The sequence below is a fragment of the Pseudoalteromonas sp. C8 genome (assembly GCF_011378685.1).
Classification (GTDB): domain Bacteria; phylum Pseudomonadota; class Gammaproteobacteria; order Enterobacterales; family Alteromonadaceae; genus Pseudoalteromonas; species Pseudoalteromonas arctica.
This window is the reverse complement of sequence record NZ_WTKT01000001.1, coordinates 173,014-230,684: the sequence shown is the minus strand read 5'-3', so window position 1 is coordinate 230,684 and position 57,671 is coordinate 173,014. Positions and strand designations below refer to the sequence as shown.

The 57,671-nt window shown below is 38.9% G+C and carries 51 protein-coding genes and 1 tRNA gene (1 of these 52 running past the window's edge); 29 read left to right on the top strand and 23 right to left on the bottom strand.

Translation table 11 applies throughout. From position 1 onward, the window contains the following. Positions 1-177: 177 nt before the first annotated feature. From sodC to GQR39_RS01000, 5 genes are all read left to right on the top strand, one after another. A complete protein-coding gene (gene sodC, locus GQR39_RS01020) occupies positions 178-747 on the top strand; it encodes a superoxide dismutase family protein (protein WP_206007717.1) in 570 nt (189 codons plus the stop codon). 16 nt (positions 748-763) lie between these two features. Beyond that, the gene (locus GQR39_RS01015; protein ID WP_039485228.1) at positions 764-997 is read left to right on the top strand and encodes a ChaB family protein; all 234 of its coding nucleotides are present in this window, start codon (positions 764-766) and stop codon (positions 995-997) included. A 233-nt stretch (positions 998-1,230) separates the two neighbouring features. Further along, positions 1,231-1,830, top strand: coding sequence for an acyl carrier protein phosphodiesterase (locus tag GQR39_RS01010; RefSeq protein ID WP_165721257.1), 600 nt, complete (start codon positions 1,231-1,233; stop codon positions 1,828-1,830). A 99-nt stretch (positions 1,831-1,929) separates the two neighbouring features. Beyond that, positions 1,930-2,865 carry a hypothetical protein gene (locus GQR39_RS01005; RefSeq protein ID WP_165721113.1) on the top strand — a complete coding sequence of 312 codons (936 nt, stop codon included), beginning with the start codon at positions 1,930-1,932 and terminating at the stop codon, positions 2,863-2,865. A 37-nt stretch (positions 2,866-2,902) separates the two neighbouring features. After that, positions 2,903-3,244, top strand: coding sequence for a YajD family HNH nuclease (locus GQR39_RS01000; protein ID WP_165734605.1), 342 nt, complete (start codon positions 2,903-2,905; stop codon positions 3,242-3,244). Between the two features lie 68 nt (positions 3,245-3,312). On the opposite strand, the gene GQR39_RS00995 is transcribed toward GQR39_RS01000, so the two are convergent. Beyond that, a complete protein-coding gene (locus GQR39_RS00995; protein ID WP_165734604.1) occupies positions 3,313-3,747 on the bottom strand; it encodes a nuclear transport factor 2 family protein in 435 nt (144 codons plus the stop codon). Between the two features lie 101 nt (positions 3,748-3,848). Next, positions 3,849-4,319: a YHS domain-containing (seleno)protein gene (locus tag GQR39_RS00990; protein ID WP_165734603.1), complete on the bottom strand. Its 471-nt coding sequence runs from the start codon at positions 4,317-4,319 to the stop codon at positions 3,849-3,851. A 126-nt stretch (positions 4,320-4,445) separates the two neighbouring features. Between GQR39_RS00990 and GQR39_RS00985 the strand changes: the two genes are divergently transcribed. Next, positions 4,446-5,267 carry an AraC family transcriptional regulator gene (locus tag GQR39_RS00985; protein WP_165734602.1) on the top strand — a complete coding sequence of 274 codons (822 nt, stop codon included), beginning with the start codon at positions 4,446-4,448 and terminating at the stop codon, positions 5,265-5,267. 23 nt (positions 5,268-5,290) lie between these two features. On the opposite strand, the gene GQR39_RS00980 is transcribed toward GQR39_RS00985, so the two are convergent. The 3 genes from GQR39_RS00980 to GQR39_RS00970 form a co-directional block, all read right to left on the bottom strand. Then, complete coding sequence (locus GQR39_RS00980) at positions 5,291-6,565, bottom strand: alpha/beta hydrolase (protein WP_165734601.1); 1,275 nt, start codon at positions 6,563-6,565, stop codon at positions 5,291-5,293. Positions 6,566-6,770: 205 nt separating this feature from the next. Next, the gene (locus GQR39_RS00975) at positions 6,771-8,129 is read right to left on the bottom strand and encodes a serine hydrolase domain-containing protein (RefSeq protein ID WP_024590246.1); all 1,359 of its coding nucleotides are present in this window, start codon (positions 8,127-8,129) and stop codon (positions 6,771-6,773) included. 281 nt (positions 8,130-8,410) lie between these two features. Next, positions 8,411-10,591: a response regulator gene (locus tag GQR39_RS00970; protein WP_165734600.1), complete on the bottom strand. Its 2,181-nt coding sequence runs from the start codon at positions 10,589-10,591 to the stop codon at positions 8,411-8,413. A 488-nt stretch (positions 10,592-11,079) separates the two neighbouring features. Here GQR39_RS00970 and GQR39_RS00965 point away from each other — a divergent pair, with 488 nt between their 5' ends. Further along, entirely contained in the window at positions 11,080-11,757 is a 678-nt protein-coding gene (locus GQR39_RS00965) for a glutathione S-transferase family protein (protein WP_007581448.1), read from the top strand. A gap of 53 nt (positions 11,758-11,810) precedes the next feature. Here GQR39_RS00965 and GQR39_RS00960 read toward each other — a convergent pair whose 3' ends face one another. The 6 genes from GQR39_RS00960 to GQR39_RS00935 form a co-directional block, all read right to left on the bottom strand. Beyond that, on the bottom strand, positions 11,811-13,550 hold the full coding sequence (locus GQR39_RS00960; RefSeq protein ID WP_165734680.1) for a SulP family inorganic anion transporter: 1,740 nt from the start codon (positions 13,548-13,550) through the stop codon (positions 11,811-11,813). A 156-nt stretch (positions 13,551-13,706) separates the two neighbouring features. Next, entirely contained in the window at positions 13,707-16,646 is a 2,940-nt protein-coding gene (locus GQR39_RS00955; RefSeq protein ID WP_165734599.1) for a TonB-dependent receptor, read from the bottom strand. Between the two features lie 624 nt (positions 16,647-17,270). Next, on the bottom strand, positions 17,271-17,795 hold the full coding sequence (dps, locus tag GQR39_RS00950; RefSeq protein WP_010553097.1) for a DNA starvation/stationary phase protection protein Dps: 525 nt from the start codon (positions 17,793-17,795) through the stop codon (positions 17,271-17,273). A 236-nt stretch (positions 17,796-18,031) separates the two neighbouring features. Beyond that, a complete protein-coding gene (locus GQR39_RS00945; protein WP_007581464.1) occupies positions 18,032-18,400 on the bottom strand; it encodes a DUF2237 domain-containing protein in 369 nt (122 codons plus the stop codon). 141 nt (positions 18,401-18,541) lie between these two features. After that, a complete protein-coding gene (gene gss, locus GQR39_RS00940; RefSeq protein WP_165734598.1) occupies positions 18,542-20,410 on the bottom strand; it encodes a bifunctional glutathionylspermidine amidase/synthase in 1,869 nt (622 codons plus the stop codon). 331 nt (positions 20,411-20,741) lie between these two features. Then, positions 20,742-21,128 carry a hypothetical protein gene (locus tag GQR39_RS00935; protein ID WP_165734597.1) on the bottom strand — a complete coding sequence of 129 codons (387 nt, stop codon included), beginning with the start codon at positions 21,126-21,128 and terminating at the stop codon, positions 20,742-20,744. A 370-nt stretch (positions 21,129-21,498) separates the two neighbouring features. On the opposite strand from GQR39_RS00935, the gene GQR39_RS00930 reads away from it, so the two are divergent. From GQR39_RS00930 to GQR39_RS00920, 3 genes are all read left to right on the top strand, one after another. Beyond that, on the top strand, positions 21,499-22,332 hold the full coding sequence (locus GQR39_RS00930; RefSeq protein WP_165721105.1) for a mechanosensitive ion channel domain-containing protein: 834 nt from the start codon (positions 21,499-21,501) through the stop codon (positions 22,330-22,332). A gap of 242 nt (positions 22,333-22,574) precedes the next feature. Then, positions 22,575-24,647, top strand: a complete 2,073-nt coding sequence (locus tag GQR39_RS00925; RefSeq protein ID WP_165734596.1) for a catalase — start codon at positions 22,575-22,577, stop codon at positions 24,645-24,647. Between the two features lie 140 nt (positions 24,648-24,787). Next, positions 24,788-25,261, top strand: a complete 474-nt coding sequence (locus tag GQR39_RS00920) for a VOC family protein (protein ID WP_121953951.1) — start codon at positions 24,788-24,790, stop codon at positions 25,259-25,261. A 218-nt stretch (positions 25,262-25,479) separates the two neighbouring features. Here GQR39_RS00920 and GQR39_RS00915 read toward each other — a convergent pair. After that, positions 25,480-25,564, bottom strand: a tRNA-Leu gene (locus tag GQR39_RS00915). A 392-nt stretch (positions 25,565-25,956) separates the two neighbouring features. On the opposite strand from GQR39_RS00915, the gene GQR39_RS00910 reads away from it, so the two are divergent. From GQR39_RS00910 to GQR39_RS00895, 4 genes are all read left to right on the top strand, one after another. Continuing rightward, positions 25,957-26,946: a fatty acid desaturase gene (locus GQR39_RS00910; RefSeq protein ID WP_165734595.1), complete on the top strand. Its 990-nt coding sequence runs from the start codon at positions 25,957-25,959 to the stop codon at positions 26,944-26,946. Between the two features lie 401 nt (positions 26,947-27,347). Then, on the top strand, positions 27,348-28,634 hold the full coding sequence (locus tag GQR39_RS00905) for an amidohydrolase (protein WP_165734594.1): 1,287 nt from the start codon (positions 27,348-27,350) through the stop codon (positions 28,632-28,634). Positions 28,635-29,037: 403 nt separating this feature from the next. Then, complete coding sequence (locus tag GQR39_RS00900; protein ID WP_165734593.1) at positions 29,038-29,451, top strand: GFA family protein; 414 nt, start codon at positions 29,038-29,040, stop codon at positions 29,449-29,451. 94 nt (positions 29,452-29,545) lie between these two features. Continuing rightward, positions 29,546-29,767 (top strand): hypothetical protein, encoded by a 222-nt coding sequence (locus GQR39_RS00895; protein WP_007581505.1) that lies wholly within the window; start codon positions 29,546-29,548, stop codon positions 29,765-29,767. Here the strand turns inward: GQR39_RS00895 and GQR39_RS00890 are convergent. Next, the gene (locus GQR39_RS00890; RefSeq protein WP_165734592.1) at positions 29,756-30,952 is read right to left on the bottom strand and encodes an MFS transporter; all 1,197 of its coding nucleotides are present in this window, start codon (positions 30,950-30,952) and stop codon (positions 29,756-29,758) included. The genes GQR39_RS00895 and GQR39_RS00890 overlap by 12 nt on opposite strands. Before the next feature lie 106 nt (positions 30,953-31,058). On the opposite strand from GQR39_RS00890, the gene GQR39_RS00885 reads away from it, so the two are divergent. Next, positions 31,059-31,850 carry a helix-turn-helix transcriptional regulator gene (locus GQR39_RS00885; protein ID WP_007581507.1) on the top strand — a complete coding sequence of 264 codons (792 nt, stop codon included), beginning with the start codon at positions 31,059-31,061 and terminating at the stop codon, positions 31,848-31,850. A gap of 36 nt (positions 31,851-31,886) precedes the next feature. On the opposite strand, the gene GQR39_RS00880 is transcribed toward GQR39_RS00885, so the two are convergent. The 3 genes from GQR39_RS00880 to GQR39_RS00870 all read right to left on the bottom strand — a co-directional run bounded on the left by GQR39_RS00880 (position 31,887) and on the right by GQR39_RS00870 (position 35,397). Continuing rightward, positions 31,887-33,947 (bottom strand): TonB-dependent receptor, encoded by a 2,061-nt coding sequence (locus GQR39_RS00880; protein ID WP_165734591.1) that lies wholly within the window; start codon positions 33,945-33,947, stop codon positions 31,887-31,889. A 74-nt stretch (positions 33,948-34,021) separates the two neighbouring features. Then, entirely contained in the window at positions 34,022-34,678 is a 657-nt protein-coding gene (locus GQR39_RS00875; protein WP_121953943.1) for a YoaK family protein, read from the bottom strand. A 29-nt stretch (positions 34,679-34,707) separates the two neighbouring features. Then, entirely contained in the window at positions 34,708-35,397 is a 690-nt protein-coding gene (locus tag GQR39_RS00870; protein WP_165734590.1) for a transporter substrate-binding domain-containing protein, read from the bottom strand. Positions 35,398-35,520: 123 nt separating this feature from the next. Here GQR39_RS00870 and GQR39_RS00865 point away from each other — a divergent pair, with 123 nt between their 5' ends. The 4 genes from GQR39_RS00865 to GQR39_RS00850 all read left to right on the top strand — a co-directional run bounded on the left by GQR39_RS00865 (position 35,521) and on the right by GQR39_RS00850 (position 38,374). Beyond that, a complete protein-coding gene (locus GQR39_RS00865) occupies positions 35,521-35,769 on the top strand; it encodes a TIGR03643 family protein (RefSeq protein ID WP_007581511.1) in 249 nt (82 codons plus the stop codon). A 76-nt stretch (positions 35,770-35,845) separates the two neighbouring features. Next, a complete protein-coding gene (locus GQR39_RS00860) occupies positions 35,846-36,208 on the top strand; it encodes a hypothetical protein (protein ID WP_121953942.1) in 363 nt (120 codons plus the stop codon). A gap of 23 nt (positions 36,209-36,231) precedes the next feature. After that, positions 36,232-37,311: an endonuclease/exonuclease/phosphatase family protein gene (locus GQR39_RS00855; RefSeq protein WP_165734589.1), complete on the top strand. Its 1,080-nt coding sequence runs from the start codon at positions 36,232-36,234 to the stop codon at positions 37,309-37,311. 211 nt (positions 37,312-37,522) lie between these two features. Continuing rightward, a complete protein-coding gene (locus tag GQR39_RS00850) occupies positions 37,523-38,374 on the top strand; it encodes a hypothetical protein (RefSeq protein ID WP_165734588.1) in 852 nt (283 codons plus the stop codon). A gap of 311 nt (positions 38,375-38,685) precedes the next feature. Here the strand turns inward: GQR39_RS00850 and GQR39_RS00845 are convergent, their stop codons facing one another. Further along, positions 38,686-40,062 carry an NAD-dependent succinate-semialdehyde dehydrogenase gene (locus tag GQR39_RS00845; protein ID WP_024590269.1) on the bottom strand — a complete coding sequence of 459 codons (1,377 nt, stop codon included), beginning with the start codon at positions 40,060-40,062 and terminating at the stop codon, positions 38,686-38,688. Between the two features lie 218 nt (positions 40,063-40,280). Beyond that, a complete protein-coding gene (locus tag GQR39_RS00840) occupies positions 40,281-40,796 on the bottom strand; it encodes an NUDIX hydrolase (protein WP_165734587.1) in 516 nt (171 codons plus the stop codon). A 232-nt stretch (positions 40,797-41,028) separates the two neighbouring features. On the opposite strand from GQR39_RS00840, the gene GQR39_RS00835 reads away from it, so the two are divergent. The 6 genes from GQR39_RS00835 to GQR39_RS00810 all read left to right on the top strand — a co-directional run bounded on the left by GQR39_RS00835 (position 41,029) and on the right by GQR39_RS00810 (position 47,555). Continuing rightward, complete coding sequence (locus GQR39_RS00835; RefSeq protein WP_165721092.1) at positions 41,029-42,369, top strand: sigma-54 dependent transcriptional regulator; 1,341 nt, start codon at positions 41,029-41,031, stop codon at positions 42,367-42,369. 14 nt (positions 42,370-42,383) lie between these two features. Then, positions 42,384-42,593: a histidine kinase gene (locus tag GQR39_RS00830; RefSeq protein WP_165734586.1), complete on the top strand. Its 210-nt coding sequence runs from the start codon at positions 42,384-42,386 to the stop codon at positions 42,591-42,593. Between the two features lie 38 nt (positions 42,594-42,631). Beyond that, positions 42,632-44,116, top strand: a complete 1,485-nt coding sequence (locus GQR39_RS00825; protein WP_165721091.1) for a sensor histidine kinase — start codon at positions 42,632-42,634, stop codon at positions 44,114-44,116. Further along, positions 44,117-44,578: a response regulator gene (locus GQR39_RS00820; RefSeq protein WP_002958089.1), complete on the top strand. Its 462-nt coding sequence runs from the start codon at positions 44,117-44,119 to the stop codon at positions 44,576-44,578. A gap of 10 nt (positions 44,579-44,588) precedes the next feature. Then, entirely contained in the window at positions 44,589-46,556 is a 1,968-nt protein-coding gene (locus GQR39_RS00815; protein ID WP_165734585.1) for a hybrid sensor histidine kinase/response regulator, read from the top strand. Between the two features lie 378 nt (positions 46,557-46,934). Continuing rightward, positions 46,935-47,555: a fumarylacetoacetate hydrolase family protein gene (locus tag GQR39_RS00810; protein ID WP_165734584.1), complete on the top strand. Its 621-nt coding sequence runs from the start codon at positions 46,935-46,937 to the stop codon at positions 47,553-47,555. Here the strand turns inward: GQR39_RS00810 and GQR39_RS00805 are convergent. The 3 genes from GQR39_RS00805 to GQR39_RS00795 all read right to left on the bottom strand — a co-directional run bounded on the left by GQR39_RS00805 (position 47,506) and on the right by GQR39_RS00795 (position 50,042). Next, complete coding sequence (locus GQR39_RS00805) at positions 47,506-48,429, bottom strand: ABC transporter substrate-binding protein (RefSeq protein ID WP_165734583.1); 924 nt, start codon at positions 48,427-48,429, stop codon at positions 47,506-47,508. The genes GQR39_RS00810 and GQR39_RS00805 overlap by 50 nt on opposite strands. A gap of 116 nt (positions 48,430-48,545) precedes the next feature. Beyond that, on the bottom strand, positions 48,546-49,598 hold the full coding sequence (locus GQR39_RS00800; protein ID WP_165734582.1) for an aldo/keto reductase: 1,053 nt from the start codon (positions 49,596-49,598) through the stop codon (positions 48,546-48,548). Positions 49,599-49,607: 9 nt separating this feature from the next. Further along, a complete protein-coding gene (locus tag GQR39_RS00795) occupies positions 49,608-50,042 on the bottom strand; it encodes a thioesterase family protein (RefSeq protein ID WP_165734581.1) in 435 nt (144 codons plus the stop codon). Between the two features lie 162 nt (positions 50,043-50,204). On the opposite strand from GQR39_RS00795, the gene GQR39_RS00790 reads away from it, so the two are divergent. The 3 genes from GQR39_RS00790 (at position 50,205) to GQR39_RS00780 (ending at position 53,424) form a co-directional block, all read left to right on the top strand. Continuing rightward, positions 50,205-50,381 carry a hypothetical protein gene (locus tag GQR39_RS00790; RefSeq protein WP_165734580.1) on the top strand — a complete coding sequence of 59 codons (177 nt, stop codon included), beginning with the start codon at positions 50,205-50,207 and terminating at the stop codon, positions 50,379-50,381. A 340-nt stretch (positions 50,382-50,721) separates the two neighbouring features. Further along, entirely contained in the window at positions 50,722-51,774 is a 1,053-nt protein-coding gene (gene dinB, locus GQR39_RS00785) for a DNA polymerase IV (RefSeq protein WP_024590076.1), read from the top strand. Between the two features lie 129 nt (positions 51,775-51,903). Further along, positions 51,904-53,424 carry a leucyl aminopeptidase family protein gene (locus GQR39_RS00780; RefSeq protein ID WP_165734579.1) on the top strand — a complete coding sequence of 507 codons (1,521 nt, stop codon included), beginning with the start codon at positions 51,904-51,906 and terminating at the stop codon, positions 53,422-53,424. Positions 53,425-53,498: 74 nt separating this feature from the next. Here the strand turns inward: GQR39_RS00780 and GQR39_RS00775 are convergent, their stop codons facing one another. Both GQR39_RS00775 and GQR39_RS00770 read right to left on the bottom strand, forming a co-directional pair. Further along, positions 53,499-55,136, bottom strand: a complete 1,638-nt coding sequence (locus GQR39_RS00775; protein ID WP_165734578.1) for a methyl-accepting chemotaxis protein — start codon at positions 55,134-55,136, stop codon at positions 53,499-53,501. A 142-nt stretch (positions 55,137-55,278) separates the two neighbouring features. Continuing rightward, on the bottom strand, positions 55,279-57,504 hold the full coding sequence (locus GQR39_RS00770; protein WP_165734577.1) for a S9 family peptidase: 2,226 nt from the start codon (positions 57,502-57,504) through the stop codon (positions 55,279-55,281). A 111-nt stretch (positions 57,505-57,615) separates the two neighbouring features. On the opposite strand from GQR39_RS00770, the gene GQR39_RS00765 reads away from it, so the two are divergent. Then, on the top strand, positions 57,616-57,671 hold the beginning of the coding sequence (locus tag GQR39_RS00765) for an HIT family protein (RefSeq protein ID WP_024590072.1). The gene runs 349 nt beyond the window's last position; the window shows 56 of its 405 coding nt (coding positions 1-56); it begins with the start codon at positions 57,616-57,618; the stop codon falls past the right edge of the window.

The window sequence follows — 57,671 nt, the reverse complement described above, 5'->3', positions numbered from 1 at the left end:
GCTCATTAATTAAATGGATGTTTAGTTAAAGTTATTTTAATCAATAAATTGCGACTAAAAAATACATAAATGTATGTTTGAACATAGGACTGGTATAGACATTGAAACTACTTATTTAATAGTCGCTTAATTTAGCGATATTGTTTTATTAATTTGATACTAAATCAGGAGATGATGATGAATTGTTTGCAGTTTGATTCAAAAGCTAAAAGAAGTTTAAACCGCGTTTTAAAACCTGCTTTTGCAATATTATTTACCAGCGTGTTACTACAAAATAGTGCACTGGCTAATGTAAACGTTGAAATGCACCAAGTTACTAAGTCGGGCCAGGGGCAATTACTAGGCACTATTACACTAACAGAAAATGATCATGGCGTTGTTTTTTCACCAAACTTAAAAGGTTTAACGCCGGGGCAACACGGCTTTCATGTTCATCAATTTGCTAGTTGTGAACCCAAGAAAAAAGGCGATGAGGTAGTGCCTGGTGGTGGCGCTGGTGGGCATTTCGATCCAAAAGCTAGCGAGCATCATGATTATCCTTGGGCTAACGGTCATTTAGGTGATTTACCGGCGTTGTATGTAAATGAAAGTGGCCAAGCTAAATCGCCTGTTTTAGCGCCAAGGCTCACGCTTGAACAACTTAAACAACACGCAGTGATGATTCACGAAGGAAGTGACAACTATGCAGATGAGCCAAAGCCATTAGGTGGCGGTGGTAGCCGTGTTGCTTGTGGCGTAATTGAGTAAATATAAGGAGAAAGCTATGCCATATAAAAACCGTGACGAACTACCTGAGTCGGTAAAAAGTAACTTACCTAAACATGCCCAAGAGATATATCAAGAGGCGTTTAATAGTGCGTGGGATACCTACAAGGACCCAAGCGATAGAAAAAACGACGACGACCGCGAAACCACTGCGCACAAAGTGGCTTGGTCTGCGGTTAAAAATAGCTACAGTAAAAATGATAATGGAAATTGGGTTAAGTCGAGTAACTAGTTTTGATCAAACTAACAAAGCTAAAGCATTAAAAAGCCGCTACAGCTTATTGTAGTGGCTTTTTTATAGAGCCAGTGATTAATCACTTTTCTATTTACCCGTTTAAACAATACTTTACGGCGTGTTTGAGTAAAATTGGTAAGCAAAACCATAAGTACTGCTTTAAACACGAATGTGAGTTTAGTTTAAATTTACGTTATTATTTGTTTGTATTAGCCAAGCCAGAGAACACTTTGAATTATTTAGCTCATCTTTATTTAGCGCAGCCCACAGCCGATTCTCACTTTGGAAACTTGTTGGGTGACTTTGGTGGAAAAAGGCATATAGTTCACTTACCAAATACGGTTAAGAACGGGCTCGATAACCACTATTTAGTCGATAAATTTACAGACTCCCACCGCGCAGTTAAACATGCCAAGCAGTACTTTTCACCTGAGCGAAAACGTTTTGCTGGCGTGGCTATTGATGTGGTGTTTGATCATTTTTTAATTTTGCATTGGCAGCGATTTAGCAAGCAACCTTTAAGTGATTTTAAGTACACCAGCTATCAGCTTTTGAATAATCGCATACCTGTTATGCCGCCGCGCATGCAGCATGTTGTAACAAGTATGACTAAAAACGATTGGTTTAAAGAGTACGAAACCGTTGAGGGAATAGGAGTAGCACTTGATAATATTGCTAACCGCATTCGTTTTACTAATAACTTTGCGGGGGCAGCTGAGGATATAGCGCGTAACTACGATGAATTAGAAGCCGTGTTTTTAGCGTTCTTTCCGGAGCTAATTAAGCATGTAAGTGAGTTTGACCTTGAAAGCACCCCAAAAATGGCATAAAGCGCATTATTTAAAGTTTTTATCAATTGTTAACCTTTTGTGATAATTTAAGGTGAAAAAAACGCTACTCTAATACAAATTAATTTTTGAGTGTTTTTAATGAATCGCAATTACTTGGTTATTGTGAGCTTTGCTGTTTTAGCGGCATTTCAATCTGGTGCTGTATTGGCTTTCGACTTTGACTTGAAGTCGGTACGAACAACTATTTCAAACCCTAACACTAGTCACGCGTTAATATACGACGACTTGGCTGGGAGTAATCAAAAAACACTGTTTTCGTTAGAGCCCATAAACAATCAACGTGTGGGTGTGTTTTTTGATATTAACGACATTGAAATTGGTTATTCAGCCGATATTTTCGAAGATGATGTTGAAACAAAAACACAAGATATACTGCTTTCTTATAGAAAATTTAAAAATTCTAAAATCACATTTAACTATCAAACGCTTGAAGGGCTGCAAAGCACGGCTAGCAATTTAAGCGGCAATCAAACGGATCAAATTTTCTCGCAAAATACACGTTCAACCAAGTTTGAGCTATCTGGCCAACACAACTTCTATACCTTCAATAATAAAGAGTCTTTGTTTGAGCATTTTTTTCTTAATAGGCCAAAGCTAAGTAACAAATTTGATTTGTCGTTAAGTATTGTTGGCGCGTGGTCTTTCAAGCATGTATCCCTTGAGAATAAAGATAATATTGTATTTCAGGCTGATTTTTTAAATTCGTCTGCACCAAAGGTCACTAAGTTAATTTCTAATTCGTATGGAGCGAGTATTGGCTCGCTTTTATCATTTTCGTTACCGCATAATGTTCACGTATTTGCTGAATACAAAGTAGGTAAGGGAAATATTCGAAATACAGACCCTGGGCTGGGGTTAAAAGATTCTGGCGGTGAAAAAGTTGAAGCATACGGCGGTGGAATGTCTTGGACTTCTGACAATAAAAAACTTATGGTTGTACTTCGTGCATGGGAGCAAACAGGCCGGCATATAGATACTTCTTTTGGTGATTTGTCAGTAATTAAGTTTTTTTAGTATTGAGCACCGAAATAGTGAATTTACCAGGAATACTATGAGTAATAATAACGCAGTACCTCAGGCTTATGTGAAGCAAGAGGAAGGTTATAGAATAAAAGCCTTAAGATTATATCCTTGGGTATGCGGGCGTTGTGCTCGTGAGTTTGAGTACTCTAATTTGCGTGAGTTAACGGTGCATCATGTTGATCATAATCACAGTAATAATCCTGAAGACGGAAGTAACTGGGAGTTATTGTGTATTTATTGCCACGACAATGAGCACAATAAATACCACGAGCATATTATGTATGGCGGGTCGACTACAGATCGCAAAGTTGAGGTTGCGACGCATTCTCCATTTGCCGATTTAAAAGCGCTGTTAAATAAATCAAAGTAATAGTTTAGCCACGTTAATGGTCAAATAAACAGGTTAAAATTTTATAACAGCGATTATTGGTTTAATAGTTATTGCAAAATATAAGCTTTAGCGACTATTTTCCATTCATTATCTAGTTTAGCTAATGTTAGTGCATCGTAAAAGCGGTTAGTAGAGCGAAATAAAACAACAGCTAAACGGTCGTCAACAATGTTCATACTGATAACTTCACCATCGAGGTTTCCACCTGCTGGATTTTTGTTTGATGCCCATTGGTTAAGTACACTGGTCATGTCTTTATACGACTTAATAACTTCTTTACCGTCGTCGTTTTTTACGACGCCAACCATTGTTGCGTGATCTGCTGCAAATGCGCGAAATAAACGCACTTTACTCGCCTCACCCTGACCCTGAAAGTAGTCGTTTACTGCGGCTTTTATCGCTACTTTATCAGAGGCTTGATCAGCCAATGTACTAAACGATAAAAAGGTAACACTTATAATAACTAACAACGATTTCAACATAAAACTCTCTACTGCTAATAATGAACAACGCACTAAATTTAAGGCTGCTGGTGTAAGCTAAAGCAGCCTCACAATATTATATTTAAATGAAACTTTGTTTATTAAAGCTCTTTTGCTGTTTTGTCTTTTATGTCAAACCAGTTTGAGTCGGCTGAATTAATAAAGCCAGGTACGTCTTTTAGCCATTGTTTTTGAACTGATTTATCAAGATTTAAATAAAGTTTGTTATCAACAATTTTGAACGCTTCTGGATCTACGTCAAATTTTTTCTCCATTGATACACCAAACGCACAAAAGCCACCAAATTGTGGTGCGTACTTTTCTGGATTCGCTCTAAATAAGTCGCGGTGCTTAGCTGAGGTGAATTTATAAATGGCATTTTTATGTGTTGCAGTATATTCAGAGCTGCCTGTTACTGCTTTGTTTTGGGTAAAGTAAGCAACGGTATCGTAACCACTAATTGCAATGTCGTTAACGTCGGCATTTGCGTCTATGTCTGCTGCAAAGCTTAGTGAACTTGCAAGGACTGATGCTGCAAAAAAAGCTGATTTAGTCAGTGTCGAAAATTTCATGTGTATCTCCAAAGGGTAATTTAATTAGTGTGTTTGTTTAAAACTCAACTGTACTTTATCGTTGTTTTTTGGTTAATATGCGTCTATTAGTCTGTATTTTCATACCAATAATCCAAAGAGGCGTTTATGGACGTACTTTCGAGTGTACTGAGTCACTTTTCGCTTAATGCCAATGTGTTTTTTAGTGGGAACATGTGCGGTACGAGTGACTTTAGTGACGATCAAGGTGTTGGGCATTTACATTTATTACGCTCAGGTACGTTAAAAGTGCGCAGTAATAGTGGTTTTGAAGTGGTTTTGTCTACGCCTTCGGTTATTTTTTTTCCTCACTCTACAGGGCACTGTTTATTTTCGGATAAGGGTGACGGTGCTGATTTAGTGTGCGCACAAATTAGCTATCAAAGCGGTGGGCATAGCCCTTTATTACAGGCTCTCCCTTTTTGTTTAAATTATGAATTAACAGGTGATGGATTGTTAGAGCAAAGCGCTTTTTGGATTTTTGAAGAAGCATTTAAAGACGCCAGCGGTAAGCATTTAATTATAGATCGCTTATGCGATGTGTTTTTAATTAGTGTTTTGCGAAAAGTACTAGAAGAGGGCGCAATTAAAAGCGGGATGATGGCTGGGCTTACTCACCCTCAGTTGGCTAAAGTATTAATAAAAATACACCAAACTCCAGAGCAAAGTTGGTCGCTTAGCGCTATGGCTGAGGAGTGTGGTATGTCGCGTTCTAAATTTGCCGATACGTTTAAGCGAGTAATTGAGCAAACACCAGCTGACTATTTAGCTGATTGGCGTTTATCGGTTGCTAAAAAGCTTATTTTAAAAAATCAAAATATGGATTTAGTGGCTAATCAGGTTGGGTACGAAAATGGCTCTGCACTTGCCCGTGTATTTAGAAAAAAAACAGGGCAAGCGCCAAAAGAGTGGTTATTAAGCCAGCAATAATTTTATTTTTTGTGTGCTAACTACTATTCGTTTTTAATTAGGTAATTTGAATCAAGCGACCAAAAGTTATTTTCGAGTTTTTGCAGCGGTCGTTTTTTAGAGCCTGGCGATGCTTTATGTAATATCAAATTAATGAGATCAGAACTTACCGCCGGATCACTATGAAAGTAATCATGACCTATTAAGCTGCCAGATTTAGGCACTTTAATTAGGCTTACGTTACCTACTGAGGTAAATATGTCTTGCTCGTTTATGTTTACATCTTTTGTGTTTAACCTACCAAAACTTAAGCTGTTTGTTAGCCATTGTGAAATACCCAATGCGCTATCTTCTTGAGAGGTGTAAATAGTGATTTTTCCAAATGCGGGCCCAAATTGCTCAGCCATTAGCCTTTGCTTAATAATACCAAAATCAAGATCGGGAGCAGCTAAAATTAAGTTTTCAATACGCAGGTCTTCTCGGGGATTTCCGCCACTGGCTCTGTTTTCAATTATAAGTTCTCTAAGTGTTGTGGTTACTACATCTGTGCCACGGCTATGCGCAATAATATGAATATTTTCTATTTCAGGATTTTTAAAAAGTAGTCGTAAGGTTTCTTTTAAATGAAAAATAGTAAATTGACCAGACTCTTTATCTTCAAAATAGCCGGTTAATCCTGTGGCGGCAGCAGGCCAAGAGTAAACAATAGGTACGCCTTGTCGGTTTAAAAAATGCCAAATACCAGCAAGAGTAAATACCGATTCGTTAAAGGTATTATTAAAGCCATGCACAAACAAAATAACATCTTTATTATTACTGTTTTTTAAACGCTGATTAATATTTTTGTTTAATTGGGTTTCGTGAAAAATTTTGCGTTCTAAAATATCTTCGTCAATTTGGAGTTTGTTTTTTACGCGTCTAAATTTATAAGGCGATAAAGGGAAGCGACCTAATTCATCCGCTTTTTCCATTACGTAAGTCAAATTTCCGGAGCGATTTTTAAGGCTACTTTGCTTTAATAGCTCACTCCACTGCAAAGATTTATCGCCAAAATTTATTTTTGCTACACCGTACGCAATTGATGGCGAGCGACTTGCGTTATACATAACCCCCTCTTTTTCAGAAACTGCTCGGTCTGTAACATAGAGTAATTCCATACTTGTAGTATGTAGGTTTTTAGGTACTTGGGCTTCTGAATAAGGCGTACTTACATATAAATTGGGTGTAGGCATTAAAGCTGGGTTTGAAGTACAAGCAGATAGCAAAATAATGAGCAAAGGGGCGAAAATATAGGATTTACCGTGAGGGTGAAAAAGCATGCTTATTCCTTATTTTCGGTTTGTAAATTATTTTAAAGAGGTTAAGTATAAAATTAGCATATAAAAAGTAACATATTTATTACCTTTTACACATCACATACTAATTTTATAATTTATTGTTGCGTTAACGAGGATTCAAAATAAAAATACCCGAGCTTATAAGTAGAGAAAGCTGCGGGCATTGTTTTTTGGGAGGCTTATAAAGCTAAATCTTAATCGCCTCAGTAGGCGTTGTTGATAATCCACTAAAATACTTCATTACTAATTGGCCTTGGCTGTTTTTTTCTATTACTAAGTAATTGTTTGAATTAGGGTAGTAAAAGCTATTTTTAGACATGGTAATAAGTTTTGTTTTATCGCCACCAGTGCGCTTTGAATACAAAACGTCATTTTCAAAAATTAGGCTGCGTAAGGTGTTTTCATCAATACGGTAATCACCCAATACGGGCGCTAATTGCTGCTCTGTTACCTCTGCTTTTTTAAACTCGGGTAGTGCAATACCTAGTGCTCTGGCTGTGAATTTTTCGTTGATAAAAATAGGGTTTATGTGGTTTGAATTAGCCAGTACTGCAACATATAGCTTTTGCTCTGGAATATAGCGTGCATGTGCTAAAAAGCCATTTATTCCGCCAGTGTGTTTAATTACGGTGTATTCATTCAAGGGCTTAATAATTAATCCGTAACCATAGGATGAAAAGCTGCCGTCGTTGAGTTTAAAAGGGCTTACCATCTTCTCATAACCTGCTTTACTAATAAGCTTGCCAGACGATAACGCACTAAACCAAATGTTTAAGTCGGTTGGAGTAGATATAAGCGCACCTGCGGCATATGGCCAATCCATATTAATGTAGCTGGTGTTGATAAATCCTTGCTCTGTTTGCTCATAGCCAGATGCGCGATGGGTAACAAGTTCTTGCCCTTCATAACTACTCTGGTTCATTTTTAGCTTTTTAAATATGTGTTGTTCAATAAAGTCTTTGTAAGACTGGCCACTTGCTACTTCAATTATTTTACCAAGCAGTGAATAACCGGTATTTGAATAAGCCATCGCTTCGCCGGGTTTAAACACCATTGGGTGTTTGGCAAATCGCGCTAGTGCATCGTCAACGCTGGTGGGGACTTGTATTTCTTTATCAAAGAGATCGTCGTCATCTGTGTAGTTGGCGATGCCTGAGGTGTGGGTTAATAAGTTTTCGATTGTGACGAGGTTGCCCTCTGTTGGAAAGCTTGCAACATACTTATGAATATCATCGGTAACCGCTAGCTTACCTTGCTCTTGCAACATCATAATTGCAGCTGCAGTAAATTGTTTTGAAATAGAACCTAAACGCAAAACGCTTTGCTCATTAAGTGGAATGTTATGCTCAAGGTTGGCAAGCCCGCGCGTTCCTTTAAAAAGTACTTTGCCATTTTTACTTATAATTACCGATACCCCAGGCTCGTTTTCAGTAAGGTTATCGTTAAGAATTTCCTGATATTGCGAGGCTGTCGGATTTGCTTTTACAAGGCAGGGTGTTAATAGCGAGAGGGCTAACAAACAGCTAGCGTAAAATGGCTTAATCATATTCATCCTTTTTAGTTTTTATACCAAACCTGTAGATAGGCTTAGCGATCCCTGTGCTTCATTTAAGCGGTTATTTACTTTAATTTATAAGTATTATTTTTAGTTTATAGCCAGTTAATATTGCACAGCTAAAAAGTAAACTCAACGCTTCGCTTTAGTTACCCATATACATTCAAATTTTTTGTTAAATCAATAAACGCGCATAACCTTGGTGGCATATGCCGCTTAGTTAAATAGTTTAAGTAATTAGGCACTCCTCCCATTTTATATATATTAAGTAGCTACGATGATTTCAGCCGCTTGGATAAAAACAAGGTTGTTACATCAGCTACTTTAATAAGTGACAGTTTATCTGCATGGCTCCATGAAATTTTTGAGCCAACACTTTCACAACAAATAACACCTAGTGGCTTGTTATCAATAAAGTAGATGTAGTCAAGCAAGGAGTAAATGTTTGATGGTTCAAAATAAACTTTGGTGAAGTTTTTAGTGATTCCGTGGTTTCTCGCATCTGATGCGTCTAATACTTTATGATCTAAAATATAGTCAAAGTATGCAGGAAAGTCTTCAGCTTTTAAAACTGCATTACTTACTATTTCATTTTTTTCATCAAGGCAAATTAAGCTATTAATGGCAGTATAGTCGTGATTAAATAACCAGAGACTGACTCTGTCGGCATTTGGAATTAACTTTTTTAGCTCATTGCATATCTGTTTTAGCTTACGTTCACTCGTAATGTTTGGGTTACTAACTTTAACTGCTAAATTTTTGAGATTTGAGTTTTTTGGATTATAGACATTGAGCAAGCTATTTAAATGCTCTTTATTAAATGGCTTCGTTAAATAGCCATCCATACCAATATCTAAATAGTGTTCAATATCTTGTTTCATGGTGTTGGCTGTCATGGCAATAATTGGCGTTGTTTTACCTGTTTGTTGCGCTCTAATTATTTTAGTGGCTTGCACTCCATCCATCACTGGCATTTGAATGTCCATAAAAATCAAATCAACATGGTTGGCAAAAAAGTAATCAACGCAATCTTTGCCATTTTCGGTAAATATTACTTTCGCATTATGGGCTTGTAGCATTTTACTTACGACAACTTGATTTACTTTATTGTCTTCGGCAACCAAAATAGTACACCCTTGTAAATCGGTTATTTCTTTATTTGGTTTTAATAATCCATCGAGTTCTGATGTTTCAAAGCTTTGTTGGTAAGTAAATACAGAACCTTTATCTTCTTTACTCGTGAAGTTGATTTTGCCATTCATTAAACTACTTAGCTTGGTGCAAATGGAGAGGCCAAGGCCCGTGCCCCCGTACTTTCTAGATGTAGATGAATCAGCCTGATGAAACTCTTTAAATAAATTTTGCTGTGCAGCTTTACTAATACCAATACCTGTATCGATTATTTCAAATACAATATTTTGCGTGTTTAAGGAGTTCTCTTTTACAGTGACTTTAAACTCTACCTGGCCTTGTTGTGTAAATTTAATCGCATTTGAGCATAAGTTATTTAAAATTTGTGAAATTCTGACAGGATCGCCTTTTAAGGTTGTAGCGATATTTTTATCTATAGATGGAATAAATTTTATTCCTTTATCTGTGGCTTGTTTCATTAGTGGATTAATTACATTGTTAATGACTTCGCTCAGGTTAAAGTTAATATTCTCAATATTTAATTTACCCGCTTCAATTTTTGAAAAGTCTAAAATGTCATTTACAATATTTGATAGTATATTCGCGGAGCTTAAAATACTTTTTAAGGCGTTATCTTTTTCTATATTTGAAGTCTCTGCCAGTCCAAACTCAGCTAAATTTAAAATGCCGTGCAGCGGAGTTCTTAGCTCGTGTGACATATTTGCTAAAAATCGACCTTTTAGAGTGTTAGCTGTATCAGCTTCTTTTTTTAGTTCTTCAAGATTTTTATTATGTATTTGTTGTTGTTTTAATGCAGTGGCCAGCTTTCTGTTGTTTAACCTGAGCTCAAGTTGTGCGATAACTTCTTTGCCAAGTATTTTCAGTGCGTTAATTTGTGTTTGAGTTAGCTTTTTTGGCTGGTCGCTGATAACACATAATGTACCAATTGTGCTGCCACTAGGTGTAACTAGCGGTGTGCCCGCATAAAACCGAATGTTTGGATCGCTGGTTACTAGAGGGTTATCATAAAAACGTTCATCAAGTAGAGCGTTTTGTATTTCAAATACTTGGTCTTGCAGTATTGTATGAGAGCAAAATGCGATATCTCTTTCGGTGGAGTCTACATCGATACCATACTTTGATTTAAACCACTGCCTTTGTGGATCAACTAAGCTTATAAGTGATATGGGGGCTTCACAAATATCAGAAGCAAGTTGAGTTAAATCATCAAATACTTTTTCGGCTTCAGTATCTAATATTTCATACTCATACAGGGCTTTTAATCTAGATTCTTCGTCTACTGGTATTTGTGCTTTTATCATAGTATTGCTCAATATTTATATAGATTCACTATAAGAGTAATTTAGTGATAATGACAACTTTAACATTTAAATCAGGCTAATAAATAGATTCTGTATTTTGTTACTCTCTTATTATTTTTTTGAAGTGTTTTTTATAAAACCAGCGAAAGTAAAAAGGATCTTTCCATACTGAACACTCTCAGTAATTAACATCGGAATTAATAGGGATTAAACCAGTCTATAGTTTTACATCATCTGTAAATTTTGAAACTCAGCAGCTCTGCTGGTGGGCAAATTCTGCAACCTTGTGAATCATAAATTTCTAAAAGCATGTGATGGCTCGAAAAGGCTGATATTTTTCTTGGCATAAGTGATATTCACTAATGAAATATCACGAAATACTCACAATTGAATCACGTTTTAACTGTATATTTTACCTGGTTAAAACTTAATTTGAACACCCGCTCAAGTTGTGCTTTAATCGTTGCTCAATTATTGAGGAACTTTACATGATTAAATTTTATTTTCACCATACTCCTAACCCAATGAAGGTTGCACTCTTTTTAGAAGAAACAGGCTTACCGTTTGAACTTGTTCCTCTTGATACTTTAAAAGGTGAGCAACATACACCTGAATTTAAAGCAATTAATCCAAACGCTAAGGCGCCAGCAATTGTTGATGGTGAAACTCGTGTGTTCGATTCGAATGCTATTTTAATGTACCTTTCTGAAAAATATGGAAAGCTAGAAGGCAAGGGCGATGACCGCGCTGAAATGCTGTCATGGTTAATGTTTATCGCATCTGGTTTAGGTCCGTATTCAGGGCAAAGTGTACACTTTAGACACATGGCGCCAGAAGGGCTTGATTACGCGGTTAATCGTTATTTACGTGAAGCGCAGCGCCATTACGAAGTACTTGATACTCACCTTGAAGGTCGTGACTTTATTGTGGGTGATACGTATACCATTGCTGATGTATCTGCATGGGGCTGGATTGATAAAGCACCGGTTGTATTAGGTGAAGAGGGCTTAGCACCGTATCCAAATCTTAAGCGTTGGTTTGAAAGCATTGATAGCCGCCCAGCGGTTGCACGTGCACGCGTAATTGGTACTGATGTAGCCTTTAAAAAAGAGTTTGATGAAGACGCTAAAAAAGCGTTTTTCCCTTCAAATTACCCTAAAGTATAAAAAGTACTTAATACTAAACAGCAGATCAGCTAGCTGATCTGCTGTTTAGTATTTCATGGCTGTGTTAGCACCTCTTTATTTTCATCTGCCACGAATAAATTAACTTCCTCTGTGTGCTGGCTTACGCTATTTCTTTTTAGGGCGATATATAGGTCTGAGTGAATATATATACCTTCTTTTCCCGACTTCATTCCTGCAATTTCAAACCACGAAAGTAGTTGGCGTTTTCTACCTGCAAGTTCAAGCCTTATATCGCGCTTTTTAAATATAACATCTAGATCGGCAAGCATTGCCATTACGCTTAAATCTAAGTGAGTAAAGCAGGGCACAGCGTCAATTATTACACAGTGGGTGTCGTCTTTTTGCCTTGCGTATTGCTCAAGTAATCTGCGTTTAAAGTAGCTGGCATTAAAGTAAGTTAAAGGTGAATTAAAGCGATAGATAAACACGCCTTGCACTGCTTTTGCTTTATCTGTGGCGTCTAAACTTCTTACTACACCGTTAACATCTACGCCGAGTATATTGTCGGTTGGGCGCATTACAGTGCGAATAAACTGAAATAACCCCAGTAATACAGCAAGTGTGATCCCTGGTATAACGCCAATAAATAACACCGCAAGTAAGGTGGCTGAGGCGAGATAAAATGCCTGTTTGTCTTTTCGTTTTAGTTGCCAAACAGCTTTTAAATCGAGTAAATGAACAGAGGCAATAATAAGTACAACACCTAGCGCTGCGCTTGGAATAAATTCAAGTGGCGCTGTTAAAAATACGGCTATGACCGCAATAATGGCCGCTGCTATTATTGATACTAACTGCGTTTTACCACCCGTTGCATCGTTAACAGCGGTGCGTGAGTCGGCGCCACTGACTGCAAAACCTTGCGAAAGAGCTGACGCTATATTGGCAATACCTAGCGCTCTAAATTCTTTATCGGCGTCTATGTCGTAGCCATTTTTAGCGGCAAAGCTGCGCGCAGTTAGCATCATACTAACAAAACTCACGATGGCTAAGTTAAGTGCGGGTACCACTAGCTCACGAATAATCCCTAAATCAAAAACAGGGGTATTAAAAACGGGAAGCCCGCCAGTTACGGTACCAATGGTTTTTATATCAAGTTGTTTTAAATCAAAAATCCATACCAAAAGCGCACCAAATGCAATGGCAAACATAGATGCAGGCCACGTGGGTCTTATGCGCTTCATGACAAAGTAAACCGCCAGTGTAAACAAAGCCATTAGTAAGGTGGGAACATGTGTTTGCGCTAGGTATGTGGGTACACCTCCTAGGCGTTCAAGTAGGTAGCGTTCGTCAAAGGTAAAACCGAATACTTTAGAAAATTGACCCACAATAATAGTGATAGCCACGCCGTTTAGTAAGCCCATTAAAATAGGTTTAGATAAAAAGTCGGCTAATACACCTAACTTAAATTTACTGGCTATAAAGCACCAAAAGCCGGTCATAGCGGTCATTGTGACAACAAGTTGCCAATGCTTAAAGCTGTCACCTGCAGCAAGAGGTGTTACTACTGCTGCAATAACGGCGCAGGTGGCGGCATCAGGGCCGACTATTAATTGCTTAGAAGTGCCAAAAAGCGCATATAGCATCATTGGCAGTATGCAAGAATATAAACCGACGGCGGCGTTAACACCGGTTAGTTGTGCGTAAGCAATGGCAACAGGTAAAGCTACCGCAGCTACCGATAGCGCCGCTCTTACATCATCAGCAAACCATTGTCGCTCGTAGTGCAGCAATGTATCTAAACCCGGCATAAAATTATATAAACGCGACAGCACTTCAACTTTTCCTGTTAATAGTAGTAACGCTTTGATAGTAAATTTAATGTTCAAATAAGTATAGCTAGGTGGGTGTGTTTTTTACGTAATATAAAGCTACTTTTTTATAGACGTAAAAAAGCCTGCATAAAAGCAGGCTTTAGTTTTTAGGGAAAATTAAAATTTAGCGCGAATACCAAAGCTGTAACGGCGATCCGCTTCAGTGTACTTCCAAGCACCACCTAGTTCAGATAGGTAGATTGAAGGCTCACCCGTTAAGTTGGTCGCATTACCTACTAAGGTCACGTTTTCGTTAATATCCCAGCTTGCAGAGAAATCTAACTGGCCTCTGTCGTCACGGTAGTTATTACCGTAAACAGTGCCTTCTGCTGAAATGCTGCCGTCTGAGTTAATATTTTCTACGCGTTTCTCGTTTTCTGTATCTAAGAAACTGTCACGGTAGTTATAAGCGATACGAGTAGAGAACCCTTCGTATTCCCAAAATACTTGTAAGTTGTACGTATTTTTAGAAATATCTAATAATGGGTTGCCGTTTGGTTGTTCGCTGTCTGCATACGTGTAGTTTGCATTAACACCTAAGCCAGAAAATGCACCAGGTAAGCTTGTGAAGAACTGTTGGTAACCAACTTCAAAACCTTGTACTGAGCCGTTTTCACCGTTTACATTTTTAACTGTATCAATACCCGTTAGTCCTGCGTCACGCAAGCCTGCAACATGGTTAAAGCCATCTATATCTACAGGGTAGTCAGTCGCATCTGAGTAAACTAGGTTGTCTTGAGATACACCTGCAACGTCAAGCTGACATACTTGGTTCCACTGAGTTACGTTTTGACCTGTTGAAGTGCTTGATGCAGCTACACAGCTACTTTCGTTACTTAAGAAAGACTCAACATCTTTATAAAATACTGCGAAAGATAGTACGTTACCTTCATCAAAGTAATGCTCTACAGATAAGTCGTATTGCGTTGCACGGTATGGTTCTAAATCAATAGAGCCTTGCGTTGCACCTGTAATGTCGTTATTAACGTCAAATGCAGGGCTTAGCTCGCTAAAGTCAGCGCGGCGCATAACTTTTGCAGCAGCAAAGCGGAATAATGTTTCGTCTGAGTAGTTATACGTAACGTTTAAGCTTGGTAAAAAGTCGCTGTAGTCATTGTCGCCAGTTACTTTTTCGCCATTAAGAAATACGCTTGATTCTAAATCTGTAGTCACATAACGACCACCCACAATCGCAGTGATGTTATCAAAGTCTAAGTACGCTGATATGTACACAGCAGCTGTATCTTCAACTACGTTACGGTATGCGCTTTCTTGGAACTCTTGGTTATCTGAAAGACTACCTGTTGACGCTAGGTTAGTACCTGCAAGTAACTGCTGAAGTTGAGCGTAAGTATTTGCAGGGTTAGATAAACCGTTGTAGCTTAAAAACGTTAGTAGGTCATTTTGTCCTGAATGACCTAATTGGTCAAAAGAGTTGTCGTGGCTAACTGTTGTGAAGCTATTTGAAAAAGCAGCGTTGTAGTCATCAACCCATAAAGTAGCTAATGAACCATCTGAGTCGTTAAATGCATTTTTGTAAATGTCTTTAATTTCTACTTTGTATTGCTCATATTCGTAATCGCGGTTAGTAACACGTACACCTGCTTTTACTTTAGACACCCAGCTTAAGCTGCTTAGAGGTTCAAACATTTCAACATCAAAACGAATAGCTGTTTCGTCATTGTCTGTTCTTCTATCTTCACTTTTAAACGTACGAAGTGCTAAGTTTTGTGGGTCAGTAAATGCATTAGGATCTGAATGAATGATGCTTGGTAATTTATTACCGTCTTGAGAAAATGCACCATCATATAAATGATTTGTTAGCTGAGTTCCGCCACTTGCTTCAAATGTTGATTTTTCGATTGGGCGAAGTGTAAATTCAGAATCAGGTCTTACGCTTTCTGATGATGCTACTGCAATTTCACCAGAGATTTTTATACTGTCAGTAAGGTTCCACTCTGCACCAAGTGCATTTGAAAACGAGTCAGTTTCACGAAAGTCACTGTATGTTTTAGGGATACCAAATTCGTTTGTTAGCGTGTAATTATTTACGCCGTTAGCATCTTGAGTTGTATTTGCATCTGTTGATAACGAACCCGCAACACCTAATATAGAGTTACCACTTTGCTCACCAGAGCGTTTAGTGCCACTTAAATCTAGATACACCATGCCATTACCAGATTGCGGTGCCCACTGAAGTGATAAATTTACAGCAGTACGTTTACGTTGTTCTACATATTGTTCAACACTGTGCTCGTCTCGTACGATAGCGTTGCCACTTGGTGTATTACCTTCTTGGCCATTAATATCAATGTCTTGAGGTTTAACACGGCTAGACGTTTCATCTTGACGAATTTCACGATCTTGATACGAAAACATAGCAATGGCACCAAAGGTACCCATTTCGTCAAAGTCCCAGTTGTTACCAAGTGAACCACTAAAAATAGGTGCTACTTTTTCTGTTTTATCTGCATATTCACCATCTAATGAAACTGCGCCAGTTAGTTTATCTAGCTCTAATGGGCGAACTGTTTTTAAGCTAACTGTTCCGCCTAATGCACCTTCAATCATATCGGCAGTAGGAGACTTAACGACTTCTACTGTTTTTAAGAAGCTTGATGGGTAATCTTGTAAGCTAATACCGTCACGAGAGTCACCAATAGTAGAGCGACCGTTTAATTCAACACGGTTTTGAGGTAAGCCACGAATCGAAACACTGTCACCCACACCAAAATCGGTATTAATAGATACACCGGTAATACGTTGCAGTGCTTCTGCAATATTATTATCAGGTAACTTACCAATGTCTTCAGCAACAATCGCATCTACAATACGTCCGTCAGTACGCTTAAGCATAGCGGCGGCTTTCATACTACCTAGCATGCCTTTTACTTCAATAATTTCAATATCTGCAGCTGCCGTTTCTGAAGCTGCCGGAGCCTCTTGCGCTGCAATAGTAGAAGAAGCCATTAATAAAAGGGCTGCTGCACTGATAGTTGTAGAGCTACTTCTTTTATGTTTATTAATTAATGTTGAAGTAATTTGATTGAGTTTCATGTATCTCTCCCGTTTGGGTACGACTTACGTCATTGTGTGTGTTGTTACTTGGTTTGGTTAACCAATTTAACTGCTGTTTCCCTGTAGCGTGTCATACAGGTGGTATGGTTGAAATTAGTCCAATTCAGCTTTTATTACAACCTTTGTTTACCAAAAATTCACAAGGTGTATTACAAAGCGTTCTTTTATTTTGCTTATATTTAATAAATTTAATGGCTTATGATGTGTTTTTATTTTTTATATTTTGAATGAATTTTATTGAAGTATGTTTACCAAAGACGTTTTTTTATATTATTTGTACTATTAAATACACTATTTAGTGCTGTTTTTAAATTTTATGCCGTACTTTTATACGTATTTAGTTTGTTTTTTAAGTGATGTTAAAATAATGAGATGTTCATTAAAGGTTGGGTATGGCTTATAAATTTGCGAAATAGTAAGGAGTATAAAATCATTAAATTTTATTTTGGTTATTTGTTTTGGTAATACCAATTTTCTATTGTTTTTATATGAATTTTGTATTAGAGCTTACTGATACATATCTATATATGATTATAAATAGAGTGATTTTTACGCAAAAAAAAGCCCAGCATATTAATGCTGGGCTTTCTTAGATTAAATATATTAGCTTTTTAACTCGCCTGTAGATGATTCTAAATGGGCTCTAATAAACCACTGAAATTGCTCTAGGTCAGCTAGTTGGCTGGTGATCATATCTTCAGACACCGGATCTAATTCAGAAAGAGTCTCAATTGCTTTACGGTGATCGCCATTAACGCCGTTGTATACTTTATCAAGTGCGGCTAAATGCTCGGTTACTAACCCTTTACCTACTGAGTATTCGTTCCATGTACGACGATCTACAATTGATTTAGGCGTACCAACGGGCACTCCACCAAGAGTCGCAATTCGCTCTGCAATTGTATCTGTCATTTCGCGCACAATGTCTACTTGTGGGTCTATCATTTCGTGTACGCCAATAAAGTTAGGTCCCACTACGTTCCAGTGAATATGCTTTAAAGTAAGCTGTAAATCTATCAATGCAACCATGCGGTTATCTAGCGTAGCTATTGTTTTTTGAGCTGATTCGTCACTCATACCTGGCGCGGTAAATTTAGTTGTTTTGTTTGATTCGTTATTGTTACTCATAATTTCTCCTACATTAAGTAATGTGTTGCTCATATAATATGTTGCGTTATGAGCATGACTTAAACTTAATGAAGCAACTGTTATGCCGTAAGTTGATTGTTTTTAAAAGTGATTTAAAAACATTAGGTTATGTTTTTATTTAAGATTTTAGAGGCTGGAGAGGTGATTGAATTTTTGAAAAGCCTGCATACATTTGTAAAATCTGCAGACTTTAATTTAATAACGCTTAAGTGTATTTAAACTTTGGCTATATATTCGTGCGCTTTTAAAACATCGAGCGGCACTATTTCTAATGATTTTTTATTTGTGGCTTCAAGTACCACTGGTGGCGCAACGTTTGCTGAAATAGCATGAAGCCATCTTACTGCACACAAGCACCATTTATCACCGGCTTTTAAACCTTCAAAATCGTAAAGAGGGTTTGGGCTTATTAAGTCGTTACCTTGTGATTTTGAAAATTGTAAAAACTCGTCAGTCATAATTGCACACACACTGTGATTGCCAAGATCTGATTCTGGTACATAACAAAATCCTTCACGTGTGTAGCCACCATTACCGCAACATAGTTTTAAACGTGTGCCAAGTACATTAAATTGATTCGCCATGAAATACCTTAGTTTGTGGTGTTTAATAAATTTACTCTATCAGGAGTAACTCGCTTGAGATAGCTATAAAACGTAAAAGAGGGAAGGGGGGATTACACAAACTTAAGCCCGCAGCAAAATTGCGGGCTTAGTATTATTTATTTATTTAATACGCAGTGCCATACAATCGCTATGGCCGTTTATGATCATGCTTTTATCAACACGTACGCCACCACCAGAGTATTTTCCGGCGGCTGTAAAACTACATATTTGTACAAAGTAGTCATCTACTTTAGGCAGTGCAAATAGTTGTTGGTATATTTGGTCTTGCTCGGCAAAGTGCCCCATTGTTTTTTCTATAACTTGCTGCTGTTCATCAACAAGTTGAATATTAGCACCACAACGTCCTACTATTGGTTTAACTACATAACCGGTTTGTAATAACTCGTCGTTAAGCTCAAACGCGGTATTAAGTAAATATTTATGATTAGGGAATAAACTCCACAGTATTGGTAAAATAGCCTTGTTACTTGGGATCAATGTCCACAGCGGTTCAAATACCATCACGTTTTTACGCAGCAGTACATCGACTAAGCGTGGCGTTTCACCAATTTTGAATTGTGGTTCAAAGTTATCACCTAATGATTGGTCGGCTTCACATTCTTCACGAATTTGATCAAGTGCGGTTTCCCACGACCAGGTTTTCCACACATAGCTCAGCTGTGAGCCGTCTTCATCTACTATGTTGCCTGATTCATTCCAGCGAAGTGTGCTTAAGCCAATTACTAACTTACACTCAAAGCCCGCGGCTTCAATGGCTTCTTTCATAAATAATGCGTGGTAATGCTCTTCTGGTTCATCATCTTGCAGAATATGAACAAGACCTTTTACTTCACTTTTACGCCATGCTTTTACGAGATCTTTAAATAAATTTTGGCCTGCATCTACACCTGTTTTAACACCAAAGTGTTTTGCCCATTTACCCTGAACTTTGCCGCTTTCCATGTAACACGATGCCGAATCGCAATTGTATTCGTAAACTTTTAAACCTGCTGCTGTTAAAGCAAAGTCAAATCGACTGGTAATTAATTGGTTTAAGCGGTTATCCCACGATTGGCGAATTTTATTAAGCACAACATCGGGTAAATTAAACTTTTTTAATAACTCAGGGTGCTGCAGTACATAGTCGGTTGCATGCATAAATAAGCCATGCAGCTCATTTGTTGCATGCTCAATGCTTTGCTGCGCCGTTTGAGATATCGCAAAGTAATTATGTTGATCCTCAGCTACTGATGTAAGTTTATGGCCTTGCATCATTTCTACGTAGGCAGCTTCATCGTCATTCGCAATATTTAACCATGACTTGTTTGCTTGGCCTGTATCTACTGCTTTATGGGCTTCTATAATAAATAAATCAGTATTTAGCTCAGACGTTGGCTCAGCATATTCTGTTTCATCAGTTTGTGTCATCCAGCCTAAAATAGTGGCGTCGCTGTAAGAGCACTCAATCCAATAGTCGCCATCTTTAGTTACTTTTGCTTTTAGTTCACGGCACCAGCTTTGATCTTTTGGCCATATTTGATGTCCTACATTTTGCTCAGCAAGGCGTATTTTATCTTCGTGCACTTCAACAACGACAGCAACATGGCCTGTTTCTTCAAACTCGCCGCCTTCCTCCCAAATAAGTAAACTACCTACTTGAGGGTGATGTTTAGCACCATTTTTAAACGCGTTTAGTGGCAATCTGTTTTGGCTATTTACATCGCGCACTGAACGCAGCTCAAAAATATCGTAAGCCATAGCAATATCATCAAAAATATAGCTATGGTTGAGATACATCCATCGACGTGCAAATTCAACGCATTGCCATTTATAGCCCATGTAAATGCCATCAAGGTAACTACGATAGGCGCTACGATTAGGATAAATGCTTTCGTCAGCCGTATCATAATCAGATGAATACACAGCAACATTACCAGGTGCATAACCTAATAAGGTACCAAAATCACTAGCAGGAGCAGAAGATTTCATAAACAAAGATGTTCAAAATAAAGGTGTGATAATTTGCTGACTATATGAGCGAAACTGCGTTATAGCAAGATATAAAATATGTTTTTACGAAGGGGGATAAGTAAAAAATTACTCATTCATTAAAGAGTGAAAATACGGGAGAGTACTTTTACTAATAGTGTTAGGTTTGGTGCTTTTTGATTTGTAACTGGTTGAAAATTATTAATATTTTTTGAAGTGATTGTTGTTGTTTAAATCTCAACTAAAAAATGGAGAAACTATAGGTAACTTCTCCACTTTTATTATTCATATTTAGTGATTTTTATAATATGTAAAGCAGGTTAACGCGCCGCTAAATCATTTCAGCATCTATATGGCGTATTAGGTTTGATACCCAATTAACATATTGGCGGTGAATTTTTTTGCCGTTGTAGTTTAAGTTAATAGAGTCTTTATAGTTGATTGAGTATTCCGTTTTGTCATACGCAATATCGACAGTTAATTGGTGTGTTCGAATATCCAGTACACCTTTTATTTTACCTTCACTCATAGGCGTACACTTCCAACCAAGCTGAATACATGCCTTTAGAATACCTTTTTCTACGTCAGCTTCACTGTTGGTAATTGTTGATGTTTGTGGAATAGGGTTTTGTTCAAAGTCTCTTATTGCAACAGATGTTGAACAACCAGCAAGTACAGTAAGTGCTGCCGCTGTAAGTAAAATTGAGTACTTTTTCATAATAATCCTTTGTTTTAATTTCATCCAATTGTGTTGTCTCGCCAATATATGCGCGCTTAGGTGAGATTATCGGTAAATTTATAGATGAGTGCCAGCAATAATTAGAAAATTAAAAGAGTTAACTGAGATTTATATTGGGCATTAACTTTATTTATGAACTAGTTAAAGTTTAATTATTTAAGCTATAAACCAAGGGGTAAAGCAAAATTATGTGTTGAAAGATTTACGTGAGCGATGACATGTTTTAAGGGAACGCTCTTTCTTTATGTTTTAAATTACTCCTATAGTCGTACTTTAGTTAATTTTTTGTTAAACTATTGCGCTTAGTATGGATTGAAGTCAGTTAAAAGTTTTTAAAACAGGAAAAACAATGGAAGACATAATAAACAACATTGATATTAATCAATATTTACCCGCTGCAATTACGTGGGCAACCAACATATTACTGGCGATTGCAATTTTACTTGCGGGCTTATGGCTGGCAGGCAAAGTACGCAATTTAATTATTGGCTTGTGTCATAAATACACTCATCTTGATGACACGCTTTTTCGCTTTTTAGGCAGCATGGCTCGCTACATCATATTAGCGTTCGTTATTATTGCTGTGTTAAATCGCTTTGGTGTACAAACAGCCTCTATTATTGCTTTGCTAGGTGCTGCGGGGCTTGCTATAGGCTTGGCGTTACAAGGTGCAATGTCGAACCTTGCAGCGGGCGTTATGTTGCTTGTTTTCAGACCTTATAAAGTGAATGACTTTATTGAGGCAGCAGGGCGTTTTGGTAAAGTAACAGAAGTAGATATGTTTACTACTATTTTACAAACGTTCGATAACCAACAGGTTATTATTCCAAATAGTCAAATTTGGGGCGCGCAAATTATAAACCATTCACATCATCCAATTCGTGGTGTGGATATGCATTTTGGTGTTGCTTACGGTGAAGATACAACGGCTGTACGTAAAGTTATAGATGCCGTACTTGCAGCGCACCCACACATACTAAAAGATCCAGCTCCTTTTGTTGAAGTAGAAACTCTTAACAACAGCTCAGTAGACTTTTTAGTAAGACCTTTTTGTAAGGGCGAGCATTACTTCGATATTCTTTACACGGTGCCAGAGTTAATTAAAAAAGCACTTGATGAAAACAACATTGAAATACCTTTCCCACATCGTAAAGTTATTTTAGTTAACGAGAATAAAGATTAATTAAATTTAAAAATGCATAAACCTAAGAGCACTTTTAAGTGCTCTTTTTTTGTGTGAAAAAGTTACATACCTGTGTAACCTTTTCTTTTATAAACCACTTCAAATACTACATTGTTATCTGTACAGCCCTTTTTTACTAGGTTGGATAGCTGGTCTTTATTTTGCATTTGCATAGTCGCTTTTAGCTTTTAAGCTCATAAAAACTATTGACCCATTAAATCAAACTGTATGAAGGACTAAACATGGCTGAATCATTTAAATACGCAGGTAATAAAGGGCATGGCGGTGAATTGCATCAAAAAGCGTCGGATGAACACCCTACCATGACCACCGCGCAGGGCTGCCCTGTAAGTGACGATCAAAATTCATTACGTGCTGGAAAGCGTGGCCCAGGATTATTAGAAGATCACATAATGCGCGAGAAGATCTTTCACTTTGATCACGAGCGCATTCCTGAGCGTGTAGTGCACGCTAGAGGCTATGGTGCACACGGATATTTTGAAACTTACGACACGCTTGAAGATTTAACCTGTGCAGATATTTTTCAGCGAAAAGGTGAAAAAACCCCAGTATTTACTCGTTTCTCTACGGTTGCAGGTAATAAAGGGTCTCCAGATTTAGCACGTGATGTACGTGGTTTTGCGGTGAAATTTTATACCCAAGAAGGAAACTGGGATTTAGTGGGTAACAATATACCGGTATTCTTTATTCAAGATGCGATGAAGTTTCCAGACTTAGTTCATTCAGCTAAAGCCGAGCCAGATCGTGGTTTCCCCCAAGCGCAAACAGCACATGATAACTTTTGGGACTTTGTGAGCTTATCGCCTGAGTCAATGCACATGGTTATGTGGGCAATGTCTGATAGAGCTATTCCGCGTTCATTGCGATTTATGGAAGGTTTTGGCGTTCATACCTTTAAATTCATTAATGCCAAAGGTGAAGAGAAATTCGTTAAATTTCATTGGAAACCAAAAGGCGGCTTGCAATCTGTAGTATGGAACGAAGCACTTAAGCTAAACGGCGCGGACCCTGATTTTCATCGCAGAGACATGTGGGAATCTATTGGCAACGGCGACTACCCAGAGTGGGAGTTAGGTGTGCAGGTGTTTGATCAGCAATTTGCTGATGAATTTGAATTTGATGTATTCGATGCCACTAAGCTTATACCTGAAGAGCAAGTACCAGTGCAAATTGTTGGCCGTATGGTGCTTGACCGTGTTGTAGACAACTTTTTTGCAGAAACAGAGCAAGTAGCATTTTGTACACAAAATATTGTACCAGGACTCGATTTCACTCCCGACCCATTACTACAAGGGCGTAATTTTTCATACCTTGATACTCAAACAAAACGCCTCGGTGGACCTAACTTTACGCAAATTCCGGTAAATGCGCCTAAGTGCCCAATGAGGCATTTTCAGCAAGATGGGCACATGGCAATGCATAATCCAAAAGGGCGTGTTAATTACGAACCAAACTCATGGAGCGGCGACGAAAACAACCCGCGCGAATGCCCAGTACACGGCTTTAAAAGCTCAAGCGAGCCTGAGGTAAGCGGCGGTGATAAACTGCGTTATCGCTCAGAAACATTCAGCGATCATTACAGTCAAGCTCGTCAGTTTTATTTAAGCCAAACAGAGGTAGAGCAGGCGCATATTCAATCTGCGTACGTGTTCGAGCTTTCTAAAGTTGAGCATTTACCAATACGAGAACGTTTGGTATCGCACTTGTTAAATATTGACGAAACCCTCGCAAATAAAGTTGCCGAAGGACTTGGCTTGCAAGAAATGCCAGACCCAGCTGAAGCTGCTATGCCAACACGTAAAGACTTACCTGTATCTGATGCGTTAAGTATTTTGAAAAATGCGCCCAACACCTTCAAAGGCCGTAAATTAGGTATTTTAGTAAGTGATGGCTTTAATGCAGACATTTTTGAATCGGTTACCAATGCACTTAAAAGTGAAGGCGCAAACTTTGAAATTATTGCCCCACAAGTTGGCGGTGCCAAATGCAGTAAAGGTAAGCACTTTAAAGCTGATCAGGTTATTAATGGTGGTCCATCGGTTTTATATGATGCGGTACTTTTACTCACCACTGAAGAGGGAGCCGAAAAACTAGCTGCTATTGCAGAAGCTAAAGACTTTGTAAGTGATGCGTATGCACATATGAAATACATAGGTTTTACAAGTAAGGCTAAGCCATTATTTAAAGCCGCAGGGCTCGATGACAAAGCTGATGATGGCTGGATTGATTTAGCTACCGTATCGGGCGAGGCATTTATAGAGTCATTACGTAATTTACGTTTTTGGCAGCGCTAAGTATTTATTAGAGCTATTATTTAATTTATATATTGTTTTAAGGTCAGTCAATCTGACCTTTATTTAAAAACTTTAGTGCCTATTACAGACAGCATTTAAATCAGTTTTAATAACATGGATTCAACAGCGAGGTGATCACTATGTCAGTTTCGGCAATACCAAAAGGGTTTCATTCAGTTACACCTTATTTAATTATGAATGACGCACAAAAAGCGATAGATTTTTATTGTGATGCATTTAGTGCTGAACACGTAATGCAAATGCCTTTACCTGATGGTGGAATAGCCCATGCAGAAATAATAATTGGTGATTCGCATATTATGCTTTCAGATATTGGTTCTGAAGAACATTTAAAAAGCCCAAAAGAACTAGGTGGTACAGCGCTAAGCCTTATGCTTTATGTTGAAGATGTTGATACCGTATTTAAAAAAGCAATTGAGCTTGGTGCAACACTAATAAGACCCGTACATGATCAGTTTTATGGTGATAGGACCGGCACGATACAAGACCCATTTGGTCATATATGGATCATTGGTACACACAAAGAAGATGTTAGTGACGAAGAGTTAAATAATCGAATAGGAGATATAACAAATCAAGAGCAAGACGCATAACTAGCGTGCTTATTAGATTTTGTCCCTTCCTAAGATATGTTGATGGCTTTAATGGGAGGCCTGTGGCTTTTGCTTCAGCTCATCTAGGTTTTGCCTTGTTATCGAAACCGTTTTCTTACCTCAAAATAGCTCACTTAATTAAGCGAATTGGTACAAATTACTAGTTAAATTTTAGGCATAAAAAAACCTCAGCCAATAATTAGCTGAGGTTCAAAAAGTGGTACCAGCGGCCGGACTCGAACCGGCACTCCTTTCGGAAGGGGATTTTGAATCCCCCATGTCTACCAATTTCATCACGCTGGCATAATTTTTCTTTAATCTTTTAAGCATAAAAAGATAAAGAAAAACCACTTAAAATAAAAAGGATACTTATATACCTCTTATTCTGTATCCGCATTATACAAACAAAAGAGGGGGCGGCAAGCCTTTTCTTTTATTTGCATAAACAACTGGTTGATAATTAATCGTTTATAGCAAGGATACTCCACAGGTAAATTTTTTAAGTCTTTTTGGGCTGATATATAAAGCGAATATTTTGGGTTATGAGTGCTATTAAATTTGTTATGCGATTGAATAAATAAGCAATTGAACTATTGGTAATAGTTAATCGTACTACAATAAATATTCCTGCTTTATCCCGATGTTGCGATCAATTCAGGTATTATTTGTATAACAAGGTTTTTAAGACATTATATATGACTCAATTAAGTGCCAAACAGAACATTCAATCGATTGTGAAAGCAATTAAGGCAGAGGAAGCATCACTTCGTCAAAAGCACCCGTTACTTGCACATCAAAATACCTTAGGGTTAATTATTTTATTGCTATCGCTTAGCGCATTAATTGGTGTTGGTGTTTTATATTATTTAGCCATCATACCTGCTTGGGTATGCATAGTACTTGCGGCTATTGCTGCATCTATTTCCCATGAGTTAGAACACGACCTTATACATAAACAATATTTTAGTAATCAGCCGTTCATGCATAATTTTATGATGCTAACAGTATGGTTAATGCGGCCAAATACTATTAGCCCATGGTACCGACGTAAAATGCATTTACACCATCACAAAACCTCAGGCACACAACAAGACCTAGAAGAACGCTTGGTGGGTAACGGTATTAAAAATCCATTTTTACGTGCGCTAGTTATTGTAGATGGGTTATTAGGGTTAGTTATTTCTACTAAACGTTTTAGAAAAGAAATTAATGGCTTTAGTTTTTCGAGTGTTTTTAATGCGGGGTTTCCGATAGCGACTGCGTATTTTGCTGTTTTATACAGCGTTATTTTATTTCATATTGTTGATTTATTTATACCACTTTCGCTAAATTCACCTAGCTGGATACTAAGCATAATGAACGTGTTCGAATTTTTAATGGTTGTGCTCATTGTGCCTAATATTATTCGCTCAAGCTCGCTTAATTTTGTTACCTCAAGCATGCATTACTATGGCGGCGTTAATAACATGCTTGAGCAAACTCATGTACTAACGAGCCGTTTATTTATGCCGTTTCACTTGTTTTGTTTTAACTTTGGTAAAACGCATACTATCCACCATTTTGTGCCAAATCAGCCGTTTTATTTACGTCAAATGCTAAGTGAAAAAATACTTAAAGTAATGGCGCAACACAACGTGCGCTTTAACGATTTTGACAGCATAAAAAATGCTAACGCATTTAAATAATTACCCCCAACATAAGGGGAGGTTCTACATTGCTATTCTTATTTTATAGTTTGAATAGCAATTATGTACCAAACCTATTACTCGTTAACTTCTTCTATCCACCACCGCGCTTATTAAAACTCACTTTACGTGCGTTGGTTGACTATTCAATGCCATTTTTAAATCAATAAAAACAAAAATGGTAGGCTTAATTAGCGCTAAATCTTCAAACTAAAAATAGATAAAACCAGTGAAAAGTGAAGTGGCCCCCCATAGTTGGGCATCTAGCTTAAATGGGATTGATTATTGTAGAGCCTTCAGTAATAGTGGTTATAGAGCGAACTAATTATGTTCTCAATAATACATAAGGGCTCGTGCTCATCAATATTATAAAACCAATAAATATAATAAGGACAAACAGGATGAAAAAATCACTAATTTCAATAGCGCTAGGCTTTGCTGCCCTTAGTGCGCTCAATGCCAATGCAAACATTGATCAGCAAGTTAAAAAGATAGAGCAACAGGTTATTGATTGGCGACGTGATTTTCATCAAAACCCTGAGCTTGGAAATCGCGAAACCCGCACAGCAGGTATCGTAGCTAAGCACTTAAAGTCGCTGGGTATGGAGGTACAAACGGGGATTGCTTATACAGGCGTTGTGGGGTTATTAAAAGGCGCAAAGCCTGGTCCAACAGTAATGCTACGTGCAGATATGGACGCGCTGCCAGTTACTGAAAAAGCCGATGTTGATTTTAAATCAACTAAAACCACTAATTACCGTGGTGTAGATGTAGGCATAATGCATGCTTGTGGGCACGACACGCACGTGGCCATGCTAATGGGCGCTGCACAAGTGCTTGCAAACATGAAAGATGAGCTACACGGTAATATTATGTTTGTATTTCAGCCTGCAGAAGAAGGCGCACCAGAGGGGGAAGAGGGTGGCGCTGAGCTAATGCTTAAAGAAGGCATATTTAAACAATACAAACCAGAAGCTGCTTTTGGGTTACATATAACATCTAGTTTGCACAGCGGTAAAATTGGTTATAGAAGTGGCCCTGCAATGGCCAGTGCAGACCGATTTGAAATAACTGTACATGGCAAGCAGGCACACGGCTCTGCACCGTGGACTGGAGTTGACCCTATTGCTGCTGCCGCGCAAATAGTAACTGGCGTTAATCATATTGTTAGTCGCCAAATTAACATTACCAAAGAGCCTGCTATTGTCTCGTTTGGAAAAATAGCGGGAGGCGTACGCAATAATATTATTCCTGAAGAAGTAGAAATGGTGGGTACAATTCGTAATTTTGATATGGATAATCGTGCACAAATATTTGAAAAAATAAAAACCACAGCCACGCACATTGCTAAATCGTCAGGTGCTACTGCAGAGGTACACATTCACGAAGGTTATCCGGTAACGATTAATAACCCAGAGCTAACCGCGCAAATGTTACCTAGTCTTAAAAAAGCAGCAGGTAATGGAAACGTAGTTGAAATGGGAAAAATAACCGGCGCAGAAGACTTTTCGTTTTACGCATTAGAAGTGCCAAGTGTATTTGTGTTTTTAGGCGGCACACCAAGTGAGCAAGATTTAAATACAGTGGCTAGTAATCACTCACCTTATTTTTATGCCGACGAATCGTCGTTTAAAGTAGGCACTAAGGCGCTTAGCCTGTTAGCTGTTGATTATTTAAACGCACATTAATACCAACTCGCAATAATACATAATCAATTTGAGGGATTAAACCGCACGTTAACTTCGTTAAAAATATCTCATATAGAACAACTAAATAACGAAATTTTTGCCTTGTTATCGACACGGTTTTCTTACCTCAAAATAGACAACTTAATTAAGCGAATTGGTATAAAAATAGCTTAAACACACCACGTTACGCTATTAGCTTAACGTGGTATTGCTGTTTTATTTAAAACATCGGATCATGTTTGTAGCACTTGCTCAACTTTTAAAAAATCACTCTAAAGAATTAAACATCTAGCCGAGCATACAAATGAACCGGTGAGCAATTTTTTATATTTTAAAAATAATGAATCGATACTGCCGGTCTTATATCTCGATTCAATCTTCATAAGCATTAAGGATTTAAATAATGGAAATTACTGGAAGCTGTTACTGTGGTGAAATTAAATACCAAGCAAAGTCTCAAAATAACAATGCACTTGTTTGCCATTGTAGCGATTGCCAACGTATGTCGAGCGGCCCATTTAGAGCCGTTATAATTGCAGAGCCAAATTCGGTAGTATTTACCCAAGGTGAGCCAAAAGAGTTTGTTAAAACAGCGCAAAGCGGTAACAAGCGTGCGCAAGGTTTTTGTGGCACATGTGGAACAACACTTTATGCAACTAACGAAGCTAAAGCTGACCGTGTATATGGCTTGCGTATTGGTGCGGTTGATCAGCGTGAACAGTTTACGCCAACAGCACAAATTTGGTCTAAATCAACATTGAGCTGGTTGAGCGGCTTACATGAAGTACCTGCGTTTGATACAACCCCACAAAATTAGTAATACTGATAAAAAATCACTTTTTTAGTAAGCGGTTTGAAATTTATTTTACCAAATGACTGTCTACTTATAAGTCAGTCATTTGGAGAATAACATGTGTAGTTCACCTAAAAGCAGCCGAGCAGTTAAAAAAACAGCCATTAGTTTTAATGATGAGCTTACTCAAGAGCAGCGCTTACGTTTTGCTGCAAAAGCTAATTTAGCACAAGAGCGCCGTGAACAGCGCGAAGCAACTAATAAACGCTATGAGCAAAAACACACGAGCAACAAAACTTCGTCTGGTTTATTTTCGTGGTTACAGCAGCTAGTTAGCTGATTTAGCTAAAGTGGTGTTTTTACCACTGCCCAAACCACATAATGCACACAGTACTCCGGCAATAGCGCACAGCCATAATGGCGCACTCCAACTTCCCGTAGTCGTGTGTAATGCACCAGCGAGCATAGGACCAATCGCCGCGAGTAAATACCCTACACTTTGCGACATACCTGAAAGCGACGCTGCTTGTTGCGAATCATCGGTTCGTAAACTAATAAACGACAGCCCCAATATAAAACACGCTCCAGAGCAAAAGCCCAGCATTAGGGTCCAAACAAAAGCAAAGCTAGGCATGTAAAGCAGCCCCAAAGCACTGAGTGCACTCAACATGGCTAAAATAAAGCTAAGCGCGCTTTGATCTTTTAATTTGGCAAGTAACGGAATTAATATTAAACCCGGTAATGCAGTCGCTATTTGAAAAGCACCATGATAAGCACCTGCTTGCGTGGCACTTTGGCCTGTTTCGATTAATATGCTAGGTAACCACGTAATAATTATATAATTTAAAAACGAGTTTAAGCCCAGCAGTAGGGTAATTTGCCATGCTAGTAAATAGCGCCATACACTTTTTGACGTGTCAGCGTGTTGAGCAATACTCGCGGGTTTTGTGTGCTTACTTAATTGTGACATCCATACAATAATACTCGCCAGAGTAATAAGAGCTGATGAGCCCAGCGCAAGTTGCCATCCTAATCCGTTTAACTGACTAAGCGGAAATACCAAAGTGGAAAACCCACCCGATACCACGCCCATAGTAAGCACGTAGGCTGAGGTCATTAACGCAACCTTTGCAGGAAAGTCGCGCTTAATTAAACTTGGTAATAATACGTTTGCGATGGCAATACCTACACCAATAATAGCGGTGCCTACAAAAAGCATGGCTGAGGTATTTATTACCCGCGCTGCAACCCCTGCAAGTATAAATAACAAAGCCACAAACAAGGTGCGCTCTAGCCCCTGCTTTTTAGCAAGAGTTGCGGCCATTGGCGATACAACCGCAAAGGCAATGAGTGGCAATGTTGTTAAAAACCCAGCTTGCGATGCGCTAAGCCCAAAGTGATTAATAATTTGTTCAAGCACAGGTGCAATACCTGTAAATGTGGCGCGTAAATTTGCGGCAATAAGTAATATGCCAAGCACAAGTAATATGCCAGCAAAGCGTGATTTAGGTGTGTTATTTAACAAAAGGGAAGACCATTAAAGCTAATACTTAATGGGCGCTAGTATAAAGGCTTAGCAAAAACTATAATTTAGAGATAATGACATTAAATAACTAAAAACAGACAAAACTATGTTTGATGCAATTGGCTGGGACGACATTAAAAATTTTGAAACTATGGCGCAGCCCATAATAGCCAAAATAGAGCACGCGCATGCAAGTCACGAAATACCATTGCACACTCATCCAAAAGGGCAATTAATTTTAGCGCTACATGGTTATGTAACGTGTGAAGTGTCGGCCAAAATGTGGATGGTGCCTACGCACAGTGCAATTTGGATCCCAGCACAAAAGGTGCATAGTAATAGGGCGTCTGATAACGCGCAGCTTTGTCATTTATTTATTGATAGCAGTAAAAATGGTATGCCGTTAAATACCTGTACGTTAGCTATTACGCCGCTGGTTAAAGAGCTAATGTGTGAGTTGGCTGGGCATAATCAGCACTATACTTTAAATAGTAAAACAGCACGTTTAGCGCAGGTGTTATTTGATCAACTTATTGAAATGCCCGTACAACCACTGGATTTTGTATTATCTAAAAATGAGGTAATTCAAACCATGAGCGATCAGCTTATAAATATGCCAAATAACCGAAAAACACTACCACAATGGGCTAAGCAGTTTGCATTAACTGAGCGCACATTAGCGCGGTTAATAAAAAAAGAAACCGGTATGACATTTGGAAAATGGCGTACGCAATTGCATATAATTACAGCCTTAAAAGCGCTTTCTGATAAGCAAAGTGTGCAGCAGGTGTCGGAGTTATTAGGGTATGAATCGGTTAGTGCGTTTATTACTATGTTTAAAAAGGTGATGAAAAAGTCGCCCATGAAATACATGAGCGACTTAAATCAGTTAAATTAGGTTAGCCCTTAAATTAGCTTAGCCCTTAAATAAGCATTACCACGTATAAGTTGCCGAAAGCATGGCGTTACGTGGTTTGCCAGGGAAGTATCTGTCGCCGGTAAAGCTGGTGTAATCGGCGCGTTCCGCATAAGCCTCATTAGTTAAATTAATAATGCGGGCAAGCACTTCAAGGTTATTAGTAACTTGCCACTGAGCGCGCAGGCTTAAAACATCATGCCCTTGGTACTTATTTAAGTTTTCTGGGTCGGTGTAGTAGTTACCAACGCGGTGCCACTGCAAAGCAAATTGCGCGTTGTTTAATGCCTGCCATGTTAAATCGAGATTAGCAATATTACGCGGCGCGGTGTCTATGTCGTTGCCGTTTATATTTAAACCGTTAAGTATTTGGTTGTTAGTATAAGTATGCTTTGCGTGCGTGCCTGCAAAGTTAAGCGCAAGCGACTGCGTTAGCTGGTAGTCAAGCTCAAGCTCAATACCACGATGGCGAGAGCTGCCATTATTTACCGTAAAAAAGTCACTATCGCGGTAAATCGTATTGTGTTTACTCATAGCGTAAACAGACACGCCATAACGTAGCTTTTCGTAAATCCCTTTAATACCTAGTTCTGCGTTATTGGCTATTTCGGCGCTTAAATTTGCAGTGGTTTGCTCGCGTTGTAATTGGTATAGCTCAGCCGCTTGTGGCGCTCTGTAACCGCGAGAAAAGTTTGCATAAAGCGTGTTATTTGTATTGTACTGATAACTAACCCCAAGCTTTGGCGATAGATTACTAAAACTATTTTTCCCACTTTCAGGGCGGCTGTATCGGCAGCCACCAAAGCCGCATTCTGTGCCATCGTCTTTTGTTCTACCTGCTAGCATATTATTGGTGTAGTCGTACTGCATATGCTCGTAGCGCACACCTGCGGTAAGTAACCACTTATTTAATTGCCAATCAAGTGATGCAAAAGGGGCATAAAGCGTGGCGTTTACATCGTAATCGTAATGCTTACCTTGTGGCACTGTAGCAACTAAAAATGCAGAACCTTGAGTGGGCTCATTTTGGCTTTGAGTAAAGTCGGCTTGCGTGTATTCGCCATCAAGCCCTAGGTTTACTTTTACATTACTTTGTAAATTATATTGATAAAGCGATTGTATGCCAAAACCAGTTTGACTGTTTTTTTCAAGCGGTGTGCCGGGTAAAAAGTGCTTAAAAAAGTCCATGCTTTGGTCGCGAAAATATAACGTAGTAGAGAGCACATCATCGTTATTTAATTGCCATGTTGCATTGCTCCACGCTCTAAATGAACGTGCTTTTCTAAATGCGTCTGGGTCAAAGTTTTTTTGCGAGAGGTCTTCGTTTTTATAGCTTTCAAAGCCCGTAATAAATCCCGCAGTTTGCTGATCAAGATTTGTATAAGTAAGGCCTGAGGTAAGTAATAAATTATTATTTGAATAGCGATGGCGAATATTTACTTTTTGTTGCTCTACGCTTTCGTCGTCGCGGTAACCGCTATCGTCGGTAACACTTGCGTTAATGCCTATGCCGCTGTTGCCGTAATCTTGTCCTGCACGTAATTTGTAGCGAGTATAACCGTACGAGCCATAATCTAAACCAACTAAGCCACCGCCTTGTGTGGTGTCGGGCGTTATTACATTAATAACACCATGCACAGCATTTGAGCCATAAAGTGCAGAGCCAGGGCCTTTTAGCACCTCAATGCGCTGCGCCATTTCGCTGTGCGCTTCAAATAGCTCGTTTATGTTACAAAACCCAGCTGCTCTCAGTGGTATGCCATCTTCTAGAGTCAATATGCCACCACAAGCGCCTGCGCCCGAAAGCACTTGTGAGCGAAGCGCGGGTAAATACTCTTGGCCATTTCCGCGTTGAATATTAGCACCCGCTACACGTTGCAGAGCTTCTTCAATATGGGTAGGGGCTATGCTATTTAGCTGCGCTTGATTTAGTGTGCTTATTGATAAAGGGAGTGGGGTAGATAGCGCTTCAATACGTGATGCAGTGGTTGTTATGGTTTCTATTGCATCATTATTTTGATTATCGGCAAACGCAGTGTGGCTAAAGGGTAATATCAGCGGCAAAAAATAAGGTTTCATACATTCCTTGAAAGTAATCTATATTGCATTACCTCTATAATATGCGGTTTTAATGTGCTTTTAAACTCGTTGCGTTAAAGCGTACGTAACCTATGTATTTTGTATATGAAAGATAATATAAAGCATGCGGCTGCCGGAAATAATAACGCGAGCACTAAAAAGTACTCAAATAAAATATAACCAACAATCCCACCTAGTAAAAAGCCGCTTATAATGAGTAAAAATATAACGCATTTACGCGTATCAAATTGCTCACCTTTTAGCGCTTTTCCGATCATTAAGCCAAGGTCGGTAAAAATACCGGTTAAATGTGTGGTACGTATAACTGCACCACTGTAATTAGTTGCTAGCGCATTTTGTAGCCCACACGCAGCAGACGTTAAAACAATACCGTAAACGAATGTATTTTTAAGTAAATAAGCACTCGCCAGTAATAACAGTCCTTCAATAAAAAGCAAAGTGTCGTAATGACGACCAAGTTTTAATGAGCCACCAGAGAGCAAAAAGCCCGACAGCGCAGAGCCCAACATAAAGCTGATAATTATTGAAAGTAGCAATAAGGCAGTGCTGGGGTTAGTTATTACTTTAATACCAAGTAAAGTAACAGAGCCAGATACATGCGAAATAGCCTGATGCTCAAATCCTAATAAGCCTACAGCGTTTATTACGCCCGCTATAAATGCGAGCGTAAACGCGCCATATTCAACCCATTTTGGTAGTTTTGTAAACATTGGTTATCTCTTAACGTGTGCAGTGTTAATTATTGAGTTTGTGCTTTAAAACGTTTTATTTGCTCATCAACTAATTTTGTATCAATTACGCCACGCTTAAAAGCAATGTAAGTAGGAAACGTAAACTCATTTAATTGCCGAGCATAAATGTTTTTATATTCTTTTGAGTACCACAAACCTGCTTGATAGTTAGTTATTGCGTATTCAACACGTTTTTTTTCTAGTAGCTCAAAAGTGTCTTTAGTTGAAAGTGAGCGAAGTAGATTATTCTCATCAAGGCTGTACTTTTTAGCAATAACCTCAGGCAAAGCAACGCCGCGCAGCATCGTTATTGGGGTATTTGATAAATCGTCAGTGAGCAGTTTATCTTCGTTTAAAGTAAATAAACCATACTTAGTAGTGTGCAAAGGCACGCTTGTAAAATCTAAATACTTTGCACGTTCCTCTGTATTGGCCAAAGAGAAATAGCAGTCGTAGTAACCCAGCGCCATTTCTTTTTTAACGCGCGCCCATGGCAGATGAATTACGTCAATTTTAAGATTTAAATTACGCTCAATAAACGTTAAATATTCAATATCTAAACCCGTGAACGTATCGCTTTTCTCATCAAATATAGTAAAAGGCGGGTAGTGGGTTGTTACGCAGCGCAGGGTTTTACTTGGCGCTGCAAGTAATAACGAAGGTAAAGTTAAAGCTAAAAACAGGAATATTGCGCGCATAAATATAAATTCGATATCTTTTAAAGTACATAAGTTGAACGCCAATTATACAGTTACTGAGTTTAATTGCATTGATCTAAGTATTTTTACCTAGCGTATAAGTTAAATTTTGTGAGATATACCATGTTTAACGCAGAACAGCAGTCACGCATTATCGAAATGGCGTGGGAAGATAGAACCCCCTACGAGGCTATAGAGCAGCTATACGGATTAAAGTATCCGCAGCTGGTGGTTTTTATGCGAGACAATGTTTCAAAAGGCAGTTTTAAAGTTTGGCGTAAGCGCCATGCAGGTCGTAAAACAAAACATTTAAAATTACGCGATCCCGCTATTATGCGAAGCCACTGTAAAACACAATATAAACAACGTTAAATAGGTGTTAGTTGTTTCATATGATGTTCATCCGTGTTTGTTAACCTTTAGCTATTAATTATGCTAGAGATTATTTATGAAAGCACCTATATACACAGCACTAATAGCATTGGCTTTATGTTCAATAAGCGCAGACGCAAAACCGCATAAAGATAAGCATGGTCATAAACACGGCCATAAAAAGCATCATTCACATAAGCATAACGACAATGACTACCTTTCTAAAAAAGAGGCAAAGCAGCTAATCCGCGCAGGTTGGACGCCACCAGGGCTAAGTAAAAGCTATCATCGAGGCGACTTTTTAGAACGCGATTTATACAAAAGAGGTAGAGTGATTGAACGCTCTAGAGATAATGGTACAGTGAGTATAGAAATAGACCGTACAGTTATCCATATGGTGCACGATACTCGAGAAATACTTTCAATTCTAAGTCGCTAAATTAACTTTATAAGGATATTAAAATGCTCATTGCGCTGGCTATAATTATTGGCTTTTTTTTACTGGTTACCTTATTACCTATGTCGTACAGCCAGCATTACTTAGTGCGTAGCTGCGATTTTGTGCGCTTACAGGTTTTTTATATTGCCAGTTTTGTAGCCGTTACTTCGTTGTTTTTATTATGGCAAAGTAGCGCAATAGGCTATGTATTTATAGCCTTAACCTCATTACTTATAATGATTTTACAAGGTAAATGGATTTACCCGTATACGTGGCTTGCTAAAAAAGAAGTGCAAAGCGCACCTAAGCACATCGACCATAGCATTCGAATTATGTCGGCAAATGTACTTATGTCGAACCATAAAAGTGAGAAGTTAATTAGTCTTGTTGATGAGCATCAACCCGACCTACTTATTACGCTTGAGAGCGATAGCTGGTGGGAAAATAAATTATCAGTCATTAAAAAAAATTACCCGTATTACATAGAATGCCCTAAAGACAATCGTTATGGCATGCACTTATACAGCAAGTTTAAAATACTCGATGCACAAATATGTGAGCTTATAGAAGAAGATATTCCCTCAATTCATATTTTGTTTGAAAACGATGAAGGCCTACAAATGCAAGGGCACTTTATTCACCCAGCACCACCAAGCCCGACAGAGGAAGACTCATCACGTCCGCGCGACTCAGAGCTAATAATGGTGGCTAAAGCACTTAAAAACCCTACACGACCTACCATAGTTGCCGGAGATTTAAACGACGTAGCGTGGTCGCGCAGCACCCGTTTGTTTATGCAAATAAGTGGCTTTTTAGACCCTCGAAAAGGCCGTGGTTTTTATAATACCTTTCATGCAGGCTACTTTTTTATGCGTTGGCCGCTCGATCATTTATTTCACAGCGAAGGCTTTAAAGTAAAGCGTATTAAGCGCTTAGCTAAATATGGCTCAGATCACTTTGCGCTACTCACTGAGCTTTCTTACGAAAACGCTAATCAGCAGTCATTAGAAACTAAATCGGCGCAGCACAAGCAAGAAGAAATCCAAGAGCTCGCAATGAGTAAAGCCGATAAGCGAAAGGTGCCGAGGTTTGAGGAACAATAATAGCCTCAGTCATACTAATCAAAGCTTAGAACTTGATTATATTTAAGCGCTAATCTTCAGTTTCATCTACAAATATTTAAACTTGAAGTATTGATGAATAATTAACTTATTTCAGCAGATAATTGAATTAAAAGTGAAAGAAGACATAAGTTATCAGATTTGTTAGATTGTAATGTATAGATATTTGGCTGTTGATGCATTAAGGAACCTCATGGACGATAGTACACTAGATAGAATTGCTGAATTTATTTGTGGTAATGGAGAAAACCATCCTGAATATCGTTCTAGCTCAAAGATCACAAGTTTTTTTGAGCGATCTGGATTGCCTCAATTTATCCATGATGGCTCAACTCGACAGTGGTGGGTACATGAAAAGCTTAAAGAATGTAATCGTGAACAATTAGCTGCTGTTCTCAAGCGTCTTTCATCACCAAAAGAATACAAAGGTGATAGAGATAAAATTAAAAGTGCATTAGTCATGCTGAATGAAATCCTCTATGTAGAGGGTTTCAGGATTAAATTAGAAGGTCTTGAACCTAAGTTTGAAAAATTTGATATTAACTTTTCAGATGAAAATGTAAAAACTTCTTCACTTTCTCCAATGCCTGCACCTAATTTTATGGCGTTAGGTCTTGAATCAGAAGTAGGAAAGATACTTGTAGATCGTTGGGAAGAAGCCCAGCGTTGCGTCGATTCTAAAGCCCACCTTTCAGCAATAATAATCATGGGTAGTATGCTTGAAGGATTATTATTAGGAGTTCTTCAAAGAAACCCCGGTAAAGCAAATCAGTGTACTACTGCGCCTAAAGATTCAAAGTCAGGAAAAGTAAAAAGTTTCGCACATTGGAAGCTAGCTGAAATGATTGATGTGGCACATAACGTAGGTTGGTTAGGTATGGATGTTAGACAGTTCTCTCATGCACTTAGAGGTTTTCGTAATCTAATACATCCTTATGAGCAAATGGCTAGTAAAATGTACCCTGATGCAGATACATGTGATATTTCTTGGTTAGTTGTTCAGGCCGCAGTAAATGATTTAGCTAGAGCATTGAAAAACGACTAAACACTTAGGTGATATAAGTGTCTACGATTAAATATAAAATTAGACCACGATATTTATTCCCCATTAAAGGCTATGTTTGCAGTCTTTGACTCCTCAGATTAAAAGCGCGATGTAAAATCGCCCCTACGAATATATCTAAAACTCGGTACTGTCTCTTACTAAAAACTAAGTATTGTCTCCTGAAAACTACTTTCTAAAAGTCATAAAAAAGCCTAAAAGCGGTTACCCACTTTTAGGCTTAATAATTTTTGTATTTTAAACACGTATTAAAAATCTGTATTTAAAACACTTATTTCATTTATGCAGCTAAATTAGCTAGCGATCATAATGCTTTTAACATTAACAAATTCGCGCATACCAAAACCGCCGTGTTCTCTGCCGTAGCCACTGCCTTTAACACCACCAAATGGTAAGTTAGGTTGTGCTAAACCGTAGCCGTTAATGTTGATCATGCCGGTGTCGAAGTACTTTTTAGCAAGCTCAATGGCTTTTTTCTCGTCTTTTGAGAAAATACCACCGCCTAAACCGTAGCGAGAATCGTTGGCGATGCGCATAGCATCGTCGTTATCTTTGGCTTTAATAAGCGAAGCGACAGGGCCAAATAATTCGTCGTCGTAGGCCGGCATGCCAGGTGATAGGTTATCTAGTAGAGTAGGTGGGTAGTAATAGCCCGTTTGCGATGGTATTTCGCCACCCGTTACTATGTTTGCACCTGCTTTAACTGATTCCATTACTTGGTCGTGAATACCGTCGCGTAAATCTTCACGGGCCATTGGACCTAAGTCTGTGTCATCTGCCATTGGGTCGCCCATTTTCATGGCTTCGAACTGCTCTTTAATTTGTGCTTTAAAGTCATCGTAAAGTGACTCAACAACAACATAACGTTTAGCTGAAACACACGTTTCGCCGTTATTGATCATGCGACCTGTTACACAGGTTTTAACTGCAAGCTCTAAATCTGCGTCATCGAGTACTAAGTAAGCGTCATTACTACCAAGCTCTAACACTGTCTTTTTAGCGTGTTTACCCGCTTCTTCAGCTACTTTTTTACCTGTGGCATCGCTACCCGTAAAGGTTACGCCGCTAATTGCTTTGTGCGCAATGAGTGAGCTGGCGGTTTTACCGTCGATGAGTAAGTTGCTGAAACAGTACTCTGGGAAACCAGCTTGTTTAAATAGCTCTTCAATTTTTTCAGCCATGCCAAATACGTTACCAGCATGCTTTAATACGGTTGTGTTACCCGCCATTATGTTGGCAGCACTGTAGCGAATTACCTGATAAAGCGGGAAGTTCCACGGTTGAATACCTAACAGTACACCTGTTGGTTGGTAGCTGATAATTGCACGGCCGCCGTCCATATCACGTTCTTCGTCAGCAAGTACTTGTGGGCCTTGTTCGGCTGTGTAACGACAAATTCCTGCACATAGTTCAACTTCTTGAAAGCCTTGCTCGTATACTTTACCCATTTCTTCGGTCATGAGTTTTGCGATAGATTCTTTTTGCTCTTCGAAAAGTGAGGCTAACTTATTAAGATATCTCGCACGTTCAGTGAACGACGTTAAGCGCCATTTTAAATATGTTTCGTGAGATTTTTCGATTACCTGTTCTGCTTCTTTTTGAGAAAGTAGCGTGTAGGTTTCAATGGTTTGCTCAGTTGCCGGATTAATCGTTTTAACTGTGTTACTCATTTCTATCTCCTTACAAATTATGTAATGGTGATAGTGCAAAACGAAAGCCAATATCAAAAAAACAGTATTAATTAATCTCAAGCTATTGAAATGTAGTATTTATTTTTAATTTTTTATTCTGCTAATAACTTTTTACTACTATGAATATATTACCCAAAGCAGTAAAAAGTTCTGATTGATGCAAAATTTACAAGATTGACTGCTCATGCTAATTCAACTTATAGAAGTTCTTTAGCAATGCGCTTTAGTAGGTAGGTTTCTCGTAAAATGGAGAGTCCTTGTTTTTCACTGTTAGCAAGTGTGCGCTCGTTATGAGCAATTGCATCGTTAATATCAACCCATTTAGCAGTCATGCCATTTTGCTGCTCGTAATGCTCTAACTGTGCTTTGCCAAACTCGTCGGCAATATTACATACAAAGCAATACGATTTGATATGAATAATATCAAAGTCTTCTTTATACCAAGGGCGATACTCTTCATAGAGTCCAAAGGCTTTAACTACACTTATTTGTTGTGCACCGGTTTCTTCGCTTAGTTCGCGAATTAAGCCTTGTTCAATACTTTCGCCTTCATCTACTCCGCCACCAGGTAAGCTGTAATCTTCATAGCGGTTTGTATACATTAAAAGTATTTTATTATTTTTAATAACAATGGCGCGAGCTGTTAAGCGCGTAAATAGAGTGCCTTGGTCAATATTAATACCTGAATGAATTAAGGTTTTTAATTGCTGCATTTCGTCTCCTCTTTTAGGTTTTTGATAATAACAGTTGCTACCATTCTATAAATAGAAACGATTTTAATTATTTTTATATTTTATGATCGATTTTTTTAAGCATACGTAAATATAAGGTTGTTAAAATAAATAGCATTGGATTAATTAGCTATTTAAGTAATTAGATTCTAGGCGTGCCTTTAAATTAATATTTAGGATGCGTAGAATAAGAAAAAAAGCATAGGGATTTATCATGTTAGACATACTTTTAGTAGACGATGACGTTGAATTTAGTGACGTTGTTTGCCACATAGTCGAATTCCTCGGCCACAACATAAGCACCGCCACCAGTTTAAAAGAAGCACATCAATGGTTTGAAAATAATACCTTTGACCATGTGCTACTTGATTTTATGTTACCTGATGGTAGCGGTTTGCACTTACTTGATCATTTAAAAACGATTGGGCAATCTCCAAAAATTACACTTATATCGGGTCATCCTTCAGTTAAAGGCATTTTAGCTGAAATGTGTGAGCCAAATGTAGGGCATTTATTAAAACCATTACAACGCGAAGATTTAGAACTCGTTTTAAATGGCCCTAAAAAAACAGTTAAAAAAGCCAAGTCGAGCGGTATTACACGTCACTTTGGTGGGTTAATTGGTGAGTCTGAGCCAATGCAAAAACTATACAACATGATTGAACGCGTAGCTAAAACAAACGCTAACGTGATGCTTATGGGTGAAAGTGGTGCAGGTAAAGAAGTAGTGGCTCAAGCTATTCATAACGCAAGCCAGTGCGAAGGCCCATTAGTTGCTAGCAACTGTGGCGCACTTTCAAAAGAGTTAATTGGTAGTGAGTTATTTGGCCACGAAAAAGGCGCATTTACAGGCGCAATAGCACGTAAAGAAGGTGTGTTTGAGCAATCAAATAACGGTACTTTGTTTTTAGATGAAGTAACCGAAATGCCAATTGATATGCAGCCAAATTTACTGCGAGTACTTGAAACTAAAAAAGTAACACGCGTAGGTGGTAACAGAGAAATACCAACCAATTGTCGTGTTATTTCAGCCACTAACCGCTCGCTTACCGATTTAGCGCAAAATAATATTATTCGTGAAGATATTTACTTTAGGTTGGCTGTTTTTCCTATTGATATACCGCCACTTCGCGATAGAAAAGAAGATATTCCTTTATTAGCTAAAGCATTTTTAGATCAACTTAATGATGAAAACGGTACCCCATTTAGTTGGACGCCAACGCAGCTCAAAGAACTGCAAAGCTATGAATGGCCCGGTAATGTGCGAGAGCTTCGCCACGCTATACACCGTGCATTTATTATGAGCGATCCGCAAACCAGCGACATTACTCTACCTGATAATTTAGAGTCGCCTTTTTCGCGCGTTAATAACCAAGCGGCCGAAAAGCCAGTATCAGCAGGACAAACCATTGAAGAAGTTGAAAAAGAACTTATTCATGCAACGCTTGATAAGGTGCAAGGTAATAAAACGCTTGCTGCACAAATGCTGGGTATTAGCACCAAAACACTTTATAACCGCCTTAATGCATATGGCGGTATTGGCGAATATAAATAGATTTGAGGAAGGGCATGACATCCGATAACGAAACAGAGCAACTAAACAAATTAGTACACGATGCAAGAGCGCCGCTTAATCGTATATCGATGAATGCAGAGCTTATTAAGTTGGTACTTGAAAACGATATGCCAAAAGAAAAAGCGCTAGATGCACTTGATAAAATTATTAACAATTGCCAACAGTGTAGTGAAAGTTTACAAAAAATAACTGACTCTCAATAAATAGTAAGTGTTGTACAAACTCTAATTCGGGAAGCTAAATGAGCAAGCAAAAACAGCAAGGTAAAGCGAATGTTACTTGGGCAGCTTTAATAGTTGTTGTGTTAAGTATTATTGTAGGTAACGCAGTTTTAGCATTGAATACGATTCAAGGTTTAACGCAAACCCAAAAGAGTTTAGACAATACTAATATGCTGACAACGGGAATTGAGCAACTGCATTTATCAGTAGTTCAGGCTGAGTCGGGTCAGCGCGGTTATTTATTAACAGAAGAGACTGATTATTTAACGCCTTATTACGATGCTATTGGACAAATTGAAGCTCAAACAGATCATGTTAAGTCACTACACTCTGAGATTGACGGCCAAGCTGAGCGTATTGCTCAGTTGTTAGTACTAGTTGATAGCAAAATTAAAGAGCTAAAACAAACGGTTAATCTTGCTTTAGATGACAAAGAGCGACGTGCAATTTATGTGTTAAATACACATAAAGGTCGGGAGCTTTATAAGCAAATTAGAGAGTATGTTAATGAAATTCAAGACCGTGAATTACTCTTTAAAGTGAGCCATTTTTCAAAGTTAGCGCAAATTAAGAATGAAGCTAAAATCACGTTTGCTATTACAGCAATCACAAGCTTATTACTTATTATTGGTATGTTTGTAATGACACGTCTTAATTTGAGAAATGCAGCTAAGTATCGTTTTGAGCTTGAGAAACAAAACGAGACTTTAGCAACTAAAGTGTCTGAGCGTACGCAAGAATTAACGTTGTATTCTGACGAACTGAGCCGAAGTAACCGAGAGCTTGAAGAATTTGCTTTTGTAGCAAGTCATGACTTACAAGAACCGCTTAGAAAAATTCAAGCCTTTAGTGACCGCCTAGAAACAATGTTTAAAGATGAGCTGGGTGAAAAAGGGATTGATTACATTGGCCGCATGAAAAATGCAGCGCAACGCATGTCTAACTTAATTAATGACCTATTAGAGTTCTCGCGTATTACAACACGCGGTAAAGACTTCGATGATACAAATTTAAACGAAGTAGTAACCGATATATTAAGTGATTTAGAAATTGCGATAAAAGAGTCAGATGCACAAATTGATGTAGAAGACTTACCGGTTATTCAGGCTGATAAAAGCCAAATGCAGCAGCTGTTTTTAAACTTGTTGTCGAACGCTGTTAAATTTAGGCGCCCAGGTGTAAGTCCACATATAAAAATCAGCTACCAAGATAAAGATATTTTTAGTGAGGATCATAATACCAATTTGAGCTTTCAAGTTATTACTATAGAAGATAACGGTATTGGTTTTTCACAGGACTATGCCGATAAAATATTTGTACCGTTTCAACGTTTGCACGGTCGCTCACAATATAAAGGCACAGGTATTGGTCTTTCTGTATGTAGGCGTATTGTGGAGCGCCACGGCGGAACAATTACAGCAATAAGTAAAGACGGTGAAGGTGCAACCTTCATTATAAAACTACCTGTGGAAGCTGCGCTTTTCACATTGCAAGGAGAGGCTTAAATGCCCTATTCAAAAGTAAAACCTATTACTATTTTAATGGCAGACGATGATGAAGATGATCGTTTGTTAACACAAGATGCCCTTGCCGAAAGCCGTGTACTTAACGAGCTTCATTTTGTTGAAGATGGCGTTGAGTTACTTGAATATTTAGAACGTAAAGGTAAGTTTGAAGACAAAACAGTGTCGCCACGACCAGGATTGATATTACTTGATTTAAACATGCCAAGAATGGATGGTCGTGAAGCGCTTGAAGCTATAAAAGGGAACCCTAACTTAAAGGGAATTCCGGTTGTTATTTTAACTACGTCTAAGCAAGAAGAAGACATGGTTAAAGGGTATAACTTAGGTGCTGCATCTTATATTACAAAGCCTGTGACGTTTGATGGTTTAGTTGATTTGATGAAAACGCTAGGAAAATACTGGGTAGAGTTTGTAGAGCTACCGACAACATTTAACGATTAATGGAGATTGTATGTTAGATAAAGTGACTCAGTTGCTGCTTGTAGAAGATGATGAAGATGATTACATACTCACCTGCGACTATCTTGACCAATTGGATTCACACACGTTTAACATTCAATGGATAAGTTCCCCAGAGCAGGCAATTGCAACGCTTAGCAAAAATGAGCACGACATTTGCCTGCTTGATTACCGCTTGGGTGCATCTAATGGTTTAGATGTACTAAAAGAAGCCATTGCTAATGGCTTTAGCGGCCCAATTATTATGCTTACCGGGCAGTCAAACGACGAGTTAGACTCGGCGGCGCTTGATGCCGGTGCAGTAGATTATTTAATAAAAACAGAAATGAGTTCGAGCCGCTTTGCGCGCGCTATTCGCTATGCACTTGCTCGTAAAGATGTTGAAGGTGAGCGAGTAGAGCGTTTAAAAGCCGAAGCCGAAAATCGCTCAAAAGACCGCTTTCTAGCTCATCTAAGCCACGAATTACGTACTCCTCTATCGTCTATTTTAGGTTACACCGAACTGTTAATGCAGAGCGACTTCAGTCAGCAAGCAGAAAATGAACTAGGTGTTATTTATCGAAACGGTAAACATTTATTGAGCCTGTTAAACGATGTGCTCGACTTATCTAAAATAGCCGCCGATAAACTCGAACTAACCTTAAGCGAAGTTAACCTTGATAGCATGCTTGCCGATGTATACACGCTAATGCGCGTATCGGTGCTAGATAAGGGCCTTACGCTGCGCTTTGAATCTCATCAGCCATTGCCTTTGGTTGCACGACTGGATGCAACAAGAGTTCGCCAAATTTTAATAAACCTAATAAACAATGCAGTTAAATTTACCGATAAAGGCGAAATTGTTGTTAATGCGTGGACGCAATGGGTTGATGATACCGAAATGCTGTTTTTTAGCATTAAAGACTCAGGCATGGGCATTGCCCCTGAAAAACAAGAACTGATATTTAAGCCATTTGAACAAATAGCTGATGTAGAATCACGCTCTGTAGGCGGCGCAGGCTTAGGCTTGGCAATATGTGCTGAATTGTTAGCACGTATGCACGGTGATATTAGTTTGCATTCTGAAATTGGCAAAGGCTCTACGTTTACTATTTCGGTTTACCCAGGTGATATTAGCGAAGTAGAACGACAGGTACTTAATTTTAGTAGTGCGCCGCAACTACAAAGTAAATCGGCTCCATGCAAAGTGCATGGGCGAGTATTAGTAGTTGATGATTTACGTGATTTACGCATGCTAGTTGGTCATATGATCAGTACTTGTGGTGCGCGCGTCGATTATGCCGAACATGGCCAACAAGCGCTTGAAAAAGTGCGTATTGCAGATGCGTATAAAGCGCCTTACGATATTATTTTTATTGATATTCATATGCCTGTAATGGGCGGCAAGGAAGCTACCATAGAGCTTAGAAAAATGGGTTACAAAGGCCCAATAATCGCGCTCACTGCCGCTACTATGAAAGGCATACATGAGGAGCTTGCTGCACTAGGCTTTAACGATGTAATACCAAAACCTGTTGATAGCGCGGCTTTATACCAAAGTTTGCAAGATTATTTGGTAGCGCCAGAGCATGCACCGCAAGCTAAAGATATAAATTGTAGCAATGGCTTAACCGAGAAAAAGCAGCGCTTTTTACTTGTTGAGGACGATCACGATGCAGCGCAAATTACGCAGCTACTTTTAGAAAGCTTAGGTGTTGAAACGGTCATTGCGTCTAGCTGCGCACAATGTTTGCAAATACTTAATCACGACCAGCAATTTAATAAGGTATTGCTAGATATGCATTTACCCGATGGGCGTGGCATTGATTTAGGCCAGCAAGTTAATGAGCGATATCCAGAGCTACGCTTGGTGATTGTAAGTGGCGCAGAGCCAGACCCAAGAGAAATAAAAGATTTAAATATTGACCGAGTTTTACTTAAACCGATTAATTTGAGCTTACTTGAAACGCTTATTAGCTAGGGCCTGTTTATCTTTGGAGGTTAAATTTGCAGCAGTATGTTTGGTATTTAGGCAAGGCAGAGCCTGTGTAGTGTGGTTATTCCCCATAAATAGGCGATAACGAAGCACAAATGCCAAACATGCGCTGCCTGAAGGGTTCTGCCCAGGGGCTATTTACTCTTTGTTGCCTACATGGATGTAGGTAAGGGGCGTGAGCAGGACGCGGAAGCTTTGCTCGGTTTTTACTTATTCTTACAGGGATGTAAGTCAGTAGAATAACGCAGGAGCAGTTACCGAGCCACTAGGTTACAAATCTCGCGCCGCGATTAAATAGCCCCTAGATTGAACAAATTTTAATCCTGAAAGGTCAACAGGTCCAATAACTGAGACATTATTTATATGCATTCAATAAAGTTAGTATCTGAAGAATTAACACCATCAAAAGTAGTCTGTGTTGGCCGTAACTATACCGCACATATTGCAGAGCTAAACAACGAAACACCAGATCAAATGGTTTTATTTAACAAACCAAATAGCGCGATTACAAATACGTTATTTGCGGCTAATAACGGCGATACACTGCATTATGAAACCGAGCTATGTTTTGTAGTTAAAAATAAAAAATTTGTAGGGGTTGGACTCGGCCTTGATTTAACTAAGCGTACTGTGCAAAGTAAATTAAAAAATAAAGGACTTCCATGGGAGCGCGCTAAAGCGTTCGATGGCTCTGTAATTTTAACTGATTTTGTAGCGCTAACTGATGCAATGAAGCACTTTACCTTTGAACTTAAAATTAATAATAAAGTAGTTCAGCAAGGCGATACTCATTTTATGCTGCATAACCCGGACTCAATTTTACAAGAAATTAGTGAATTTATGAGCTTAGAAGATGGTGACGTAGTAATGACAGGCACACCGTCGGGCGTAGGCGAGGTAACACCTAAAAGTATTTTTGCTGTGGCACTTTATACTAACGATCAGTGCTTGCTTGAGCATCAGTGGCAAGTAAGTAAAAATTAATAACTTGCTGTTGGTAGTGTTGATCAAAGTCGGCAAAGGTAGTTTTAAGCCAATTATGCTGACTTTGTTGATACTCAGGCGATTGTAGTACATTGTTTTTTAGTGCGCGGTTAATTTTTTTAAGCGCTTGCTGTGCAAAATTATTAGGTGCGTTAGCCGCACAACCTATTGCTCCTCGTATAAATTGAATGTCATTTTCTTCTATTGGTACACTCTCTATATTCGTATATTCTCCTTGTTTATTAAAGTAATCGGCCATAAACGGGTAATCAATTGAGTAGTCTAAAAAGCCGTGACTCAAGCGTGCTATAACAGCCTGACTTTCGTTCTCACTGCTCCAACTTAACGACGACTCTTTATCTCGTTTTGTATTTTCAATAATTGTATTAATTTTAGTTGTAAATTTACGTGCAGCAGCTTGCCCGTATACGTATTGCGGGTCGGTTAATAAATTAATAAGGTGAATAGGCGAGCCGTGCTTTTCTTCTAATTTGGGCTTTAGCTCTTTAGTCGTGATAATTGAAAATGGGGGATATACCGTTGTTGGATTTGAGTAGTTAAGTAGTTGGTTATTATGTTTTTTATAAATAACACACGGGAAGCATACGTTTTTTCCTTCACTTAAATATTTATTTATACGCTGCTGAGGGACAATTAAGCGGGTATGTTTTACATCTGTTATTGTTCTAATGAGTTGCTCGGTTAGGTTGTCGCAAATACCGCCTTGTGGTGCACTTTCGCTTTTAGCTATATGAAAAGGGGGCGTGTAACTTTGCAGCCAAATAATTTCTTCTAGAGGCTGTAATTTTTGCTCAACAGCATGCGCGTTAAATACAATTAATAAGCAAAATGCATAGTATCCGTTTTTCAGCATTGATAAGTGTTCGTTGAATTAAGAAAACTTAATAAAAGTATAGTGTTGGTTGTAGTAGGGTCAAATATTTTAGTTAAAAAGCAACCTCATTCAAGGCTGCTTTAACTCATACATGCTTAATAAGGCATCGGATGGTTTCTAAATATAGTGTTAATATCACTAAGAATTTCGTCGCTTAACGTGATGTTAAATGCATCAATATCTTCTTTTAATTGGGCTATGCTTGTTGCACCAATAATTGAAGAGGTTACGCCATCTACTTGGTTACACCATGCGAGTGCTAGTTGTGCTGGAGTAATATTGTTTGCATGAGCCAGCTCAACATACTGCTTAGTGGCTTGCTCTGCATTTGGTGTATCTCTAAAAATACCGTTGCGCTGCATGAAGGTCCAACGAGATCCTTCTGGGCGAGCACCGTTTAGGTATTTACCCGTTAATAAACCAGCTGCTAAAGGCGACCACGGTAAGTAGGCAATATCTTCGTGTACACATTGTTCTATTAAATACGGCCAGTCTTTAGCGTGCGCTAAGCTAAACTCATTTTGAATAGATACCATACGCGGTAAGTTATGCTCTTTGGCCAAACTTAAAAACTGGCTTATACCCCATGGCGTATCGTCAGATAAACCGCAGTGCTTAATTTTACCTGCTTTAACACATTCATTAAGGCCCTCTAGAATATCAAGCATACTAGCTTGCTGCTCTTGTGTATTTACGTCGGTAAATTTAAGAGTGCCGGGCCATTGTCTGCCAAAGTGCGGGGTAGAGCGGTTTGGCCAATGCAGCTGATATAAATCAATGTAGTCGGTTTTAAGGCGCTTAAGTGAATCGTCTACGGCTTCTATTACCGTTTGGCGCGTAATATTGCCACCATCACGTACCCACGATAATCCATTGCCTGCAATTTTTGTAGCAAGTACCACATCGCTGCGCTTTTGCTGATTACGCGATAGCCAATCGCCAATAATTTCCTCAGTTTTTCCATAGGTCTCTGGAGAGGGCGGTACTGCATACATTTCGGCTGTATCAATAAAGTTTACGCCTTGCTCTAGCGCGTAGGCTATTTGTTCATCAGCATCGCTTTGAGTATTTTGTTTACCCCAAGTCATACTGCCTAAACATACTCTTGAAACTTTAATACCACTGCTGCCAAGTGGGCTGTATTGCATGAGAATTCCTTATTGCTCGTCTTGAGAGTAGCTAACTAACGCCGATAAAAGAGGCTCTGCAATGAGGGCTTTTTGGCCTGTTTCAAAATCAAACATAACCACTTTTGAAGTGCCTGTTGTTGTTATAGCGTTTTGCGCGTGACTAAATACGGTGTAATTCATAACAAACCGATCTGTTTTTATATCAGAAATAGTAACGCCGACTGTAAGTGTATCTGGAAAAGTAACTGGGCGTTTATAACGAATGTTGTTTTCGCTTATTACCGGACCTACGCCATTAGAGCTTATTGTATCGAACAGATTTATTTTATTTAAGAAGTCGATTCGGGCTATTTCAAAGTAACGCAAATACACCACATTATTTACGTGTTGTAGTGCATCCATATCAGCCCACGCTACGGTGATGTCGGTATGGATAGGGTGCTGATCTTTAAACGTTTGCATTATTTATTGGCCCTTAATTTTAAAGTATTTAGATTATCAATATGGAGTTGTGAGCTCAAGGTAATTAATAGCATGTTTTTTTATAAGATGATTGTACCTGTTTAATTTTAGGTCTACAGTTAAATTACACAGACAAACACAAACACACACACAGAGGTATGTATGCACAATATAATTAATTGGTCTTTAGCTTGTTTGGTTTTTATAGCCTCATTTACCTGCTACGCAATGGGTAACGAATCAGGCGCTATTATTTTAATGTTAGCGGGGTTTTTTTTCGAGGTTATGTTTTGGTTGCGCGGTTATAAAGAGCAAGAAGGTAATAAGCGCTTTTTTTAATAGTTAACTAGGGCCTGTTGGCCTTTCAGGATTAAAATTTGTTCAATCTAGGGGCTATTTAATCGCGGCGCGAGGTTTGTGACCTAGTGGGCTAAGTAAAAACCGAGCAACAAAGAGTAAATTGCCCCTAGGCAGAACCCTTCGGGCAGCGTATGTTTGGCATTTGTGCTACGTTATCGCCTATTTATGGGGAATAACCACACTACATAGGCTCTGCCTTGCCTAAATACCAAACATACTGCTGCAAATTTAACCTCGAAAGATAAACAGGCCCTAGGCTTGCTTATCACATTTGATTCTATAATAATGACTGTATAAATAACCAGTTATTGTTGTGGTGATGAAGAAGTTTATTCACATAGACATGGATTGCTTTTATGCAGCAGTAGAAATGCGAGATAATCCTAAACTTGCATGTGTACCGCTTGCTATTGGAGGCAATAGCCGACGAGGCGTGCTCTCAACCGCTAACTATATAGCGAGAGAATATGGCGTACGATCGGCTATGTCGAACTATCATGCTAAACAATTATGCCCCGATTTAGTTATTGTCCCTGGGCGCATGGCTGTATACAAAGAAGCTTCAAATCAAATACGTGAAGTATTTAGCCGCTACACAGATTTAGTTGAGCCTCTTTCTTTAGACGAAGCCTACCTAGATGTAACAGACAGTACTGCTTGTAAAGGCAGTGCCACACTTATTGCACAGCAAATAAGAGCCGATATTTACAATGCCACAGGGCTCACTGCATCAGCAGGTATTGCACCGATTAAATTTATTGCCAAAATAGCCAGCGACGAAAAAAAACCGAATGGTCAATTTGTCGTTTTGCCTCATGAGGTCGATGACTTTTTAGCGCAATTACCGCTGGGGAAAATTCCGGGGGTGGGTAAAGTAACGCTCGAAAAGCTAAATTTAAAAGGCTTATATACCGGCAAGGATGTACGTGAAAAAGGCGTTAACTGGATGCAGCAACATGTGGGTAATTTTGGTGTGTCGCTTTATCAAAAATGTGCAGGTGAATATGTTGGTAAAGTATCAACAGATCGCATCAGAAAGTCGCTGAGTGTTGAGCATACCTACGAATACAATAAAACAAGTTTGCAAGAGTGCTTAGATGAGCTGCCAAAATTGTTAGACGAATTAGTTTTAAGACTTAATAAACAGCAATTACAAAACCGTATTAATAAGCTGAGTGTTAAAGTGAAGTTTGCAAATTTTGTAGTAACCTCAGCCGATCAGGCATACCACGAGCTAAACACAGAAATATTTATTCAACTCCTTACTAAGGCTTATCAACGAGGGCTACAACAACCTGTAAGATTACTTGGCATAGGCGTTGGCATTAAAAGCGAGCCAGAACAAAACTTTCAACTTAGTATTCTCGATTAAGCTGTAAAGCCTGTAACCCCAAGTTGCCATTTATTGGCAACTTGTATAATTAGCTCATCGCACCTTGCTGGTCTTCAATATTTAAATCGACGATAATAGGGGCTTATGTTTTCTAACAGGACTTTATTTATGGCATACCCTCAAGCGGTTAGTGCAAGCCTTGAATGCACATCTCATGATGCGCTTATTATTATTAGTGATGACTTTTCTCTATTACCAAATAACTCATTACGTAATGCTATTTTAGACCAAGCAAAAGTTGATTCTCGTATTGGTAAACAAGTTACTTTATTAGTGATTGAAAAAAAACGCGTTGTACTTGCGCCAACGGGTCCGTTAAATAGAGATTACGACGATGTACGCCGTTATTTTGATGCTGCTAAATTAGCGATTAACGAAGCAAAAGCGTCGGGTAGTGTTAATCCTGTATTATTTTTACCAAATTTAAATGGCGATAGCCGTTATCAGCATGCTTTAGAAGTTGCTTATTTAGGCGCTTGCCAAGCCTTATGGCAGCCATTAGAAGCGCGTGAATATCACGGTGAAAGTATTGAACCTATTACTCAAATTGGTTTAGTTGGCGCAAGCGAGCAAACAATTAAAGCTGTTAATGCGATTGCTGCAGGCCAATATGCCGCGCGTGACTTATGTGGCACTGAACCTGAGCGTATGGCTCCACCACGTTTTGCTGATTACTGCGTTGATTTATTTAAAGGCTCAAGCATTGCAGTTGACGTAATTGATGATATTGCAGCTATTGATAAAAACTACCCAATGCTAAGCACTGTTGCTCGTGCATCGTATGCAGTTGAGCGCCATCACCCACGTGTTGTTAAGCTTGAATATGTACCAGAGGGTGAAATTACTCGTACACTTATGTTTGTAGGTAAGGGTCTTGTATACGATACAGGCGGCGCCGATTTAAAAGTAGGTGGTCATATGGCAGGCATGAGTCGCGATAAAGGTGGCGCAGCTTCTGTTGCGGGCTTTATGAAAGCCGTTGCGGATTATCAGCCTAAAGGCGTTAAAGTAGTATCGTACTTGGCTGTTGTTCGTAACTCTATTGGCTCGGATTGTTTTGTGCCAGATGAAATTATTACTAGCCGCGAAGGTATCCGTGTACGCATTGGTAATACCGATGCAGAAGGGCGCTTAGCAATGGGCGACCTGCTTAGCGAAATGAAAGATTTAGCTAAAGGCGAAATAAACCCAACGTTATTTACTGTAGCTACATTAACGGGTCACGCGGCACGTGCAATGGGTCCTTACGGTGCGTATGTTGAAAATGGTCCAGCTCGTAGCGCTGGTGTTTCACGTCAAATAGCTGACCTTGGAGATTTGTGGGCCGATGGCGCAGAAGTATCGCGTTCTCGCCGTGAAGATTACGACTTTATTAAACCACGCACGCTAGCTGACGATGTACTCTCGAGTAATAACGCAGCATCTGCTGTTACTGCGCGTGGGCATCAGTTCCCTATGGCGTTTATGGCTATTGTTGGTGGGCTTGATAAGCACGGTAACGACTCTGCACAACCTTTGCCTTATGTGCATATGGACATTGCAGGTAGCGGTGTTGAAGGCGGTGATTGGCAGCATGGCAAGCCAACGGCTGCATCAGTAACGAGCTTGTTTGCACGTTACTGTTTGTAAGCTAAAAACCTACATGCAATAAAAAAGCCCTGTTAATTCAGGGCTTTTGCATTTTATGATAACGGTATGGGCTATTAATCTAATTTAAAACGATTAACTACGCTCGAAAGCTCTAGGCTACTTTGTTTAAGATTATCACTGGCATCGGTAAGCTGTTTAGTATTATTTAATGATTGCTCAGTTGATTGAGATAGCTCATTAATACGCAAATTAACCTCGTCGGCAGCTTGAGTTTGTTGCTCTGTGGCGCGTGCTATCTGGCTGTTCATTTCGGTAATAATTGAAACAAGTCGTTCTATTTCATTAAGTGAAGTATTGGCCGATGACGCCTGATCTACGGTAGAAACTGAAAGTGCTTGGCTTGATTTAACAGCTTCTACTGCTGCTTTTGCACCTTCTTGAAGTTTAGTGATCATGGTTTGAATTTCGTCGGTACTTTGCCCTGTACGACTGGCCAGTGTTCTTACTTCATCTGCAACAACAGCAAATCCTCGGCCATGCTCTCCTGCGCGAGCAGCCTCAATGGCAGCGTTTAATGCCAGTAAGTTTGTTTGCTCCGATATGCTTCTTATTACATCAAGTACAGAGCCTATATTATGGCTCTCGTTGGCTAAATCTTCTGTTACACGGCTGACTGTTTCTATGTTGCTTGAGAGTGTTTCTATTGCTGTAATTGTTTGCGCAACCACATTTTTACCCGTTGATGCGTTTTGTGCTGCATCTTTAGCTGCTTGCTCTGCGGCTTCGGCGTTACGGCTTACATCATGTATTTGGTGAGTCATTTGCTCCATGGCAGCTGCAACTTGGGTTGAGCTATCGTTTTGAAGCTCAATAAACGAGTGGCTTGTTCTACTTGAATCATCAACTGTATGCGCATGCTCACTTACGTCGTTTGCACTTTGTGCTACATGAACAAGTGACTCTCGCATTTTTAAAACAAATAAATTAAATGAATGTGATAGTTCAGATATTTCATCGTTACCGGATTCATTTAATTTACGGGTTAAATCGCCTTCACCTTGTGAAATGTCTTTCATCATATCGGCCGCTAAACGAGTAGGTATTAAAATGCTCTTGCCTATAAAGTAACTAAGTAAAATAACAGCAATAATCATAATTGTTGCACTGACGACTATAAGGTTTCGTTGCTCGCTAAATGCTTCGTCAATTGAATCAAGATAAACACCTGAGCCAATAATCCATTGCCATTGATTAAAACCTTTAACAAATGCGATTTTTTCAACGGGTTTTTCTTTACCTGGTTTTGGCCATTTATAAGGAATAAATCCCTCGCCAGAGCGTTTAACTATATTAACCATATCAACAAACAATGCTTTGCCGTCAGGGTCTTTGTTATTGGTTAAATCTTTTCCTTCAAGCGCAGGTTTTATAGGATGCATAACCATTTTTGGCTGGTAATTGTTAATCCAAAAGTAATTGGTTTTGTCGTAGCGCAGAGCTCTTATTGCATTAAGTGCTTGCGATTGAGCTTGTTGTTGAGTGAGAGTGTTATTTTGCTCAAGATCATAAAAGTGCTCGATTATACTGTACGCAGTTTCTACTACATTTTGTGTTTTAAGGTACTGCTCGTTTTTTAGCGAACTATATTGATGAGTCAGGCTCGATATACTAAGTATTATTAGTCCAAATACAACTATGGCTATTAACAGTGAAAAACGCTGGGATATACTAAAACTACGTAGACTAGGCATACATTTATCCTCAAAAAGTGTGCGCTTTAGCGCATAGAATAAGCGTAGCTAAAAAAAGAGTTTAATCTAGGCTTAACGCCCATTAATGCAAAAAAAAAGCTGATTTATCAATCAGCCTTTAGTCTGTTATTACTTTACTTGCTTATTTAACGTCAAAATGGCGATTAAAGAAGTTTGTAATTGTTTGATGTAAGTGTGTTTGCACTTGTTTACCACGTAGGCTGTGCTTAGAGCCTGGGTAGGTCATCATTTCAAACTGTTTTTCGTTATCTTGCAGTTGTTTAAACAATTTAGTTGAATGAGTAAACAGCACGTTGTCGTCAGCCATTCCATGGTAAATCATTAATGGGCCTTTTAAGCCATCAGCATATGGAAATACTGCGCTGTCTTCATACCCTTTAGCATTCGTATCAGGGTGACCTAAATAACGCTCTGTGTAATGCGTATCGTATAGAGCCCAATCGGTTACAGGAGCACCCGATACGCCGGCTTGAAAGTAATCGCCTGCTTTAAACATAGTCATAAGTGCCATGTAGCCGCCGTAGCTGTGGCCATAAACACCAATGCGTTGTGGGTCTACGTAATCAAGTGTACGTAAAAACTCTACGCCTTTAATTTGATCGGCAACCTCAACCACGCCTAGGTTTTTATAAATAGCATCTTCAAACTTTTTACCACGGTTGTACGAACCACGGTTATCCAGTTGAAAAATTACGTAACCTTGTTGCGCCATGTACTGAAAGTACAAGTTTTTACTGCGCCAGCTATTTGTCACTCGTTGGGCATGCGGGCCGCCGTATACGTTAACAATAACAGGGTGCTTTTTGCCATCAGTAATGTTGCTAGGCTTGAATAAACGGTAATGCATAACTTGGCCATCATCGGCTTTAATTGTGCCGTATTCTGGTTTTGTTAAGTCGCTTAAATAAGGAGTAAGCGGGTGGCTGCTATCTAGCTTATTTTCTTCAAGCCATGTAATAAATTCGCCGTTTACTTTACGAAGCGCTGCTGAATTTGGTTTATTATCAGACGAGCTATTATCGATAAAGGTTTTATTGTCTTTTGCTAGCACAACATTATGGTACTGACCTTTTTCGGTGATACGTTTGGCATCGCCCTTTTTAAATAAAGGCGCGCTGTATAAATGGCTTTCAAGCGGTGTATCTTTTCGGCCGGCAAAGTAAACAATGCCTTTTTTCTCATCAATACCTTTTAAGCTATCAACAGCCCAATCACCAGAGGTGATTTGACGAACAAGTTGACCGTTTGTGCGGTACAGATATAAGTGTTTAAAACCGTCGCGCTCAGATGCCCATACAAAATGTTTTTTGTCTTTTAAAAACTCAAGATCAAAATGTAGGTTAATCCACGTTTCGCTGTTTTCGATTAATGCTACTTTTTGGACTTTAGTTTCGCTGTTATAAAAACGAAGCTCTAATTTATGTTGCGAGCGATTTTGCCATTGGTAAGACAGTGTATTGCCGTCTTTTAGCCACTTAGCACGCGCGATATAAATGTCTTCATCTTTACCTAAATCAATCCAATCTACTTTTTGGTCATTTAGCTTAACCACACCGAGTTGAATTTTTACGTTATCGGTACCTGTAAACGGGTAGCGCTGGTTAAATAATTTAACTTCATCAGCGTAAATTTCGTTACGGATAGCTTCTTTTACTGGGGTTTCGTCAACGCGGGTATAGGCAATTTTAGTTTCATCACCTGACCACCAGTAACCTGTCATGCGGCTCATTTCTTCTTGAGCAACAAATTCGGCCATGCCGTTTTTAATTACGCCGCCGCCATCTTTACTAAGCTGAATTTCTTTACCTGATTCAAGCTCTAAAGCGAATAGGTTTTGCTCTCGAATAAACGATACGTAGTTACCTCTAGGTGAAAAGCGTGCATCGGTTTCAAATGTTTCAGTGTCGGTTAGTTTTTTACTTTTAGCAGAGGCTAAATCGTAATAGTAAAGGTCGCCGTTAAGTGGGAATAAAAGTGCTTTACCGTCTTTAGACCATTTGTATTCTAATATGCCTTTACCAAAAATACGTTGGCGTTCGCGGCGTGCTTTTTCTTCATCAGATAGGTTTTCTGGGCCTGAAAATAACTTTGCCGAATCAACTAGCACACGGTTGGTGTTATCTTTTAGATTGTATTCCCATAAATCGTAGCGATTGTAGTCATCGCTTTTGCCTTGTAAATAAGTTACACGGCTGCCGTCAGGCGAAAATTTAAGTTGTACAGGTGATTTACCTGAAAGGCTCGGATCGTCAAAAATACGCTCCAACGATAAAGGTTTTGCTTGAACACTAATAGCGCCAACCATTAATGGGAGGGCTAGTGAGAGGTGTTTTATTTTTTTTAGCACAAGGTTGCCTTAGCTTATTATAAATATTGCTTTGATGGTAAAGCCAAGCGTGTGCAACTGCAACTAAATGCTATAAAGTGGCGATTATTAAAGACAAAGTAGGACATAACAATGACTAACCCTGAATTTAAACTAGCGCCAGAACTTAAACGCGACTGTATAGAGCT

Bases quoted from the DNA above. Each gene is read 5' to 3' on its own strand.
- GQR39_RS00790 (WP_165734580.1), top strand. From the start codon at position 50,205: ATGCACAATATAATTAATTGGTCTTTAGCTTGTTTGGTTTTTATAGCC.
- GQR39_RS00810 (WP_165734584.1), top strand. From the start codon at position 46,935: ATGCATTCAATAAAGTTAGTATCTGAAGAATTAACACCATCAAAAGTA.
- GQR39_RS00910 (WP_165734595.1), top strand. From the start codon at position 25,957: ATGACTCAATTAAGTGCCAAACAGAACATTCAATCGATTGTGAAAGCA.
- GQR39_RS00850 (WP_165734588.1), top strand. From the start codon at position 37,523: ATGGACGATAGTACACTAGATAGAATTGCTGAATTTATTTGTGGTAAT.
- GQR39_RS00845 (WP_024590269.1), bottom strand. From the start codon at position 40,062: ATGAGTAACACAGTTAAAACGATTAATCCGGCAACTGAGCAAACCATT.
- GQR39_RS00795 (WP_165734581.1), bottom strand. From the start codon at position 50,042: ATGCAAACGTTTAAAGATCAGCACCCTATCCATACCGACATCACCGTA.
- GQR39_RS00935 (WP_165734597.1), bottom strand. From the start codon at position 21,128: ATGAAAAAGTACTCAATTTTACTTACAGCGGCAGCACTTACTGTACTT.
- GQR39_RS00905 (WP_165734594.1), top strand. From the start codon at position 27,348: ATGAAAAAATCACTAATTTCAATAGCGCTAGGCTTTGCTGCCCTTAGT.
- GQR39_RS00990 (WP_165734603.1), bottom strand. From the start codon at position 4,319: ATGAAATTTTCGACACTGACTAAATCAGCTTTTTTTGCAGCATCAGTC.
- sodC (WP_206007717.1), top strand. From the start codon at position 178: ATGAATTGTTTGCAGTTTGATTCAAAAGCTAAAAGAAGTTTAAACCGC.
- GQR39_RS00895 (WP_007581505.1), top strand. From the start codon at position 29,546: ATGTGTAGTTCACCTAAAAGCAGCCGAGCAGTTAAAAAAACAGCCATT.
- GQR39_RS00900 (WP_165734593.1), top strand. From the start codon at position 29,038: ATGGAAATTACTGGAAGCTGTTACTGTGGTGAAATTAAATACCAAGCA.
- GQR39_RS00860 (WP_121953942.1), top strand. From the start codon at position 35,846: ATGAAAGCACCTATATACACAGCACTAATAGCATTGGCTTTATGTTCA.
- GQR39_RS00830 (WP_165734586.1), top strand. From the start codon at position 42,384: ATGACATCCGATAACGAAACAGAGCAACTAAACAAATTAGTACACGAT.
- dinB (WP_024590076.1), top strand. From the start codon at position 50,722: ATGAAGAAGTTTATTCACATAGACATGGATTGCTTTTATGCAGCAGTA.
- GQR39_RS00780 (WP_165734579.1), top strand. From the start codon at position 51,904: ATGGCATACCCTCAAGCGGTTAGTGCAAGCCTTGAATGCACATCTCAT.
- GQR39_RS00865 (WP_007581511.1), top strand. From the start codon at position 35,521: ATGTTTAACGCAGAACAGCAGTCACGCATTATCGAAATGGCGTGGGAA.
- GQR39_RS00855 (WP_165734589.1), top strand. From the start codon at position 36,232: ATGCTCATTGCGCTGGCTATAATTATTGGCTTTTTTTTACTGGTTACC.
- GQR39_RS01000 (WP_165734605.1), top strand. From the start codon at position 2,903: ATGAGTAATAATAACGCAGTACCTCAGGCTTATGTGAAGCAAGAGGAA.
- GQR39_RS00775 (WP_165734578.1), bottom strand. From the start codon at position 55,136: ATGCCTAGTCTACGTAGTTTTAGTATATCCCAGCGTTTTTCACTGTTA.
- GQR39_RS00930 (WP_165721105.1), top strand. From the start codon at position 21,499: ATGGAAGACATAATAAACAACATTGATATTAATCAATATTTACCCGCT.
- GQR39_RS00965 (WP_007581448.1), top strand. From the start codon at position 11,080: ATGATTAAATTTTATTTTCACCATACTCCTAACCCAATGAAGGTTGCA.
- GQR39_RS00880 (WP_165734591.1), bottom strand. From the start codon at position 33,947: ATGAAACCTTATTTTTTGCCGCTGATATTACCCTTTAGCCACACTGCG.
- GQR39_RS00875 (WP_121953943.1), bottom strand. From the start codon at position 34,678: ATGTTTACAAAACTACCAAAATGGGTTGAATATGGCGCGTTTACGCTC.
- GQR39_RS00985 (WP_165734602.1), top strand. From the start codon at position 4,446: ATGGACGTACTTTCGAGTGTACTGAGTCACTTTTCGCTTAATGCCAAT.
- GQR39_RS00885 (WP_007581507.1), top strand. From the start codon at position 31,059: ATGTTTGATGCAATTGGCTGGGACGACATTAAAAATTTTGAAACTATG.
- GQR39_RS00800 (WP_165734582.1), bottom strand. From the start codon at position 49,598: ATGCAATACAGCCCACTTGGCAGCAGTGGTATTAAAGTTTCAAGAGTA.
- GQR39_RS00995 (WP_165734604.1), bottom strand. From the start codon at position 3,747: ATGTTGAAATCGTTGTTAGTTATTATAAGTGTTACCTTTTTATCGTTT.
- GQR39_RS00925 (WP_165734596.1), top strand. From the start codon at position 22,575: ATGGCTGAATCATTTAAATACGCAGGTAATAAAGGGCATGGCGGTGAA.
- GQR39_RS00970 (WP_165734600.1), bottom strand. From the start codon at position 10,591: ATGATAAAAGCACAAATACCAGTAGACGAAGAATCTAGATTAAAAGCC.
- GQR39_RS01015 (WP_039485228.1), top strand. From the start codon at position 764: ATGCCATATAAAAACCGTGACGAACTACCTGAGTCGGTAAAAAGTAAC.
- GQR39_RS00820 (WP_002958089.1), top strand. From the start codon at position 44,117: ATGCCCTATTCAAAAGTAAAACCTATTACTATTTTAATGGCAGACGAT.
- GQR39_RS00920 (WP_121953951.1), top strand. From the start codon at position 24,788: ATGTCAGTTTCGGCAATACCAAAAGGGTTTCATTCAGTTACACCTTAT.
- GQR39_RS00835 (WP_165721092.1), top strand. From the start codon at position 41,029: ATGTTAGACATACTTTTAGTAGACGATGACGTTGAATTTAGTGACGTT.
- GQR39_RS00805 (WP_165734583.1), bottom strand. From the start codon at position 48,429: ATGCTGAAAAACGGATACTATGCATTTTGCTTATTAATTGTATTTAAC.
- GQR39_RS01005 (WP_165721113.1), top strand. From the start codon at position 1,930: ATGAATCGCAATTACTTGGTTATTGTGAGCTTTGCTGTTTTAGCGGCA.
- gss (WP_165734598.1), bottom strand. From the start codon at position 20,410: ATGAAATCTTCTGCTCCTGCTAGTGATTTTGGTACCTTATTAGGTTAT.
- GQR39_RS00975 (WP_024590246.1), bottom strand. From the start codon at position 8,129: ATGATTAAGCCATTTTACGCTAGCTGTTTGTTAGCCCTCTCGCTATTA.
- dps (WP_010553097.1), bottom strand. From the start codon at position 17,795: ATGAGTAACAATAACGAATCAAACAAAACAACTAAATTTACCGCGCCA.
- GQR39_RS00945 (WP_007581464.1), bottom strand. From the start codon at position 18,400: ATGGCGAATCAATTTAATGTACTTGGCACACGTTTAAAACTATGTTGC.
- GQR39_RS00955 (WP_165734599.1), bottom strand. From the start codon at position 16,646: ATGAAACTCAATCAAATTACTTCAACATTAATTAATAAACATAAAAGA.
- GQR39_RS00840 (WP_165734587.1), bottom strand. From the start codon at position 40,796: ATGCAGCAATTAAAAACCTTAATTCATTCAGGTATTAATATTGACCAA.
- GQR39_RS00815 (WP_165734585.1), top strand. From the start codon at position 44,589: ATGTTAGATAAAGTGACTCAGTTGCTGCTTGTAGAAGATGATGAAGAT.
- GQR39_RS00825 (WP_165721091.1), top strand. From the start codon at position 42,632: ATGAGCAAGCAAAAACAGCAAGGTAAAGCGAATGTTACTTGGGCAGCT.
- GQR39_RS00870 (WP_165734590.1), bottom strand. From the start codon at position 35,397: ATGCGCGCAATATTCCTGTTTTTAGCTTTAACTTTACCTTCGTTATTA.
- GQR39_RS00980 (WP_165734601.1), bottom strand. From the start codon at position 6,565: ATGCTTTTTCACCCTCACGGTAAATCCTATATTTTCGCCCCTTTGCTC.